A 55539-nucleotide genomic window follows, 5' to 3' on the forward strand; every position below is an offset into this window, starting at 1 on the left:
ACGGCGATTCATCCACAGCAGGGTGAGGGTTGCCAAAATACCGATGGCCAGCGCCTCCAGCGACAGCTGCTGGGTATAGAAAAGCGCGATGATGATGATAACACCCAAGTCATCCATGATGGCCAGCGCCAACAGGAATACCTTGAGGCTCACCGGCACCCGCTTGCCGAGCAGCGCCATCACCCCGAGGGCAAAGGCGATGTCGGTCGCAGCCGGGATCGCCCAGCCAGCGCGCGCCACTTCATCCGAATAGTTGAAAAAGGCGTAGATCAAGGCCGGAGCCAGCATGCCGCCCACCGCCGCGATGGCCGGAAAAGTCGCTTGCACCCGAGAGGAGAGCGCCCCTTCCAGCATTTCACGCTTCACTTCCAGACCAACCAGCAGGAAGAAGATCGCCATAAAGCCATCGTTGATCCAGAGCAGCAGCGGCTTGTTGATGTCGAGGGCCGCAATGCGCACTTGCACCGGCGTGTCGAGAAACGCCTGATACCCGCCAGCCAGCGCGGTATTGGCTAAAATCATTGCCAGCATGGCAGCCAGGATCAGAATAATTCCGGAGGCGGCCTCCAGCTTCAGGAACTTTTTGATTACGTCACTCATGGTTAAATTTTCCACCGTATTGCTTTGGTTTGAGTCTATCCCTTGCAACAACTAATGGAAAATCGTTTCTTGCTGCTCAATACAACGAAAAAACCGAAAGCAAAATATAACATACCTGCTATAAGCAGGTTTTTCCTCGTCTCTGGCTACCGTCTTATTAATCAATAAAATGAATTTTCAATTATTTAACTGCATAAAAAAGGCGCCCTGAGGCGCCTTGTTATCAGATGGCGACGGGCGCCTTGATGCCGGGATGGGGGTCATAACCCTCGATCTCGAAATCCTCGAACTTGTAGTCAAAGATGGAGTCAGGTTTGCGCTTGATCACCAGGGTCGGCAGCGGGCGCGGCTCGCGGGAGAGCTGCAGAGCTGTCTGCTCCATGTGGTTGGAGTAGAGATGCACATCACCGCCAGTCCAGACAAAGTCACCCACTTCCAGATTGCACTGCTGGGCCATCATGTGGGTCAGCAGGGCGTAGCTGGCGATGTTGAACGGCAGGCCGAGGAACACATCACAACTGCGCTGGTAGAGCTGGCAGGAGAGCTTGCCGTCCGCCACATAAAACTGGAAGAAGGCGTGGCAGGGAGCCAGCGCCATCTTGTCCAGTTCACCCACGTTCCAGGCGGATACGATGATGCGGCGCGAATCCGGGTTGTGCTTGATGTCATCCACCGCCTTCTGGATCTGGTCGATGACAGACCCGTCGGCCGCAGGCCAGGAGCGCCACTGAGCACCGTAAACCGGCCCCAGATCGCCATTCTCGTCGGCCCACTCATCCCAGATGCTGACGCCATTTTCCTTCAGATAGGCGGTATTGGTATCGCCATTGAGGAACCAGAGCAGCTCGTGAATGATGGAGCGCAGGTGGCACTTCTTGGTGGTGACCAGCGGGAAACCTTCCGCCAGATTGAAGCGCATCTGATGGCCGAACAGGGAGACAGTACCGGTGCCGGTACGGTCTGACTTGATGGTGCCCTCATCGAGGATTTTCTGCATCAGGTCGAGATAAGCTCGCATTATTTCGCCTCCTTCACGGCATTACCAAACAACTGCGGACGCTTGTAGGCAACCCAAATCATCAGGGCACCGGCGATAATCATCGGGGTGGAGAGGATCTGGCCCATGCTGATCTCCTGGAAGTAGAGACCGAGCTGGCTGTCCGGCTGGCGCACAAACTCCACCAGGAAGCGGAACAGGCCGTAGAACAGCAGGAACATGCCGGAGATGGCACCACGGGGCGGATTCTTGCGCCAGAACAGGTTGAGGATGATGAACAGCACCACCCCTTCCAGTGCGAACTGGTAGAGCTGGGAGGGATGACGCGGCTCGGGGCCCGCCTCCGGGAAGATGATGGCCCAGGGCACATCGGTGACCCGGCCCCACAGCTCGCCGTTGAGGAAGTTGCCGATCCGGCCAACGCCGAGACCAAACGGAATGAGCGGTGCCACAAAGTCGGCCACGGTGAGGAAGTGGCGCTTGGTCTTGTGGGCAAACCAGATCATCGCGGTGATCACCCCGATCAGCCCACCGTGGAACGACATACCACCGGTCCAGATCTTGAACAGATAGGTGGGATCAGCGAGGAAGAGATCGAAGTTGTAGAACAGCACGTAACCGACACGGCCACCGAGGATCACCCCGAGGAAACCGTAGAACAGCAGATCCGACACCTCGTTGCGGGTCCAGCCGCTGTTCGGTGCATCGGCACGACGGCCGGCAAGCCACATGGCAAAAGCGAAACCGAACAGGTACATGAGACCATACCAGCGTACCGATAGTGGTCCCAAACTGAATGCTACGGGATCAATCTGCGAGAAAACCCAATATCCATCGTGCTGCATATGCGGCCCCAGTCAAAATAAAAGCCGCATTTTCCGATCATTCGTCAGCAGGGACAAGGCATGATTATCAATCACTCTGTTTCGATTTATGACCGGCTCGCAGTAAACCGCCCAAACCATGCTCCTCCAAATAGCGGGCAAACAGGCCGCGCAGTACGTGGGGGTTGTCATGTTTTAGGCCATCGGCCAACAGTTCGGTCAGCTCGCTCAGGGTCGATTGGCGCAGCACGTACTTGATCCGGGCGATGTTGTGGGTATTCATACTGAAGCGGCGATAACCCATGGCCAGCAGCAGCAATACACCGACCGGATCACCGGCCAGCTCGCCACACACCGACACCGGCTTCTGGTAGCGGTGGGAAGCATCAACCAGCTGTTGCAGGGCGCGGATCACCGCAGGATGGAAGGCATCGTAGATGTTGGCAACCCGAGAGTTGTTGCGATCCACCGCCAGCAGGTACTGGGTAAGGTCATTGCTGCCCACAGACCAGAAGTCGATGAGCGGCGCCATCTCCGGCAAAATAAAGAGGGCTGAGGGCACCTCGATCATCACCCCGAGGCTGGGGTAGCGGATCACCGCATCGCGGCTCGCCGCCTCTTCCGACACTTCCCGCCATGCCTGATCCAGCAGACGACGGGAGGCTTTGATTTCGCTGACGCTGCTGATCATCGGCAGCATGATGGCCAGATTGTCGAGCCCTTCACTGGCCCGCAGCATCGCCTTGAGCTGCACCAGAAACAGTTCGGGGTGATCCAGGGTGATCCGGATCCCTCGCCAGCCAAGGAAGGGGTTTTCCTCGACGATGGGGAAATAGGGCAACGGCTTGTCGCCGCCCACATCCAGCGTCCGCATGCAGACCGGCCGGTTGCGGTAGGTCTCCAGAATGCCGCGATAACGGGCAGTCTGTTCCCACTCTGAGGGGAAGCTCTCCTGCAGCATAAAGGGGATCTCGGTGCGATAGAGGCCCACCCCGTCCGCCAGCTGGTTGAGGGAGATCTCGGTATCGGCGCTGAGACCGGCGTTGAGCAGCAGGGAGACCTTGGTGCCGTCGGCCGTCTCGGATGGCAGATTGTCGACACTGCGCACCAGGGTATCGAGGGCCCGCTCTTCGCTCAGCAGCTGACGATACTCGGTCAGGATCACCTGATTGGGTTCGATGAAGAGATCGCCGCTGTAACCATCGACGACCAGCATGCGACCACCGATGTCACCAAGGGGCAGATCCACCCCCATGATGGCGGCCACCCCCATGGCGCGGGCCAGAATGGCCGCGTGGGAGTTGGTCCCCCCCTTGAGCGAGACCACCCCGGTCAGATACTCGCGGGGCACTTCCGCCAGAATGGTAGCAGTCACCTCGTCGGCAACCAGCACCACCGGCTCGCCGATGGAGATATGTTCCGGTTCATTCTGCACCAGTCGGCTGATCAGCCGCTGGGCAATATCCTTCACGTCGGTGGAGCGCTCCTGCAGGTAGGGATCCTTCATCCCCTTGAACTGCTCGATCAAGCGATCACTGATGAGCTTGACCGCCGAGACCGCAGTCCAGTGCTCCTTGCTCACCTTGTTGCGAATAGGCTTGATGTAGCCGGGATCATTCAGCAGATGGAGGTAGATATCGAAGATCGCCACCGAATCCTGGCTGTAGCTCTCGCGAAAACGCAGCGCCAGACTCTCCAAGTCGTGACGCACTTCCTCAACCGCCAGCTCCAGCCGCGCCAGCTGGCTGGCATGGTCTTCATCCTTGCGCGGGGTAATGGACGCGAGCGCCTTGCGGGGCCGCCACACCCAGGCCTTGGCCATGGCAATGCCGCTGGCACCGGCAATACCGCGCAGCGGCTTGCTCCAGTCGGTCTTCTGCAACCACCCCTTGGCCTGCGCTTGGGCAATCCGCGCCGCCAGCTGGGCCGCTAAGGTGACCATGAAGGACTCTTCCCCCTCATCGAAGCGGCGGCTCTCCTTCTGCTGCACCACCAGAATGCCGACCACCTGACGCTGATGCATGATGGGAGCGCCGAGGAAGGAGCGGAACGCCTCTTCGGCCACATCGGGCAGGAATTTGAAACTGGGGTGCGCGGGTGCATCGGCCAGGTTGATCAGCTCTTCCCGCTGACCCACCAGACCAACGATGCCCTGCTCGTAGGGCAGGGTCACCTTGCCAACCGCGGACGGGGCCAAGCCGTCGGTAGCCGCCAGGCGATAGCGGCGCACCTCGGGTTCCGAGACATAGACGGAGCAGCAGTCCACTGCCATGGCGTGCCGGGTCTGGCTCACCAATGCTTGCAAGGCCTGCTCGAGGGTATTGGCCTCGGCCATGCTCTCGACGATACGTCTCAGTTCCGTTAACAACTAATCTGTGCTCCTTAACGGGCGCGGTTGCGCCGCCCATCCTTCTTGTTGACCTGCACTGCCGGCACCGGCATCGCCAGCGGGGCAAACTCTTTCATGACCCGGCGGTAAACCTCCCGCTTGAACGAAACGACCTGACGCACGGGGTACCAGAAGCTGACCCAACGCCAGTCGTCAAATTCGGGATGGCCATGACAGCCGAACTGGATCCGCGACTCCTTGCCCGAATTCAGCTGTAACAGGAACCATTTTTGTTTTTGGCCAATACAGACCGGTGAACTGTCCCAGCGGACAAGACGTTTGGGTAAACGGTACTTTAGCCAGTTACGACTGGTGGCCATGATGGTCACATCTTCGGGCTTGAGGCCAATCTCCTCATACAGCTCTCGATACATGGCCTGCTCTGGCGTTTCACCATCATCAACCCCCCCCTGCGGAAACTGCCAGGAGTGCTGCCCATAGCGTTTAGCCCACAACACTTGTCCTTCACGGTTACAGATCACGATACCGACATTGGGACGAAATCCGTCGCCATCAATCACGTGATCACCTTATAAAGGCTGAATCTATAAGGAGATTGTTCCACATTCACCCCGTGGCAGCAAACAAGGAGTGAATCCCCTGTTTCATGAATAACTTTCGATTTCAAACATACTTATAAACAAATCCAAGGATCCGCGCCCTCAAGTTGCCCACCCAGGCTGTGCATAAAGCTGTTAGCAAACGGGTATATACAGTACTTTTAAACTGTGCGCGAAAAGTGCCTCTCCGCATCACCACGCGACACAAAATATAAAAAATCATTATTTTTCATTATGTTGAGATAAAACAACTGGATCTAGATCCATGTTACCCCAAGAGCCTGATCCATGATCCGGATTGTGAACAAGTTCAACTGCTCAAAGATTCACCGCGGCGAAATTATCCACAGGAGTGGCACAATATCTACCCCGTTTACCCTGTAAAAATGGGGTGGCATTCACAATTTTTTGTAACATATCAGCGACTCCACCCACTTTCATCCACTTATCCAAGATTTCTGTGGATAACTGTGTGTAACATCATGCACAAACCCTTGGACAACTATTTAGAGGTCAAACCAGACCTGGCTTACTGCTCGATAAAACAGACAAAATCCTTTAAAATCATAATGATGAACTGATAACCCCCAAATTCTCTGCATTTGATCTTATCCACTCAGGATCGGTTATAAAAACAGCGATCCTTCTCGGGATCCTCCCCTGTTAGAATATGGCGAGCAAGATGGAGCCAACTATGCCAAGCAATCCCCAATCCGAGCAGGAGTTATTGAGCCGCGCCTATGCCATGGCCGGCTTCACCCTGGCGCAGCTGGCCGCCGAGGCTGGCGTTGCGGTGCCCAAAGACCTGCGCCGTGACAAGGGGTGGGTCGGTCAGTTGATCGAGCTGCAACTGGGGGCCAGCGCAGGGAGCAAGCCTGAGCAGGACTTCCCGGAGCTGGGGATCGAACTCAAGACGATCCCCGTGGATCCTCAAGGCAAACCGCTGGAGACCACCTTCGTCTGCGTCGCCCCGCTGATCGGCGTCAGCGGCCAGCGCTGGGAGGAGTCCAACGTGCGCAACAAGCTCTCCCGAGTGCTCTGGATCCCGGTGGAAGGCAGTCGGGAGATCCCGGTTGGCGAGCGGCGGGTCGGCATGCCGCTGATGTGGAGCCCGAATGAAGAGGAAGATCGGCTACTGCGTCAGGACTGGGAGGAGCTGATGGACATGATAGTGCTGGGAGAAGTGGAGCAGATCAGCGCACGCCACGGCCAGGTGATGCAACTGCGGCCCAAAGCGGCCAACAACAAGGCGCTGACTCGTGCCATCGGCCGCGATGGTCAACCCATCATGACCCTGCCCCGCGGCTTCTATCTCAAGATCGACTTTACCCACAGTTTGCTGCAACGCTATTTTGCCTTGCCGACTTGATCTGCCTTATCAACATCTTTGTCATATGGTGGTATAAAAATAGACAGGAGCCATTTTTAACTCACAGACAAGGAGGCGTCATGCCACTGATCAAACAGTTTTTGAAGTCCAAGCCCGAGGTCAAGGTGACCTTTGCCGTAGAGAAAGAGGCGGCTGCAGGAGCGGAACAGGTGATGCTGATCGGCGAGTTCACCCAGTGGCAACCGGTCGAGCTGAAACGCATGAAGAGCGGCGAGTTCAAAGCCACCCTCAATCTGCCGACCGACGGCCCGGGTTACTTCGAATATTGCTACCAGCTCATCACACCGGCAGGGGAAACCCTCTACGAGAATGACTGGGCAGCGGACGACTATGTGCCAGGCCCCTTCGGGCGAGACAACTCGGTAGTTCGGGTCATCCAGTAACGGCTCCCAGATAGCCAATAGACGGATACAAAAAAGGCTCGCCATTGGCGAGCCTTTTCACTACCTGTCGAGCTATTTGCCGACATACCGACACCAATTCGAATCGAATTAGTTGAGCTTCTCTTTGATACGAGCAGCTTTGCCGGACAGGTTGCGCAGGTAGTACAGTTTGGCGCGGCGAACATCACCACGACGCTTCAGTTCTACACTGTGGATCAGCGGAGAGTGAGTCTGGAATACACGCTCAACACCTTCGCCGTTGGAGATCTTGCGAACGGTGAAAGCAGAGTGCAGACCGCGGTTACGCTTGGCAATAACGATGCCTTCGAAAGCCTGCAGACGCTCTTTACCACCTTCTTTAACACGAACTTGAACACGTACAGTGTCGCCCTGGGCAAAAGCCGGGATGTCGGTACGCAGTTGCTCTTGTTCAAGCTGCTGAATAATCTTGCTCATTGTCTTTCCTTACCTAGGATAAACTGAAAACTCTACTTAACGCTGTCACGCACTTCGCGGACATACTCGGCAAGAAGTGATTCTTGCTCGTCAGTCAGAGCTAGGTTGTTAATAAGTTCCGGCCTTCTTTGCCAGGTTCGTCCGAGCGACTGCTTGAGACGCCAGCGTCGAATCACTTCGTGATTGCCGCTTGTCAGCGCCTCGGGCACCGCCAATCCATCCAACACCTCCGGCCGAGTGTAGTGGGGATGATCCAGCAAGCCATCCGTAAAGGAGTCCTGCTCGGCACTGGCCTGATCGCCCAAAACCCCGGGGACCAGACGCGAAACCGCATCGATCAGGGTCATGGCAGGCAACTCGCCACCACTTAACACGTAATCCCCGATAGACCACTCTTCGTCGACTTCGGTTTGTATCACGCGTTCATCGATACCTTCGTATCGACCGGCTACCAGAATCAGTTTCTGATTCGTCGCCAACTCGGTTACGCCCGCTTGAGTCAGCTTGCGTCCCTGAGGAGAGAGATAGATGACTTTCGCCCCGTCTCCTGCCGCTTGCTTGGCTGCATGAATCGCGTCACGCAGCGGCTGAACCATCATTAACATGCCGGGCCCACCACCATAAGGACGATCATCGACCGTACGGTGTTTATCGTGGGTAAACTCCCGGGGGTTCCAGCACTCAATCTGCAGCAGGCCACTCTTGACGGCCCGACCCGTTACCCCGTGCTCGGTAATGGCTCGGAACATTTCAGGGAAGAGGCTAATCACCCCAATCCACATAAGAAACCTCCGGCACCCGTGTTAGCGCGGGAAACTAGAAACCAGGATCCCAATCAACTTCGATTGTTCGAGCAGTCAGATCAATATTCTTGATCACCTGCTCTTCCAGGAACGGAATCAACCGCTCCTTTGCACCAAAGGCATCTTTTACATTGGCCTCAACCACCAACACATCGTTGGAGCCGGTTTCCATCAATTCGGTCACCTTGCCCAGGTCGTATCCCTTGGTGGTCACCACGGAGCAACCAATCAGGTCACGCCAGTAGAACTCACCTTCAGGCAACGCAGGCAACAGATCGGCGGGTACGCCAATCTCGACATTGGTCAATGCCAGGGCATCTTCGCGCACATCGATACCATCGAGTTTGCAGATCAGACCCTTGTTGTGACGTTTCCAGGATGAAACCCGAATTTCACGCCACACCCCGTTCTGATTAATCAGCCAGGGGTTGTAATCGAAAATCGCTTCGGCAACATCGGTGAAGGAGTTCACTTTAAGCCAGCCCTTGATGCCATAAACGGTACCCAGGGTGCCCAGAACTACAGGTTTTTCCACCTTAACTCCTTACCGTTGGGCTGATTAAGCAGCTTTTTTAGCGTCTTTGATCAGCTTGGCAACGCGGTCAGAAACAGCGGCACCAGTAGCAACCCAATGCTCGATACGAGCCAGGTCCAGGTTCAGCTTTTCAGCTTGACCAGCAGCAACCGGGTTGAAGAAACCAACGCGCTCGATGAAGCGACCGTCACGGGCGCAACGGCTGTCAGAAACTACTACCTGGTAGAACGGACGCTTTTTCGCGCCACCACGTTGTAAACGAATGGTTACCATATCGTCCTCATTAACATCTAATGAACAAGGCCCGCAAACACGCGGACCCTAGCTTAAAATAAGCCGCGTAATTCTACTTGGATTCGTAATAATTGCAACCAAGCCAGCCATTTTTTGCGCAGAGCGGCAATGAAAAGGGGCCTGCCGCTGCAGACCCCCATCAACACGCGGGCCGGATCAGAACGGGCCGCGACCGCCACCGAAACCGGGGGGCATCATGTTCTTCATCTGGCTCATCATCTTGCGCATGCCGCCTTTACCGGACATTTTCTTCATCATGCGCTGCATCTCGGTGAACTGCTTGAGCAGCTTGTTCACATCCTGCACCTGCATGCCGGAACCTGCGGCGATACGGCGTTTGCGTGAGCCCTTGATGAGATCTGGGTGAGCACGCTCCTTGGGCGTCATGGAGCTGATGATGGCCTCCATTCGCACGGTGAGCTTGTCATCCATCTGATCTTTCACGTTATCCGGCAGACCGGACATGCCGGGCAGCTTGTCAAGCATCCCCATCATACCGCCCATATTGCGCATCTGGGCCAGCTGCTCGCGGAAATCTTCCAGATCGAAGCCTTTGCCACTCTTGACCTTGCTGGCCAGCTTGGCTGCTTTCTCTTTATCGACGTTGCGCTCCACCTCTTCGATAAGAGAGAGCACATCGCCCATACCGAGGATGCGGGAGGCGAGGCGATCCGGGTGGAACGGTTCCAGCGCATCGGTCTTTTCACCCATACCGATGAACTTGACCGGCTTGCCGGTGATGTGACGCACCGACAGGGCGGCACCACCTCGGGCGTCGCCGTCCGCCTTGGTAAGGATGACACCGGTGAGCGGCAGCGCTTCATTGAACGCCTTGGCGGTGTTGGCGGCATCCTGACCGGTCATGGCATCCACCACGAACAGGGTCTCAACCGGCTTGATGGTGGCATGCAGATCCTGGATCTCGGCCATCATCTCGCTATCAACGTGCAGACGACCGGCAGTATCGACGATCACCACGTCATAGAATTTCTTGCGCGCCTGATCGATGGCGGCGGTGGCGATATCGACCGGCTTCTGGCTGGCATCGCTCGGGAAGAAGTCGACACCGATGTCATTGGCCAGGGTTTCCAGCTGTTTGATCGCCGCCGGACGATAGACGTCGGCACTGACTACCAGCACCTTCTTCTTGCTGCGCTCTTTGAGCAGCTTGGCCAGTTTGCCAACTGTGGTGGTCTTACCGGCCCCCTGCAGACCGGCCATCAGGATGATCGCAGGCGGCTGGGCAGCCAGGTTGAGCTGTTCGTTGGCCTCCCCCATTACGGTGACCAGTTCACCGTGCACAATCTTGATGAATGCCTGGCCCGGGCTCAGGGATTTGGCCACTTCCTGCCCGACTGCGCGCTCTTTGACACGCGCGACGAAATCACGCACGACCGGCAGGGCGACATCCGCCTCGAGCAGCGCCATGCGGACTTCGCGCAGGGTTTCCTTGATATTGTCTTCGGTCAGGCGACCACGGCCACTGACATTGCGCAAGGTGCGCGAGAGTCGTTCAGTCAAATTCTCAAACATGACGGATTCCGGTTCTTGGCGTAATAAATTGGGGGCATTATAACCCAGAGCGGGCGCGAGGACGATTATTCACCGCACCGCAGCAGCAGGGAGCTTCTCCCTATATATGGGCAGATCGGCCGTTGCACAACTGGCGAGCACTTCTCGTGCAAGGTATACTGCCCCTCTTACCCTCAAAAGCTTGTGCAACAACGACCTGGTTATGATCGTAATCTCTGTTCTGGCCCTGGCGTTTTATCTGCTGGCCATCATCGCCTCCCTGCATCTGTTACTGAGCGCCAAGCCGGTGGGACAGCGCTCCCTGTTTGCCTGTATCGGATTGGCCCTGATCGCCCACGCCAGCGCCCTCGGTTCAGAGGTATTGCAGAGTTACGGCCAGAACCTGAGCATGCTCAACGTTGCCTCGCTGGTCAGCCTCATCATCAGTTGCTTCATGACCTGCGTGACCCGCCGCTTCAACGGCTGGATCCTGCTGCCGGTGGTCTACAGCTTCTCGGCCCTGTTGCTGGCTGCCAGCGCCTTGATCCCGGGTCGCTACATAACCCATCTGGAGGCCCATCCCCAGCTGTTGCTGCACATCGGCCTCGCCCTGATGGCCTACTCGGTATTGATGATCGCCTGTCTGTTTGCGCTGCAGCTCGCCTGTCTGGACAAGCAGCTTAAATCTCGAAAAATCAGCAACTTGCCAGCCATGCCGCCACTGATGACAGTGGAGAAACGGCTGTTTCAGTTGATCTCTGCAGGGGTGCTGCTACTGACACTCTCCATCGCTTCCGGCCTCTTCTTCCTCGAAGATATGTTCGCCCAGGGCAAGTCTCACAAGGCAGTGCTCTCCATCCTGGCATGGTGTGTCTACGTGTTGCTGCTGTGGGGTCATCACACCTATGGCTGGCGCGGCCGCAAAGTCATCACGCTCAGTCTGATCGGCAGCTTCATCCTGACTCTTGCCTACTTTGGCAGTCGCTTCGTCAAAGAAGTGCTGTTGAGCTGACACCTATACTCTTTTAGCCATACCATCCAACAGGAGCCCTTTTTGGACAGCATCTCAACGAGTACATTACTGATTGTTCTCGTTATCTTGATCCTTCTTTCCGCCTTTTTCTCCAGTGCCGAAACCGGCCTGATGTCCATCAACCGCTACAAACTTCGGCATCTGGCACAGACCAAACACAAAGCCGCACGTCGCGTCGAGCAACTGCTCGCCCGCCCCGATCGCCTGCTGGGGCTGATCCTGATCGGCAACAATCTGGTCAATATCCTCGCCTCCGCCATCGCCACCATCGTCTGTATCCGGCTGTTTGGTGATCTCGGGGTCGCCATCGCCACCTTCGGGCTGACCCTGGTGGTACTGGTATTCGGTGAAGTGACCCCCAAGACCCTGGCCGCCATGTTTCCGGAGAAGATCGCCTATCCCGCCTCCTGGATCCTCAAAGGGCTGATGGTGCCGCTCTCACCGCTGGTCTGGCTGATCAACGGCATCACCAGCGGCCTGCTCAAGATGCTGAAGATCAATCCCAACAAGGATGACTCCCTCAACACCGAGGAGCTGCGCACCATCGTCAATGAGGCGGGTAACCTGATCCCCCAGCGTCATCAGGAGATGCTGTTAAGCATTCTGGATCTCGACAAGATGCTGGTCGAGGACATCATGGTGCCACGCAGCGATATCTACGCCATCGACATCAACGATGACTGGAAGAGCATCCAGCGCCAGCTGTCCCACTGCGCTCACACCAAGATCCTGCTCTATCGCGACAATATCGACGACGTTGTCGGCTTTTTGCACGCGCGCGATGCCCTGCGACTGGTAGCCAGGGATCAGTTCAACAAATCGAGTCTGTTGCGGGAAGTGGACGAGATCTACTTCATTCCGGAAGGAACGCCGCTCAACGTGCAACTGGCCAAATTCCAGCGCAACAAGGAGCGAATTGGCCTGATCGTCGACGAATACGGCGATATTCAGGGGCTAATCACTCTGGACGACATTCTGGAAGAGATCGTGGGCGACTTCACCACCTCCATGACGCCAGCGCCGAGCGACGAGATCCATCCACAGTCAGATGGTTCTTATCTGGTCGAAGGCTCAGCCAATATTCGTGAGCTGAACAAGGAGATGAACTGGCACCTGCCCATCGACGGCCCGCGTACCCTCAACGGTCTGATCCTCGAATATCTGGAAGAGATCCCCCAGCCCAACATCGGGATCCGGCTGGCCGGTTATCCTATCGAGATCCTCGATGTGGAGAACAATATGGTGAAGATGGCGCGGATCATGCCGGCATCGTACCGGGCGGAGTCGGATTCACAAGATTGAAAAAGGGCTGCCAGTGGCAGCCCTTTTCTATTGCTTATCGTCATTGCTCATCTTCATCATCCGGCTCCAGCACCAGCGTCGGGATCAACTCGCCGAACACCCGTTGCAGCTCGTCACGGTTGGCCAGCAGGTCTTGCAGCGTATAGCTGTCCATCACCACCAGAAACGCATCCATCGCCTCTTTCAGCGCACTCTTGAGCAAACAGACAGAGACGATGTGGCAAGCGGGCGAGCCGCAGTCAATGCCGTCCAGATTGCCTTCCAGCGCCCTGATCACCTGCCCGATATTGATGGTGGCGGGATCGCAAGCCATGCGAATACCGCCATTCTTGCCCCGCTGGGATTGCAGATAGCCCAGCTTCACCAACTGATTGACCACCTTCACCATGTGGTTGCGGGAAACGCCATACAGGGCCGATACCTTGGCAACGCTCGACAACTCCCCTTCCGGCAGGGTGGCAAGATAGAGCAGGGCTCTCAATCCAAAATCTGTATAACTGGTTAGTCTCATAAAACCTGATTAGCGCGATGCGAAAAGTGGAGTATTGATTCAAATCAAATAAACATCTAGGATGCCACTTATTAAATGACATTTTATATGTTCAATTAGAACGAGGCCCCTATGCTAGATCAAACCACCGTTGCCGTCATCAAAAGCACCATTCCGCTGCTCGAATCGGCAGGCCCTGCCCTCACCCAGCACTTCTACCAGCGGATGTTCAGCCATAACCCGGAGCTGAAAGATATCTTCAACCTGGCCCACCAACGCAGTGGCGGCCAGCCGCTGGCCCTGTTCAATGCAGTCGCCGCGTATGCAAAGAATATCGACAATCTGGGAGCGCTCGCCGGTGCGGTCGAGCGGATTGCGCACAAACATACCGGATTCCTGATCCAGCCGGAACAATATCACATTGTAGGTAGTCATCTCTTGGCCACGCTCAAAGAATTGGGCGGAAGTGCGGTCACCGACGAGGTGCTGGAGGCATGGGGCAAGGCGTATGGCGTGCTGGCCGACATCTTCATCGGCCGCGAGCGGGAGATCTATCAGGAGAAGGCCAATCAGGATGGCGGCTGGCAAGGTACCCGCACCTTCATCATCAAGGAGAAGCGAGCCGAGAGCGACCTCATCACCTCCTTCCTGCTGGCACCGGAAGATGGCAAGCCGGTGCTGACCTTCAAACCGGGCCAATACCTCAGCATCAAGCTGGTTCACCCCGAGCTGGAATATCAGGAAATCCGCCAATACTCCCTCTCCGATGCCCCCAACGGGCAGGATTACCGCATCAGCGTCAAGCGTGAGCCGCAGGGCCAGGTCTCCAACCTGCTGCACGATCACCTGCAGGCGGGTGACAAGATCGAAGTGATGCCCCCTACCGGCGATTTCTACCTGAAAGCCGACAGCCAGACCCCGGTGGTACTGCTCTCAGCCGGTGTCGGCGTGACGCCGATGATGAGCATGCTCAACCAGCTGCTGGCGAACGGCCATCAGGCTGATGTCACCTGGCTGCACGCCTGCGAACAGGGCGCTGTACACGCCTTCCGGGAGGATACTCAGCAAAAATCCCGCCAGCATCCCAACTTGCTGAGCCGGATCTGGTATCGGGAGCCGGAGGCCAGTGATGTGCAGGGTCAAGATTACGATCTGGCCGGCACCATGGATCTGACTGCCGTGAAGGAGCGCATCACGCCTGAGGCCCACTACTACTTCTGTGGCCCTGTCGGCTTCATGCAAGAGATCAAGCGGCAGCTGCTGGCGGCTGGGGTGCCAGCGGGGCAGCTCCATTACGAAGTTTTTGGCCCCCATCAAGATCTCTAAGGCGCAGGCAGCCATATAACAGAGGGAGGTTCCGGCCTGTCATGGCACGGCGGCTGGAACCGGACCCACAGGTGCAGATCTGTGGGTCATTTTTTTGGATCAGTGCATCGCCTTGGCGCGGGCCACCACGTTGGCCGGCATCCTGTTGCCAAGACGGTTGAGCAGACTCGCCGCCTTCTGGTGCAGCGCCTTGTCACCAATGACGGAGCCATGGAGCCAGCGATAGGCGTCCTCATAATCGAGCGGACTGCCCATCCCCTGCAACAGCATCTCGACCCACTCGATGCGAGCCCGCAGAAAACCAAGGCTGGCCGCCTCGCGCATCAGAGTTTCGGCTCGCACCAAATCCTTCTGCACCAAAGTTCCTTTCCAGTAGTAGCGACCCAGCTGCTCCAGCGCCGGCGCCAACCCCTGATTGGCCGCCTCCCACATATATTGCACCCCGAGCTCGGCGTTGGACTTGGTACAGACCCCCCACGCCAGCATATCCCCCCAGAGGAATTGATAGGCCGGGATCTTCATCACCGAGGCGCGCGCTTCGATATCCTGAGTCAGCTGACAGCGATCCTGTTTAACCTGAGTGAGGTGGCGCCCCTGCTCAATCCAGTTGAGCAGCTCGTCCTGACGATAGAGCGGCACCGCCTGCAACTCGCCAGCGGCCAGAGGAGCGGGAGGCGCCACCACAGCAGCAGGCTCCGCCGGTTTTGGCAGCGGCGCGGCCCCCTCGCCACTGCTGGCAACGGGTGTGACCGGCTCGGCCGGAAGCAAGACGGGGACTGCCTCAGAGGGAGCTGGCGTAGCAGCAGAGACAGGGGCCGTTGCCACCGCAGCACTGCTTGCTGTCGGTGCCGATGCACTTGCTGCAGGCGCATCGCTCGATACGGCAGCCGATACCGCCTCGGCACCATAGAGGGGCGCGGTGAATGCACCGACAAGAACGAGAAGGGTAAGGGGTTTCATCATAAGGATCTCCTGCTGCACTCTGTTATCGGCACCAAGCCCCATCCCCTTAGCCTGCCGGGCGGATCTCATCAATACAAAAGGGAGCCGAAGCTCCCTTGTTGGCACGGTTGACCCGCTTACTTGACGAAATCGACACCCAGCTGGATATCGGCTTTCAGGGTAGCCAGCATGCCTTCCATCGCTTCCTGCTCGAAGGCGCTCAGCTTGCCGTAATCCAGTACGGTTTCGACGCCGTTCTTGCCCAGCAGTACCGGCTGCGCGAAGAAGGTGGCGTGCTCGCCGTTGCCTTCCACGTAGGCGCACTCGACAACGTTGGCTTCGCCCTGCAGACCCTTGATAAGGGAGAGACCAAAACGGCAAGCCGCCTGACCCATGGAGAGGGTTGCGGAACCGCCACCAGCCTTGGCTTCAACCACTTCGGTGCCAGCATTCTGGATACGCTTGGTCATTGCAGCCACTTCTTCAGCAGTGAAGGAGGCGCCTTCAATCTGGGAGAGCAGCGGCAGGATGGTGACGCCACTGTGACCACCGATCACATTGACGCGTACCTTGTCGATGTTCAACCCTTTGGCAGCGGCCACGAAGGTCTCGGCGCGGATCACGTCCAGGGTGGTGACACCGAACAGGCGACGCTTGTCATAGACACCGGCTTTCTTCAGCACTTCGGCGGCGATAGCCACAGTGGTGTTGACCGGGTTGGTGATGATGCCGATCAGTGCTTTCGGGCAAGTGGCCGCGCACTTCTCGACCAGATTCTTGACGATACCGGCGTTGATATTGAACAGGTCGGAGCGATCCATCCCCGGCTTGCGTGCCACACCGGCGGAGATCAGCACCACATCGGCCCCAACCAGCGCAGGAGTCGGATCTTCACCGCAGAAGCCCTTGATGGCGACGTCGGTAGGAATATGACTGAGGTCAACGGCCACACCCGGAGTAACCGGGGCGATGTCATACAGGCTCAGCTCGGAGCCGGCAGGCAGACGGTTTTTCAACAGCAGAGCGAGGGCTTGACCGATGCCACCAGCGGCACCCAGAACGGCAACTTTCATGATCAACTCCATGTTTAAGCGTAGGTTTAAGGTTGTTTGTTGTTGTGCGCCCAACCTTAATGGATCCCCCCATAAAAAACAATCTGATAACAGTTGCAGTCACGGGTTCTGTGAGCCACGAAACATGCGGGAGCAAAAATTGGAGGGAAATACAAAAAGTTGGAGGAGAAGCACAGTTTTTCTGCACTTCCCCTTACCATAAAGAGGTAGATTCAAGGGTCTCAGGATTGGAATGCCAGCGCCCGTTTTTCACACCAGCGAAAACCAATTGTTAACAATCCGTTCATCGCCAGATAAAGCCCGCCAGCCACCCCGAACACCGCCAGGGTATCGTAGGTCTGGGCGTTCAACCCCTGCGCCAGCCCCATGATGTCCATGATGGTGATGGTACTGGCGAGGGAGCTCCCCTTGAGCACCAGGATCACCTCGTTGGAGTAGGCAGGCACCAGATGACGGGCAGCATGACGCACCTTCATCCACAAGGTCTGGCGGCCGTTAAAGCCAAGCGCACGACACGCCTCTACTTCACCGGCCGGGATGGCATCAAGCGCCCCCTTGAACAACCGGGTGGAATAAGCCGCTGTGTTGAGACCCAGCGCCAGCACGGCGCAGAACCAGGGCTGCTTGAGCAGCGGCCAGAGCGGGCTAGCTTTCAGCCACTCAAACTGGCCCGGCCCGTAGTAAATCAGGAAGATCTGAATGAGCAGCGGCGTACCGGTAAAGAGCAGCACCCACAGCTGCACCAGCTGGGTCGCCACCGGCAGGCGCAACTCCAGCACCCAGGTCATCAGGGCCGCCAGCACAATCCCCAGCAGCAGGCTGAACAGGGTCAGTTCCAGCGTGGTGACCAGACCGCCCAGCAACGTAACGAGATACTCTTGCATCAGTTAGCCTCCGTAGCGGCGGGTGTAGCGGGCAGCCAGCCCGAGGCCATATTCACTCACCAGACTGATGGCCAGATAGATGAGGGCGGCAGCGGCATACCAGGTGAAAGGCTCATAGGTACTGGCCGAGGCCATCTGGGCCTGACGCATCATCTCGTTGACCCCGATAAGCGACACCAGCGCGGTATCTTTCAGCAATACCAGCCACTGGTTGCCGAGGCCCGGCAAGGCATGGCGCCACGCCTGCGGCAACACGATGCGAAAAAAGATGTGCCTCTTGCTCAAACCCAACGCCAGCGCCGCCAGCCGTTGACCTGAAGGCACCGCATTGAGCGCCGCCCGCAGGGTCTGGGTCGCATAGCTGGCGAACAGCAGGGAGAGCGCCAGCACGCCACAGGCGAACGGACTGAACTCCACATACTCGCCAGTGATGAGGAACAGCACCTGGGTCGAGCCGAAGTAGATGAACAGCACCACCAGCAACTCGGGCAGGCCACGGATCAGCGTGGTCAGGGTGGCCACCGGCCACACCAGCGCACGCTGCTTGCTGAGCTCGGCGGCACTGAACGCCAGTGCCAATACCATGCCCCCGACCAGTGATGCCAAGGCCAGCCCGAGGGTCATCCAGGCTGCATCCAACAACAGGCTCAACATGGCTTACTGCGCGAAGTATTTGTCGAAGATTTTCTGATAGGTGCCATTGGCCTTGATCTCGGCCAGCCCCTTGTTCAGCTGGGTCAGCAGCTCCTGATTGCCCTTGGCGACCGCGATGCCAAAGCCGGTACCGAAGTACTTGGCATCCGTCACCGGTGCACCCACCACCGCATACTCCTTGTGCTGCTTCAGCCAGTCGGCTGCGACAGCGGTATCAGCAAACACACCGTCGGTACGGCCATTCATCATGTCGAGGAAGGCACTCTGGTAGCTGGCGTACGGCACGGTCAGCAGACCCTTGCTCACCCAGTTATCCACCAGATAGGACTGGTGAGAGGTACCGTTCTGCACACCGACAGTCTTGTCGACCATCTCTTCCGGCCCCTTGAAGGCCCCTTTCTTGGCGACGAATACGGCCGAGTTCTCGTAGTAGATGTCGGAGAAGTCGACCTGAGCGGAGCGCTCCGGGGTCACGTCCATGGCGGCGATGGCTGCATCGTAGCGACGGAATTTGAGGCTGGGGATCAGGCTGTCAAAGGCCTGGTTATGGAAGCTGCACTCCAGCTTGGCCTGCTCGCAGATGGCGCGCGCCAGATCGATGTCAAAACCCTGAAACTCGTTCTTGTCATCCAGGTATTCGAACGGCGCGTAGGTGGCCTCGGTGGCGAACTTGATCTCTTTGGCCATGACGGAGGTACTCAACAGGCCCATGGCAGCAACCAACAACAGACTCTTTTTCATGACAGCTTCCTTATCGATTCAATATCAATGCATCAAGAATTCGGCAAACCGGCTGGTTTGCGGGGATTGGAAAATGGCAGCGGTGCCGGATTCGATGATCCGCCCCTTCTCCAGATAAATCACCTGGCTGGCCACCTTGCGGGCAAAGTCGACCTCGTGGGTCACCACCACCTGGGTAATGCCGGTCTGGCTCAGGTTGCGGATGATCTCGGCCACCTCCTTGGTGATCTCGGGATCGAGGGCAGCTGTCGGCTCGTCAAACAGCAGCACTTCCGGGTCCATCATCAGGGTACGGGCAATGGCCACCCGCTGCTGCTGACCGCCGGAGAGACGGGCAGGCCAGGCATCACGCTTGTCGGCCAGTTGCAGCTGGGCCAGCAGATAGGCCCCCTTCTCGATGGCAGCCTCCTTGCTCATGCCGAGCACCTTGACCGGCGCTTCAATCAGATTCTCCATCACAGTGAGATGTGGCCAGAGATTGTACTGCTGGAACACCATCCCCACCTTGCGACGCAGCAGTTGGGACTGGCGGTTGAATTCGGCAGCAGAGAGGGAGTTCGGGAAAGAAAATTCACTTTCACCAATCCGCAGAACACCCGCATCCGGGGTATCCAGCAGGTTCATCATCCGTAGCAGGGAACTCTTGCCAGCACCGCTCGGGCCCAGCAACACCAAGGTTTCACCGGGGGATGTCCGAAAGCTGACCTGTTGCAGAACCGGCACCTTGTGCCAGGACTTCTCGATACCTATTAATTCAATACCCATACAGCCCAATTGAATAAGTTTTCAAAATTTCATCCCGATTCTATCCCTAATAAAGGTTGATGCAAGCCATTTTTGAATCAATATGCAGAACAAGCGCCGCTTCCTTGCAAAAAACGGCATATGAATGCAAAATGGCCCCGCTGTTCGTATCTGCCGCCTGTATTGCACAGGCCGCCACACCTCCTCATTCGTGAGACCAAGATGAAACACAACGACAAGCAAGAAAAACTGGCCAAGGCCTTTAAAGCCTTGCTGAAAGAAGAGCGCTTTGGCTCCCAGGCAGAAATCGTCACCGCCCTGCAAGAGCTGGGCTTCGAGAACATCAACCAGTCCAAGGTATCGCGCATGCTGAGCCGCTTCGGCGCCGTTCGCACTCGCAACGCCAAGATGGAGATGGTCTACTGCCTGCCGGTGGAACTGGGCGTGCCCACCACCTCCAGCCCGCTCAAGAATCTGGTACTGGACGTCGATCACAACGGCGCACTGGTGGTGATCCACACCAGCCCGGGCGCAGCCCAGCTGATCGCCCGCCTGCTCGACTCCCTCGGCAAGGCAGAGGGGATCCTCGGTACCATCGCCGGTGATGACACCATCTTCATCACCCCGACCAGCGACACCGATATCGAAGAGCTCTACCTCTCCGCCCTCGAGCTGTTCGAACAGACGCCGTAATGGCCGCTACCGCGTCATAGCGGTCACGCCAGAACGAAAAATCCCGGCCAAGGCCGGGATTTTTGTTTTCTGAGTCTTAGTCAGGCGGGCTTATTTGCCCTGCGCCATCAGAAAACCTTCAGATGGAGCGAAGAAAGCCGCGCCGGTCACGGCCTTGGTGAAGCGCAGCAGGTGGTCAAAGTGGCTGCCCTCCCCCTTGTACATGCTGGCCAGCATGGCGTTGAAGTGCTGCGGAGTGCGGCAGCAGGAGATGAAGTAGAGTCCCTGCTCGGTCATGGTGCCCCAGGGCATGCTCTGGCGCAGGATCTCCATGGACTCCCCTTTCGGCGTCTTGAGGTTGACCCGCTTGATGTGGGCGGTCAGCGGCTTGGCAGCAGATTCATACTCGATATTGTCGGGCTTGGTACGACCGATAATGTCTTCCTGCTCTTTTTGCGCCAGCTTCTCCCAGTCGCTCATGGCGTGGACCCAGCGCTGGACGTGAATGTAGGAGCCACCGGCAAACTCGCCATCAGCCAGCAGCGCCACTTCGGCACGGTGTTCATCCTGCGGGTTCTCGGTGCCATCGACGAAACCGGTCAGGTCACGGCAATCCAGATTGCGGAAACCGCGCACCTCTTCGGCCAGTTCGACCAGTCCGGCCAGCAGTGCCATCACTCGGTGACCGGCGTGGTGCAGCACATCCACCCGATCGGCGCGCAGCTGAATAAAGAGATCAAACGGGGTGTTGGGGGCCTCCTGACCGTTGGCGGATTGCGCCATAAAGCTGCGGAACTGGGGCGGACGGGCGGCAGGGTAGAGACCATCCCAGGCATCGGCGCCAACGGCAACCAGACCGCTGAAACCGGCATCGGGGAAATCGGCGGCGACCGCCTGCCACAAGGCGGGCAGTTTGGCCAGACGGCCGACCAGTTCGGCGGCATCGCCGGTACGATTGAACATCAGATAGAGGGCGTGCAGATTCGGCTCTGCGCAGATCCCGGCTTGGGCTTTCATATATCTCTCCCCTGAGTAGGCGTTAGCGTTACGGGCTATTTGCGTTGCGCGATTATAAACCAGAGTGGATCCAGTTCTTTGATTTCACGACGATATCACGCGTTCAGGGCAAAGGGTCAAACAACACCAATCCATGGGGAGCGACCTTGATCCGTGCCCGCATCCCATCAAGGGGCTCGCCAATGCTCGCCTCCAGCTGCAGATCGCCACACTCGAACAGCACCCGGCAGTGGTGGCCGAGGAACTGCTGCTCCACCACCTTGAGCTCCCCATCTGCGGCGCTCTCCAGCAGCAGTTGCTGGGGTCTGAGCATCAGCTGCAACTGCTCACCCACCGCACGGCCATGAGGCTCACTGCCACAAATGACCCCGAGCGCCGTCTGCACGCAGTGGCTGTCCACCACCTCGGCAGCCAGATAGTTGACCCCACCGAGAAACTCCGCCACGAAGCGGTTTTGCGGACGGCGATAGAGCTGCTCCGGCTGGCCCACCTGTTCGATGTGACCAGCGCGAAACAGCGCCAGCCGATCGGCGAAGGCGAACGCCTCTTCCTTGCTATGGCTGACGAAGATGGCGCCAATCCCCTGCTGCTTGAGCAGGGTTCGGATCTCGAGGATCAGCTTCATCCGCACCTGGGTATCGATGTTGGAGAAGGGCTCATCCAGCAGCATCAGCCGCGGCTTGCACACCAGCGCCCGGGCGATAGCCACCCGCTGCTGCTGACCACCGGAGAGCTGGTGCGGATAGCGATCCCCCAGCCCCTGCAGATTGACCAGCGCCAGCGCCTCGTCCACCTGCTGCTGGCGGGCGCGGCGATCGAGTTTGGTCAGGCCAAAGCCGACATTGTCGGCCACCGTCAGGTGGGGAAAGAGGGCGTAATCCTGAAAGATCATGCCGATGTTGCGCGCCTCGGGCGGCACGCTGGCACCCGGCCCGTCGAGCAGGGTATCGCCGAGGCGAATAGAGCCCTCTGCCAACGGCAGCAGCCCGGCGATGGCCTTGAGCAACGTGGTTTTGCCGCAGCCACTGGCTCCCAGCAGGCAGACGATCTCGTTGTCTGCCACCGTCAGGGAGAGCTGCTCCAGCACATTGCGGCCGTTGTAACGACAGCTGACATTTTCAACCTGCAAACAGGACAAGGCTGACTTCCTCTCGTTTCTGGCGGCGCGCTGCCTTTCGGTTCAGCACACCGCATGCAATTTCATTGACCGACGCGGCGACTCAGTGGCCCGGACTGTCCAGACTGCGGTTGACCCAGATCAGCGGCAACAGCCCCACCAGCACAATGACGATAGCCCCCAGCGCGCCACGCTCCAGCATCTCGTCCGAGACAAACTGATAGACGTGGGTCGCCAGAGTATCGAAGTTGAACGGCCGCAGCAGCAGGGCGGCGGGCAGCTCCTTCATGGATTCGATAAACACCAGCATGGCACCGGCAAACAGACCGCGGCGCACCAGCGGCAGATGGACCCGGCGCAGCATGCCGCCATCCCCCTGCCCCAGGGAGCGGGCAGCCATGTCGAGACTGGGGGAGATCTTGCCCATGCTGCTCTCCACCGAGCCGATGGCGATGGCCACGAAGCGCACCAGATAACCGAACACGATGGCGGTGATGGTGCCGGTCAGCAGCAAGCCCGGGCCTTGACGCCCGAGCCACTCGGCCAGATCGTTGATGGCAAAGTCGAGGGCGGTGAGCGGTACCAGCACACCGATGGCGAGCACGGTACCCGGCATGGCGTAACCCATGGCGGCGATGCGCAGGGGCAACAAACTCTTTATCCCGCCATCGAGGCGACGGAAGAAACCGAGCAGCAGGGCAATCCCCATGGCCAGCAGGGCGGTCAGCGCCGAGATGAGCAGACTGTTGCCGGCGAAGCGAACAAACTCCGGCGTCCACGACAACTCGAAGTAGCGCACACCGTAGTCAAGCAGGATGACGAACGGCAGGCCGAAACCGGCCAGCACCAACCCCCAGCACCAGAGACCGGCGAGAGCGCGGCGAATCCCCTTGAGCGGATAGCGCAGCGGCTGCTCATGGCCCATGGACTTCTGGAACACCTGCTGCCGACTGCGCGAGCGGCGCTCCAGCGCGATCAACAGCACCACAGCCAGCAACATCAGGCAGGAGAGTTTCGCCGCGGTGGCCAGACTGCCATAGCCGAGCCAGGTGTCATAGACCGCCGTGGTCAGGGTGTTGATGGCAAAGAAGTGGACGGTGGCGAAATCGGCCAGCGTCTCCATGGCCACCAGCGATACCGCCACCATGATGGCGGGGCGCGCCAGCGGCAGACTGAGACGATGAAAGCCCTGCCACGGCGTACAACCGAGCAGGCGGCTGGAGTGGATCAGGCTGACTGACAGCTCGAGAAAAGAGGCGCGGGTCAGCAGATAGACATAGGGGAACAGCACCAGCGCCAGCACCCAGGCGGCGCCGCCAAGGGAGCGAATGGCCGGAAACCAGTAATCGGCTGGACTGTTCCAGCCAAAGAGTGCTCGCAACCCGGCCTGTAGGGGGCCCGAATAGTCGAGCAGGTCGGTATAGACGTAGGCGACGATATAGGAGGGCATGGCCATTGGCAGCATCAAGGCCCACTGCAGGGCGCGCCGCCCCGGCACCTGACACATGGCCACCAGCCAGGCGGTGGGTACGCCAAACAGCAGGCTGAGCAGCACCACGCCGACCACCAGCCCCAGGGTATTGCCCAAATAATCGAGCAGCACGGTATCGGCGAGGTGGCGAAAGAGATCTCCCTCAGCCGAGAAGGCAGAGAAAAGCAGGGCTATAACCGGTAAACCCAGCAGCAGGGCGATGGCCCAGCTGCCGGTCATCCATCCAAAATTTTTCATGAGACCACAGATGTTGATGGGGCCGTTGGCCCCATCTGATTACAAATCGAACTTCACTTCATCCAGCAACTGCAAGGCGTCCTTGCGGTGCTTGGCGTAATCGCTGACCGGTAGTGCGTCAGACTTGAAACTGCCCCAGGACTTGACCATGGCGGAAGGCTCGACTCCGGCCTTGACCGGATATTCGGCGTTCACGTCCGCATACATGTGCTGGGCGGTGTCGCCAGCCAGAAACTCCATCAGCTTCTGGGCCTCGGCCTTGTTCTTGGCATATTTGGTCATGGCCACGCCGCTCACGTTGACATGGGCACCGCGGTCAGCCTGGTTCGGGAAGTTGATATAGACCGCATCCGCCCAGGACTTCTGCGCCGGATCTTTCAACATGGCGCCCAGATAGTAGCTGTTGCCGAGCGACAGGTCACAGATGCCATCCTTGATCGCCTTGACCTGATCCCGGTCGTTGCCCTGCGGCTTACGCGCCAGGTTGGCCTTGACCCCTTCCAGCCAGGTTTTGGTCTCGGCCATGCCGTGATGGGCAATCATGGAGGAGACCAGCGCCACATTGTACTCATGCTTGCCGCTGCGGGTGCAGATTTTTCCTTTGAATTCAGGCTTGGCCAAGTCTTCGTAGCTGATGGTGTCGAGCTTGCCTAGGCGATCCTTGCTGGAGTAGATGGCGCGAACCCGGGTGGTCAGGGCGAACCAGCGATTCTCCGGATCACGATAGATGGCGGGGATGTTCTCCTGCAGGATCTTGCTATCCACCGGCTGTACCAACCCCTTGTCCACCAGATCGGTCAGACGGCTGATATCGACGGTCAGCATCAGGTCGGCCGGAGAGAGCTTGCCTTCCCGCTCCAGACGCTCGTTCAATCCCTCTTTGGCGAACACCACGTTCACCTTGATGCCAGATTCCTTCTCGAACTGCTGGATGATGGGCTTGATCAGCTCATCCTGCCGGTTGGAGTAGACATTCACTTCCCCGGCCGCCAATGCCGACTGAGCTGCCAACGCAGAGAAAGCCAGTGCCAACATCTTCATTTTCATCATCCATTCCTTGATTAGCTATACAGAGTGATAACGATTTCCGTTTGCATTCTGCATACATCTTATAAGCGGATCAAGAAAGCTCGCCGTCGCCACATCACATATTTCATCGCCCATAAATGAAAAGGGCCGGATGGAATCCCATTCGGCCTCTTCTGAGCAAAACGTTATGTTGATCAGGCTTCAATAAGCGCTCACTCCATCGGGATTCCCCGAGATCGGGAGGTCAACAGATCTGTACGTCACGGATGCGGTTCATCACAGTGCCTCGTCGTCACTTTCGCCGGTGCGGATACGCACCGCTTGCAGCAAGTCGTAGACAAAAATCTTGCCGTCGCCGATCTTGCCGGTATAGGCCGCCTTGCAGATCGCCTCGATCACCCCTTCCACGTTATCATCGGCGGTGGCAATCTCCAGCTTCACCTTGGGCAGGAAGTCGACCTGATACTCGGCTCCCCGGTATAATTCGGTGTGTCCCTTCTGGCGGCCAAATCCCTTGACCTCGGACACGGTCAGCCCTTCCACCCCCAGGTTGGCAATAGCCTCGCGGACATCGTCCAACTTGAACGGTTTGATAATCGCACTAATCAGCTTCATCTGGTTGCTCCCAATCCATGGTGTGTCATGAATCGGGTTTCAATTCTTATGCCAAGTATTTTTATTGTTTTATTTCATATAGATAGAGTTTAATGTCGGCGCCATTCGCCAGGTACATCCCCATAACTGGCCAGCACGCCCCATAATGAGGCACCATGCTGCAGCGGTCAGCGGGTATGCACCAAACAAGAGCAAAACAGCATGTTAGTTATCTCCAACAGCGTCACAATTCCCTGGCATGAGCTGCAATTTCAGACCATGCGGGCACAGGGCAACGGTGGACAGCACGTCAACAAGACCGACTCCGCCGTCTGGTTGCGCTTCGATTACCGCAACTCTCCCAGCCTGACGCCCCTCTACAAGGAGGGTCTCGACAAGCTGAGCGACAGCCGGGTACACGATGGCTTTGTACTGATCCGGGTCGAGAGCCATCGCAGCCAGGACATGAACCGCAAGGAGGCGATGAGCCGTCTGGTGGAGTTGCTGAAAAAAGCAGCCTGGCGCCCCAAGGCTCGTCATGCCACCAAGCCGACCCGCAGCTCCCAGCGCAAACGGGTCGATGCCAAAAAGCGCAAGGGGGATATCAAGTCCGCCCGCGGCAAACCAGTTCTGGACTGAGCCCCCCCCGACCCCCAAAGGATGTCAGCCGATGAGATACAGTTTTTGCGACAGCGCCCGCGGCCCCCTGCTGGTCGCCATCGATCAGGATGGCCTGCGCCACGTGGAGTTCATGCACGGGGAGCGCCCCGTCATGCCGCAAACTGACTGGCAACGGGATGACAAGGCGCTGGCCCCCTATCTTGCCCAGTTCACCGCCTATTTTGCCGGAAAATTGCAGCAGTTCGATCTGCCCATGGCAGCGAAGGGCACCCCGTTCCAGCAAACGGTGTGGAACGCTTTGTGTGATATCCCCTATGGCGAGACCGTGAGCTATCTCGAGATTGCCCAGGCTATCGGCAATCCCAAGGCAGTGCGAGCGGTAGGTGCTGCCAATGGCCGCAATCCGCTGAGCATCATAGTACCCTGCCATCGGGTGATCGGACGCAGCGGCAATCTGACCGGCTATGCTGGCGGCATTCCCATCAAGCGCTGGTTGCTGGCACTGGAACAGGAAGGCACAACATTCGAGCTGGCCCCATGAGACGGTGAGCGCCTTGGAGAGGGCGGGACAATATCGCGACCAGAATGAAAAGGCTTTCAGTCAGTGACCACGCTTTGCTGACAAGATGAACAGAAAATGAAGAATCGCCTCAGAACTACTTCAGATTGAGCTTGGCATGATGGCTCCATACTTGAATGGCACGGCTCATTCGCTGATTCAAGTAGCACCCATGTGACGCTTCCAATCTGTCTTTTTCCCCGCGCCTCCTCTGAGGCGCTTTTTTTGTGCCGACACAACAGGCCACCACCCAAGCTGAATGGCCTGAACGCCACAAAATCTGCACCAGCCCAAAAACCAAGAGGCGAAGGATCATCCTTCGCCTCTGACGTAACAGCTGGCTACTCGCTCTGGGGCAGGAATTGCAGCTCCGGCGCCGAGGAGGTCAGCACATCGGCACAATAATCCCAGGTCGAGATGCGATAGTGCTGCAGATCTTCATCCAGATGCAGGCCGTCCGACTCCTGATGGAACCAGCTGGCAAAACGGGATGGAGTGATGAGCTGGATCTGCTCTTCGATGGCGTGGCTATCCTTCCCCTCGGCCAGATCGCAATCCTCGATGACCCGCAGGGCATAGATATGGCGAAAATAGACCCGGCAGAGGATTTGCGGGGGCAGATCGATGCTGCGTGCCCGCCCCAGCATGATGGTCAGAGAGTCGCTCCAGAGATCCTGATGCAGCTCGGCCACAACCAGACCGGGCGGTAGCTGGCGGGACGGAGCCCAAGGGACGGCAACCTGCCGAATGGCATTTTTCTGTTCCATATTCACCTCACGACGACTCGCTCCCTGTCTTGAGTCTATCTGAACCACATAGTCCCGGCGAAGGCAATCGATGGACAATAAAAACGGCAATAAAAAAGCCGACGTATCAAACGTCGGCGAATAAAAAGTGCTTACAACAGAGGATTCACATATTCAGACCCGCGGGTCGAAAGATTGGTTCCCTCTTTTTGTAATTAATTTTCGGCGCGTTTAAACATCAGGGTATTGGCGTCCGACTCTTCCGGCACGAAGTAGTAACCCTCGGCGTTGAAACCGGTCAGCTGCTCCACCTCGGTCAGACGGTGCTTGATGATGTGGCGAGCCATCATGCCGCGCGCCTTCTTGGCGTAGAAGCTGATGATCTTGAACTGGCCGTTTTTCTCATCCTTGAACACCGGTGTGACAATCCGCCCTTTCAGGCTCTTGGGTCGTACCGACTTGAAATACTCGTCGGAGGCCAGATTGATCAGCACTTCATCCCCCTGCGCTGCCAGCGCGTCGTTGAGGTGGTGAGTGATCACCTCGCCCCAGAACTGGTAGAGATCCTTGCCTCGGCTATTGTCGAGCCTGGTCCCCATCTCCAGTCGATAGGGCATCATCAGGTCGAGGGGACGCAACACGCCATAGAGGCCGGAGAGCATCCGCAGGTGTGCCTGAGCAAAGTCAAAATCGGCCTCGCTAAAATCCTCTACCGCCAAACCGGTGTAGACATCCCCCTTGAAAGCCAGCAGTGCCTGACGGGCATTGGCGGGGGTGAAATCTGGCTGCCACTCGGCAAAACGGGCGGCATTGAGACCGGCCAGCTTGTCGCTGATCTTCATCAGAGTGGCGATCTGGTCCGGGCTCAGTTGGCGGGCCCGGCTAATCAGTTCGGCGGAGTGATCCAGCAGCTCGGGTTGGGTGAAACGGGGTGTCACCAGCGGTGACTCGTAATCCAGCGTCTTGGCCGGGGAAACCACAATCAGCATAACGTTCCTTTATGGCGAGGGGCCGAACGGCAGAGCGGCCCCATGATTCATTCATCCAGCGTCACATTGTCCAGCGTGCCGGTGCCGAGCCGCTCGCGACCGGAGAGCTTGATCAGCAGTCGCAGGTCGTTGGCCGAGTCAGCGTGGGCGAGTGCCTCACTGTAGCCAATCTGGCCGGCGCAGAACAGGCTGAAGAGCGCCTGATCGAAGGTCTGCATACCCAGCTCGGTCGATTTGGTCATCACCTCCTTGAGGCGATGCATCTCTCCCTTGCGGATAATGTCGGTGATGAGCGGGGTATTGAGCAGGATCTCGAACGCGGCGCAGCGCCGCTTGCCATCCATACTCGGCACCAGCTGCTGGGCGACAATGGCCTTGAGGTTGAAAGAGAGATCGAACAGGAATTGGCGGTGTTTGTCTTGCGGCACCAGATGGAGGATGCGATCCAGCGCCTGGTTGGCATTGTTGGCATGCAAAGTGGCGAGACAAAGGTGTCCCGTCTCGGCGAACTGCAGGGCAAACTCCATGGTCTCCTGACTTCGGATCTCGCCGATCAGGATCACGTCCGGCGCCTGACGCAGCGAGCTTTTCAGCGCCACATCGAACGACTCGGTGTCGATCCCCACCTCTCGCTGGGTCACCAGACTGCGACCATGCTGATGGACGAACTCCACCGGATCTTCCACTGTCAGAATGTGACCATCGGCATGCTGGTTGCGATAGCCGATCATCGCCGCCTGGGTGGTCGATTTGCCCGCCCCGGTGGCGCCGACAAACAGCACCAGCCCCCGCTTGGCCATCGCCACCTCTTGCAGGATCTTGGGTAGCTGCAGATCTTCAAAGGTGGGAATGCGGGTCTCGATGCGCCGCACCACCATGCCGGGCAGCTCCTGCTGCCAGAAGGCGCTGACCCGAAAACGGCCAAGTGCCTCGCGATAAATGGCGTAGTTGGCCTCCTTGGTGCGGATATAGCGTTCGAAGTGATCGCTGCTAAGGGTTTCCCTGACCAGCGTCAGCGCCCCCTTCTTGTCGAGCGCTTCGCCCCCCAGCGACACCAGATGGCCATTCACCTTGAGGGTGGGCGGCGAGCCCACCGTCACAAACAGATCCGATCCCTTTCGCTCGACCAGCTCGCTCAGCAGATCATCCAGATTCATCATCTATCCCTCCCTGGGTGCGAGTCTCTTAAATGCTGTTGGGATCAACAGCCTTGGCCTTGGCATCGAGGGATGCCACCACGCCACGACTCACCAGCTGCTTGAGGCTCTGATCCATGGTCTGCATGCCGTGGGTCATCCCGGTCTGGATCACCGAGTAGAGCTGGGCAATCTTGTCCTCCCGGATCAGGTTACGGACCGCAGGAATGCCCATCATGATCTCGTGGGCCGCCACCCGGCCACCGCCAATACGCTTGAGCAGGGTCTGGGAGATGACCGCCCGCAGGGATTCGGAGAGCATGGAGCGCACCATGTCCTTCTCCGCGCCGGGGAAGACGTCGATGATACGGTCGATGGTCTTGGCCGCCGACGAGGTGTGCAGGGTGCCAAACACCAGATGGCCAGTTTCAGCTGCGGTCATGGCCAGACGAATGGTCTCAAGGTCGCGCATCTCGCCCACCAGAATGATGTCCGGGTCTTCCCGCAGGGCCGAGCGCAAGGCGTTGCTGAAGCTCTTGGTATCGCGGTGCACTTCCCGCTGGTTCACCAGACAGCGCTTGTTCTCGTGGACGAATTCAATGGGGTCTTCGATGGTGAGGATATGGTGATGGAAGTTCTCGTTGATGTAGTTGACCATGGCCGCCAGGGTGGTCGACTTACCGGAACCGGTCGGGCCGGTCACCAACACCAGACCCCGCGGGAACTCGGCAATCTTGCGGAAGATCTCCGGCGCATCGAGATCCTCGAGGCTCAGCACCGTGCTGGGGATGGTACGAAATACCGCGCCCGAACCGCGCGCCTGCTGGAAGGCGTTGACCCGGAAACGGGCCAGATTGGGCACCTCGAACGAGAAGTCGACCTCGAAGTTCTCCTCCAGCTCCTTGCGCTGATGGTCGTTCATGATGTCGTAAATGAGGGCATGCACTTCCCGGTGTTCCAGGGCGGGCAAATTGATCTTGCGAACCTCACCATCAACCCTGATCATCGGGGGAACCCCGGCCGAGAGGTGTAGATCCGAGGCTTTATGCTTTACACTGAAAGCCAATAACTCTGTGATATCCATAGACTTGTCATTCTCCCATCACAAGATCACTAACGAAATATGAACCAGATTGCCCAGCACCTGTTTCAGGTAAAGGAACGTATTGCCCAGGCCACCGAACGGGCGAGCCGCAACCTGCAGCAGATCCGCCTGCTGGCCGTGAGCAAGACCAAACCGGCCGAGGCCATCATGGCTGCCCATGCCGCAGGTCAGCGCTGCTTTGGCGAATCCTACGCCCAGGAAGCAGCGGCCAAGATCGATACCTTGCGCCAGCAGCCGGAATATAGCGACATAGAGTGGCACTTTATCGGCCCTTTGCAATCGAACAAATCCAAACTGGTCGCCGAACGGTTTGACTGGGTGCAGAGCGTGGATCGGGACAAGCTGATCGACCGCCTCAACAACCAGCGTCCCGCCAGCATGGCACCGCTAAATGTTTGTCTGCAAATCAATATTAGCGGAGAGAGCAGCAAATCCGGAACGTCGGAACAAGAGATTTTCCGCCTTGCCGAGCAGGTCTCCCACAGTGAGCGACTGGTACTGCGGGGACTGATGGCCATTCCCGAGCACACCAGTGACGAGAGCGTACTGGCCGCCCAAATGACCCGTATGCAGACTCTGTTCACCGAGCTTGCGCGACAATACCCCACGGTGGATACCCTCTCGATGGGGATGACCGAGGATCTTGAACTGGCGATAGCCCACGGCAGCACCATGGTGCGGGTCGGCACCGCCATCTTCGGCGCCCGTGACTACTCATAGGCAAGGCCAGCGGATAACCCATACGTCCGCCTCTTGCCGCGACTTCATCAACAGGAGCGTTTGATGGAACACCGAATTCTGGCGTCAGGTGGTGCAGGTAGCGCCAACCCCGCCGCGACCCCATGTGCAACAGGAGCATCTGATGCAGCATAGAACGCTGGCCTTTATCGGCGCGGGCAACATGAGCCGCAGCATCATCGCCGGTCTGGTCAAGGCGGGTTATCCCGCTGGGCAGATCACTGCTGCCAACCCCAGTCTGCCCAAGCTGGAGGCGCTGGCGAGCGAACATGGCATTCGCATCACCCAGAGTAATGCCGAGGCGGCCCGCGATGCCGAAGTGATCGTGCTGGCGGTCAAGCCGCAGCTGATGGCCGGCATGCTGTCAGCACTGGTTGCCGAGTTGGACTCCCTTGAGGGCAAGCTGCTCATCTCCATCGCGGCTGGCATCAAGGTGGCGCGCCTTGGCGAGATGGCCGGTGGCCATGACCGCATCATCCGCACCATGCCCAATACCCCGGCCCTGCTGGGTCTGGGCATGACCGGTCTCTACGCGCCCGTGCATATTGGAGCCAGTGATCGCAACTTTGCCGAGCAGATGATGCAGGCGGTCGGCAAGACCCTCTGGGTGGAGCAGGAGTCCGGCATCAACGGCGTCATCGCCGCGGCGGGCAGTGCTCCGGCCTACTTCTTCCTCTTTATGCAGGCCATTGCCGAAGAGGCCGAAGCGATGGGCTTCTCGCCCGATCAGGCACGCCTGCTGGTGCAGCAGACTGCGCTGGGCGCAGCCGCCATGGTGGAGCAAAATCCCGAGCTGGCGCTGCAGACCCTGCGTGAGCAGGTCACCAGCAAGGGCGGCACCACAGCCGAAGCCATCAAGACATTCCAGCAGCAGGGGCTGATGCCGCTGACTGCGCAAGCCATGCAGGCGGCCGTTGCTCGCGCCACCGAAATGGAAACCCTCTTCTAACAGGAGCCCAGATGAACACTGCTTACTTTCTGATTAACACCGTTTTCGATCTCTACCTGATGGTGATCCTGCTGCGCGTCTGGCTGCAGTGGGCCCGTGCCGACTTCTACAACCCGATGAGCCAGATGGTGGTCAAGCTGACCAATCCGCTGGTGATCCCGCTGCGCCGTGTGATCCCGGGCTTTGGCGGCATCGATCTCGCATCCGTGGTGCTGGCGCTGGCTGTCGCCTTCCTCAAGCTGGCCCTGCTCAAGAGCATGAACGTACTGCTGGCGGACTGGCTCAGCATCAGCCTGTTTGCCGCGCTGACCGTGCTGAAGAAAGCGGGCTCGATGATCTTCTGGGTACTGCTGATCCGCGCCATCCTGAGCTGGGTCAGCCAGGGCCGCAACCCCATCGAATACGTGATGCATCAGCTAACCGAGCCGTTCCTCGCCCCTATCCGCCGCGTACTGCCGGCACTGGGCGGACTGGATCTCTCGGTGCTGGTCGCCTTTATCGGCCTGCAAGCCATCAACTACCTGCTGGGTGACCTGTTCGGCCAGCTGTGGTGGATGATTTGATGCCAGCCGTCCTGCAACAAGGGGATGAACTGGTACTGCATCTGGTGATCCAGCCCAAGGCGAGTCGGGATCAGATCATCGGATTGCATGGCGAAGAGCTGAAAGTGGCCATCACGGCGCCGCCGGTTGATGGCCAGGCCAACAGCCATCTGATCAAGTTTCTGGCCAAGCAGTTCAAGGTGGCCAAGGGACAGATCACCATAGTGCGGGGCGAGCTGGGGCGACACAAAACCGTCGCCATCGACAGCCCCAAACAGTTGCCGCAAGAAGTGAGTGCGCTGCTGAATGACACGCAAGGCTGAATGAATCGGCCTGCGCCAACCGTAGATATGAGAGGGATGACAGATGAAAACAGCCTGGATGAGTGGCCTGCTGGCACTGCTGATGACCCTGCCGCTCAAGGCAGAACAGATGAAGGAGCTGGGGCCCTGGTTGGTGCACTACAACGCCTTCAACTCCAGCTTCCTCACACCGGAGGTCGCCAAGGCGTATGGACTGGAGCGCAGCCGCTACAACGCCATCATCAATATCGCGGTACAGGACAAGCAGAAAGTGGCGCAAGCCGTGGGGATCACCGGTGAGGCCAAGAACCTGACCGGCACCATCCGCACCCTGAACTTTCAGGAGGTAAAAGAGGGGGATGCCATCTACTATCTGGCGACCCTCCCCTACCGCAACGAAGATACCTATCAGTTCACCCTGAAGATCATGGGCGGTGGGCAGCAACAGAACCTCAGCTTCCAGCAAACCTTCTACGTCGACTGAGCAGCAACAAGAAGCCCCGACCAAGGCCGGGGCTTCATTTTATCCATATGACAAGGGCGCCATGAGGGCGCCCTTGTTACATCTATTCCGTACCGCGACTGTTACATGGCGAGGAACAGGCCGGCCAGACAGGCGCTCATCAGGTTCGCCAGCACGCCGGAGAGAATGGCGCGCATGCCGTAACGGGCGATGAAGGATTTGCGCTCCGGCACCATGGAGCCCAGACCACCGATCAGGATCGCCATGGAGGAGATGTTGGCAAAGCCGCACAGGGCGAAGGTCACGATGGCCTTGCTCGACTCGCTCAGGGTCTGATCCTGCACCAGACCGATAAAGGCGACGAACTCGTTGACCACGATCTTGGTACCGATCAGGGCGCCAGCGGCTTGCGCCTGATCCCAGGGCACACCGATCAGCCAGGAGACGGGGGCAAACAGCCAACCCAGAATGATCTGGAAGCTCAGATCCAGCCCTACCAGACCACCAGCCCAGCCGAGAAGTCCATTGAGCATGGCGATCACGCCAACGAAGGCCAGCAGGGTGGCACCAACCGCCACCGCAATATTGAGGCCTGACATGGCGCCATCGGCCGCCGCTTCAATCACGTTGGTAGCGCGGGGGATCTCTACATCCTGATGGTGATCGACCTCTTCAGCTCCCGGCGGCACCAGGATTTTGGCCATCGCCAGACCGGCAGGGGCCGACATGAAGGCGGCAGCGATCAGGTATTTCAGCTCAACCCCGAGGCTGGCATAGCCCACCAGGGTGCCACCGGCGACGGAAGCGAGACCACAGCTCATCACCGCGAAGAACTGGGAATCGGACATCTTGGAGAGGTAGGGTTTGACCACCAGCGGCGCTTCCACCATGCCAACGAAGATGTTGGCGGTCGCGGAGAGGCTCTCGGCGCGTCCGGTGCCCAGCAGCTTCTGCAAGCCGCCGCCCAGCAGGGCGATCACCCGCGGCATGATGCCGATATGGTAGAGGATGGCGATCACCGCGGAGAAGAAGATGATGACCGGCAACACGTTGAAGGCAAAGATGAAGCCCAGCTTGAACTTGGCCAGATCACCGAACAGGAAGGCGATCCCCTCCTGACCGTAACCAATCACGCTGCTTACGCTCTCGCTGACCCCGTTCAGCACCTGCTGACCGGCAGGCAGCCAGAGCACCAGACCGGCAAACATGATTTGCAGGCAGAGGGCAAGGCCAACTGTTCGCAACGGGATACGACGACGATTATCAGAGCAGATGACGGCAAGCGCCAGGATACTCAGGATGCCGAGCAGGGCAATCATAGGGACTCCATCAGGTGGGGCAAAAGATGGGCGCGGATTCTGCGCCTCTCCCCCCGTCACTGCAAGTCCGCTTGGTTACAACCCTGTTAGAAAAAACGTTTGCACGATATCGGTTGCGCCAACTGGCTGATTTGGTTCGATTTTAGTATCAGGAGAAATCGAGAGTTTTTATATGGAAACAATCATTCCTCACTGCCGGACAATTTACCCCCGAGCCAGGGGGCCAGTCGCTGCTCCCAATAGGGTTCGGGGCCAAAGCGGGCCTTGAGGAAATCGATGAAGAGACGGATCTTGGGATCCAGATGTTCGCGTCGGGCATAAACGGCGTGTACCGCCATCTGCTGGTTCGGTCGCCACCCTGGCAACACCGGGATTAGCTTGCCGCTCTGTAACTCCTTGTCCAGCAAGTAGTTGGCAATATAGGCGATACCGAGCCCGGCCAGTGCCGCATCCCGCACCGCCTCCGCCATATCCACCCGATAGTTGCCCGCCACCTGCACCGTCTGGCGCTCCTTGCCCTGGCGAAACGACCACTGGTGATAGCGCCGCTCCCGACTCTGGTAAGTGATGCAGTTGTGCTGGGCCAGATCCTTGGGATGAAGCGGCGTGCCGTGGCTCAGCAGGTAATCCGGCGAAGCTGCCACCACGAAGCCAATGTCGGCCAGCCGCTGTCCCACCAGCCCTTCCGGCTTGTCCTCATAGGTGGTGAGCCAGAGATCCAGCCCCTCATCCACCAGATTGGTTCTATGGTCGAACAGCGAGACTTCCAGCTCCAGCTCGGGATAGCGATCCTGAAACGCCTTGAGATGGGGAATGACGTGCAGACGGCCGAAGGATTGGCCCACCCCGAGATGGAGCACACCGCTCACCTTGCCGCGCCGCTCGGCGATCATGGAGTCCGCCTCCTGCGCCACCGCCACCAGCGCATGGCAGTGGCGGGCATACTCCTGACCCAGCTCGGTCAGGACGAAGCGGCGGGTGGTGCGCTGTACCAGCTGGGCGCCAAGAGTGGTCTCCAGCAGCGCCAACTGCTTGCTGATATGGGATTTGGAGACCCCGAGACAACGGGCGGCAGCAGAGATCCCCTGCTCGCGCACCAGCGCATCGAAGATCACCATTTGAGGAAGACGTTGCAGCACAAGATAACCGGATTGAGTGGCGGGAGCCCATTATTCCAGAGCCGCCCGCCAAGGAATAGGGTCAGAGCCCCAGCGCCCGGGTGATCTGCAGTTTGAGGGGGTCGTCAGCCGGATTCTGGTTGGCGCCGTAGCTGGCGATCAGCTTGCCATCGCGCCCCACCAGATACTTGTGGAAGTTCCAGTTCGGCTCATCCCCATCAGCGGCCGCCGCCAGCCCCTTGAACAGTGGCACAGCATCGGAGCCCCGCACCGCTACCCGATTGAACATCGGGAAGGTGACGCCATAGTCGCGGCGACACACCTCGGCGGTCTTGGTCTCGTTGCCCGCCTCCTGCCAGAAATCGTTGGAGGGGAAACCCAGAATAATCAGCCCTTTATCCTTGTAGCTCTGGTAGAGCTTCTCCAGATCGCGAAACTGACCGCTGTAGCCGCAGTAGGAGGCGGTATTGACCACCAGTACCACCTTGCCCTCGGTCAGCTGACAGAGGTTGTGGCGCTGAGAGTTGTTTAGCTCCCGCATCTCCACATTGAAATAATCGGGGCACGCCGCAGAGGCCGCGCCAGCCCCCAATAACAGCAACAGAGTGAACCATTTCATCGCCAAGACTCCTTTTGTTTTGTCCATCATACGCGGTTACCAGAGCCGCAGTTCACTCTCAATGCAATGGAATGCCGGTCAGCCAGCCGTGGCCCCAGAACACCAGCAGCGCGGTGGCAGCCAGGCCCGCCCCGACGCTGATGCCAGTGCCTGTCCAGTTAGCCGCCGGGCGGGGATATCGCTGCCAGTCCCGCACCGAAATCCAGACCATGCTCACCAGCGCCCACAGCCCGATGCCGCCAAACAGCACCAGAGATCGCGCCTCGCTGTTGACCAGCAGATGGGCCACCGCCCAGAGCAGGGTACCGAGCAGTTGGGGATGCACCAGCCAGCGGCGCAGATGGTTGGGCCCCTGGCCGGAGAAGAAGAGGATCAGCGCAAAGGGCATCATCACCGTCATGGTCATCGGCCCCCACTTGGGCAGGAAGTAGAGCGGCAGCGAGCTGGCCGAGCGCCAACCGGCGATGATGCAGGCGATGGCGACAAACACCAGCAGGGAGAAGAGCCCCTTGTAGCGATTCTCACCCAGCCGCTCGCGCAGCCGCGCCCGATGGGCCACCGCAAAACAGGGGTAGAGATGGATCAGGGTAAACAGCGCAACCCCCAGGGTCAGCAGGAACATGAGTCTCTCCTTGTACTTGGTACGACCACTATGCCGTAAAGGGAGAGATGCGCCTATCAAAACCGCGCTGACCCATAGAGTCAAAAGTGTGGCAAGACAAAGGAGCAGAAAGAAAAGAGCCGATCACGATGGATCGGCAAATAAGTGCCAGGGCAGTCAGACATCTCTCGGGATGGGAGATGCCCCAAACGGGGATATTGAGTGGCCGATGGGGCGCATCGGCCGAACCGGATCAGCCCTTGAGCTGATAGAGCGCTGCTACGTTGCGCGCGGTGAGTTGAATATTGGTGCTGGCGCTCTCCAGCGCCTCCGGCAGAGACATGGCGCGGTTGACCACGGCGAATACCGCGTCCAGCCCGTGATCATGTACCACACCGCAATCGTCGGTCAGGCAACCGGAGATACCGATCACCGGCTTGCCGAACTGCTTGGCGCAACGTGCGACACCGATTGGCGTCTTGCCATGGATGGTCTGGCTGTCGATACGACCTTCGCCGGTGATGACCAGATCCGCATCGGCCACTTCCTCGGCCAGTTTCAGCGCTTCGATGACGATCTGAATGCCTGGCTTGAGTTCGGCACCTAGCAGACCGACCAGCGCGGCCCCCATGCCACCGGCAGCACCCGCCCCCGGAATATCCTTCACCTGCTTGCCAAGGGCCTGCTCAATGCAGTCGGCATAACGGGAGAGGTTGGCATCGAGCTGCGCCACCATCTCGGGGGTCGCCCCCTTTTGCGGGCCAAACACCGCAGAGGCGCCTTTCGGGCCGCAGAGCGGGTTGTTCACATCGCACGCTACCTCGATAACCAGATCGCTCAGACGCGGATCCAGACTGCTCAGATCGATGGTCGCGAGCTCACTGAGACCTGCGCCACCCAGAGCAATAGGCGCACCATCCGCTTTGAGCAGCTTGCCGCCGAGCGCCTGGATCATGCCGGCACCGCCGTCATTGGTGGCGCTGCCGCCGATACCGAGGATCAGATGTTTCACCCCCATCTCCAGCGCAGCCAGGATCAGCTCACCGGTACCGAAGCTGGAGGTGAGCAGCGGATTGCGCTGCTCGGGCGCCACCAGATGGATGCCGGAGGCGGCGGCCATCTCGATGACGGCGCGCTCGCCATCACCCAGCAGGCCGACGAAGCCCTGCACCTTGTTGCCAAGGGGGGCGGTCACTTCGACCGGCAGGATGCGGCCACCGGTGGCATCGACCAGCGATTGCACCGTGCCCTCACCGCCATCGGCCATAGGCAATTTGACGTAGGTGGCGTTTGGCAACACCTGTTTGAAACCAGCCTCGATGGCATCAGCCACCGCCATGGCGCTCAGACTCTCCTTGAATGAATCGGGGGCAATAACAATTTTCATATCAATTCCTTAGGCGAGGCCAAACACGCCAAACATCAGGGTGGAGACAGTGGCAATGGTCAGACCGACTGCAGTTTCGTAAGGGATAAGTTTCAGGCGCTCCCCCACCCCCATGTGGACGCTGCCACCGGTGGCATGGAAGAAAGAGCCGTGGGGCATGTGGTCAAACACGGTGGCACCGGCATGGATCATCGCCGCTCCGGCCAGACTGCTGATCCCCAGTTCAAGCAGGGTGGAGCTGAATACGTTGGAAGCCACTACGGTACCGGCGGTAGTCGAAGCGGTTGCCAGCGACATCAGAGCACCGGAGATGGGGGCCAGCAGGTAGGAGGGCAGACCGGAGGCGGTCAGGCCGCTGATCAGCACATCTTTCAGGCCGGAGTTGGCGATGATGCCCGCCAGAGTACCGGTACCCAGCAGCATGATGGCCACCGGTGCCATGCGAGCGAGGCCGGAGACCGCAAACTGGTTCACCTTGCTGAATTTACCCATCATCAGGGCACCAACCAGACCACCGAGCGGCAGTGCAATCAGCGGATCCACCACGATACCGGCGACCGGACGCAGAGCCAGCAGCAGGATGGCCACCAGCGGCGCGCTGATGGCGGCGGCAAAGCTCGGCAACTTGGCACCGGCAAAGCTCACCACCTCGTCGGCGGCCACCTTGCTGCCCTTGTTGTTCAGCCGCTTGGCCAGCCAGTAGACCATCACCAGACCGAACAGACCCGGAATTATGCCCGCCGCCATCACAGAGGTGAGGGGCAGATGGAAGGCATCAGCCGCAGCAATGGCGTTGGGGTTGGGGGACATGACGTTACCCGCCTTGCCGCCGCCGATCATCGCCAGCAGGATGGCCGCCTTGGAGAGATCGGCACGGCGGGCGATAGCCAGCGCGATGGGGGCAACCGTGATAACGGCCACATCCACGAAGACACCAACCGCAGTCAGGATCAAGGTTGCCAGCGCCAGCGCCAGCAGGGCGCGGGTTTCACCGAGCTTTTTGACGATGGTCTCGGCGATAGTGGTGGCTGCACCCGATTCGATCAGCACGCCCGCCAGTACACCGGCCGCCAGGATCCGCATCACAGCTGTGGTGATCCCCTGGGCGCCGCCGATCATCAGGGCGACGGTCTGGGTCAGATCGGCACCGCCAATCAGGCCACCGGCCAGGGCACCCACGATCATGCCGTAAGCGGGCGGCACCTTCTTCAAAATGAGGATGATGGCGATGGAGAGCGCCGCGATGGCGCCAAGGGCTGTAACCGGGATCATGACGGACACCTTCAATGGGAGTGAATGGCCGCCATTATGGAGATCTGCAATCAGAATGCTTTGGCTGAATAGCCAAAAATTGCGTCATTTAAAAGTGGTTTTTTGTCTAACTTTACAATCACAAGTCGAGATTAAGGCCGAGATAGAGCAAAAATTTGTCGTCTAACTTGTTGAAATTCAACCCGGTTATCTGCTCTATCCGCCCCAGCCGATAGCGCAGGGTATTGGGGTGAATGAACAGGGCTTCGGCACAGCGATGCAGATCACAATCCTGCAAGAAATAGTGGCGCAAGGTCTTCTGCAGCGCCCCTTTGCCATCTTCCCGGGCCAGTTTCTGCAGCGGTGTGCGCAGCTGATCCGCCTGCCATGAGTCCGCCAGACTGCCGAGCAGCACCGGCAAACGGTAATCCTCAAAGAAGTAGACCTGTTTGCGCGGCGCTTGGCGCATGCCACGGCGCAGGGTATCGCGCGCCGTCTGATAAGAGCGAGCCAGCCCGTCGATCCCGGCGAAGTAATCGCCCACCGCGATATGCACCTTGAAGTGGGGAATCCGCGCCAGCAGTTGCTTGATCCGGCTGCGCTCCTGCGCCGATTGCCAGACGCCCTCACTCAATTGCGCCGGTTTGAGAACCACTATCTCGTCGAGCCCGTTGATGGCGACCAGATTGTCCCGCTCCGGATTTTCCAGCTGATGAACCAGCTCTCGCAGACGCGCCGGATCCGCCTCCTCCAGCGCCAGCACGGCCACCACCCGAGGCTGGGCCAACTCCAGCCCGAGAAAGCGGGCCGCCTGCTGCAATTGATCGACTCGCCCCTCGCCCCGAATTAGCTGCAACACCAGCTCCTCCTTGTGGCGCTTGTCCCACTGCAACTGCTCGGTGAGCGCCGCCTGCTCCAGGATCAGCTCTGCCGTCATTCGCACCAGCTCGGCGTAAGCACGCACTTCCTCCGGATCGCCGGAAATGCCGATCACCCCGATCAGCTCCCCCTGATAGGAGATGGGCAAATTGATGCCGGGTCGCACCCCTTTGAGCTGCAGGGCTGTCGCTTCGCTGATCTCCACCACCCGGTTTTCGGTCAATGCCAGCACGGCCCCTTCGTGGCGCTGATGGATCCGCTCCGGATTGCCGGACGCAATGATGAGGCCGTGTTCGTCCATCACGTTGACCGAGAACGACAGGATCTTCATCGCCCGTGCGACGATCTGGCGGGCAAGATTATCGTTTAGCTGCATAACATCTCCGGACAAGGGGCTGATCTGGCAGCGCCACCACGGGCCGATTCAGGGCACATGGGCGCAAAGATGCCACATCATCAAGACAAGCGAGAGGGGGATCGCTAGAATAGGCCACTTTACCCGATGTGTGCCCCGCCATGGAGCAGGAATTGCGTGCTTGCACCCGCCTGCCCGTGATGGCCCATCCCTCCGATCTGGACTGTGCTATGGATTATGAATTTCGCCGCGACCCGTTTGGTGGCTATCGCGCCCGGTTCTCCATGGGCCATGAAGCCATCGGTCAGTGGCTGATCGACGAGGTTGGCAAGGATGAGGAGAAGCTCGACGAGCTCTTCTCCATCATTGATCAGCTCTCCAACCGTACTCGAGTCGAATATCGGCTCAACGGCGGTGACTACTCCCTGCTGCTGACCCATGAAGAGGCGGAGGTGAAAGCCAACGCCCTCAATATCGAGCTGGGTGAGGATCTTGACGATCTCGCCTACTACGATGATGAACAGCTGGCCATGTGCGGGCTGGAAGATTTTGCCCAGGTGCTCACCTCCTGGCGCGCCTTTATCCGTAACGAGGATATGGGCTGATTGACCCAATGTCGGATTACTATGTCGGGCAAACGTGCCCTTTTGCCTAACTCAACAGGATTGACTATGTCTATTTACGATTTTGATGACGAACTGCCGGAAGAAGAAGAACAGGAATCCACCAAGAAAGCGGCTGCACCTGCCAAGAAGAAAGGCAAGCAGGTGATGAACACTCAGGTCAACCTGAGCCCGCGCGATGCCAGCCGCCTGAACGGCATGCACGTTGAAGCGATCGCCACACTGGACGACGTCAGCCTGCCGAAGAATGTCATCTTCAAGGCTGGCCTGATCGCCCTGGGCGAACTGGAAGCCGGCAAGCGCGCCGATATCATCGCCCGCGTGATTGCCGAATCAGGCCGCTAATCGCCCCTGAAGGTATAAAGAAAGCCGGAGCCACTGCTCCGGCTTTTTGTTTTCCGGCCGTGCACTCTCAACGGCAATCGATCCCCTTTCCGGCTCGGGAGACCAGTTGGTCATAGCGACCATCGGCACGGGCGGCAGCCAGGGCATGATTGAAGCGCTCAAGCAGGCTGGCGGCCTCCGGGTACTGCCGTGAAATGATCAGATAAAAAGTGTCGCTCTGGCGAAAGTGGGGCAATGCCTGCAGATGGCAGGGATCGCCAAACAGCTGACGGCTGGCATCCCGGGTCACCGTCTCGTTCATCGGCAGCAGATCGATCCGTTTGCGATCCAGCAGTTGTAGACATTGTACCAGGGTCTTGGGGCGCTGCAGATCCAGCCCGAAACGCTTGATCACCCCGTCGGCATGGCTGGTGCTCCACCCCAGCGGAATGCAGACTCGCAGCCCTTGCCAGCGGCCAGCCTGAATGGCCTCACTCCCCCGATAGGTGAACCAGGAGAGGCGATCAATATGAATGGGAGCGCTGTAGTGGAAGAGCTTGGCCCGCTCGGCAGTCCAGGCGTAGGGGAAGGTGGCCGCGACCAACCCATTGCGGGTCAACTGATAGCCGCGGGGCCAGGGCAGGTAGTCGACCTGGATCTCCCGATACCCGGCCTCTTGCAGCAGGGTCGTCACCAGCCGGGTGCTCTCGCCGCCGTCAGGCAGGGCTTTGCCGGTATAAGGGGTGAACTCACCGGTCACCAGCAGCAAGGGTGCGGCCTGCAGCCAGACACACCAACAACACAACAACCACAGACAGTGCTTCATCAGCTGCTCTCCCTTTACCCTGTTGATGAGTATAGAGAAGGGATCCGACCACCTCCTGTGCGGTTGTCCTGCTGACGCCCTCTTGTTAAGGTTGCCGCCTGCCTCGATCAAGGAGATCCAATGTTACCCCTCCCCGACTCATTTATCTGGGGCGCGCTGGCGCTGGCCGTGCTGCTTGCCCTCTTCCGCCAACGTCTTCCCTCCTTTGCTCTGCTGGGACTCTCCCTGCTGCTGGCACTGTGGCTTGACCGAATGACGCTACCCGCCCTGCTGGTCTCGGTCGCAGGATTACTGCTTGCGTGGCGTACGCCAACCCTCCCCGCCCGCTGGGCGATGGCGGCCAGAGTGGTGCTGATCCTCTGGGCGATTGCGCTGACCCTGCACCTGATCCCCGGCTTCAACAATCTCAAGGTGCTGGATCAGGCGCTGGCAGGCCCCGCCAGCGTGCCGTTCAACATGTATCTGAACCTCGACAAACCGCTGCTGCTCTTTGGCTTGCTGCTGGCCTGCCCGATGCTGCTGGGCAAGGGGGGCGCAATCCGCTGGCGACCGCTGGCCCTGTTACTGCTGCCGCTGGGAGCTCTGTTGGTCATCGCCTGGCAGTTGGGGGCACTGAAACCGGAAGTGGGTCTGCCCCACTGGTGGTGGCTGTTTGCACTCAACAATCTGCTGTTCACCTGCGTGGCGGAAGAGGCGCTGTTTCGCGGCGCAATCCAGCAGGAGCTGACCGAGCGTTACCGCCCCTGGATTGGCATCGTCGTGGCCGCGCTACTGTTCGGAGCCATCCACCTGCCCGGTGGCCCGCTGCTGGCACTGTTTGCTACCCTGGCAGGCTGCTGCTACGGCTTGGCATTCCAGCTCAGCGGGCGACTCTCCGTGGCCATCCTGATCCACTTCGCCTTCAACTTCGCCCATCTGACGCTCTTCACCTACCCGCTGGCCCAGCACTAGCTCCTGAAGGCGCCTGACACGGGCGCCTTCCCTCGCTCTTCCCTCTCTCTTTAAGCGTGCTGCCTCAATCGCTTTACACCTCCACAAAGCTCCAAACAAAACCAATTCATTTACTTGTAACCAAAATGTAAACAAACTGACCTCTGCATTCGCCATAACAGTCACTTTCCATTGCCCTGCAACCAAAAGGATCCTGTGATGCAGAAAACCCTCAGTTATGCCGCCCTGCTGCTGGTCAGCCAGTTCCCGCAACTGGCACTGGCCGATACCGATGTCTATCTCACCAACAACAGTCCTGAACCGCTTCAGATCGACATCCGCCAAAGCGGCAGCGGCCAGCTGCAACCCGGCAGTCAGTGGCTGCAGCACCGCACCGAGCTGGGCCCATGGGAGAGCGCCATGGTACTCAGCTTCAATCGCTATGAGGGGATCAAGGCGGGCAAGAGCTATCTGTTCGAAACCCGTGTGACCACAGCGGGTGGCGACGTCTATCGGCTCAACCAGCTGATGGAGGGAACCTGGTGGAACACCACCTTGCAGCACGGTGGCGAAACGCCAACCGGCGCATCTGGCTGGCAAAACGATCGGGCGATCCACCGTGTTACGGGGCCACAAGAGCTAGCCTTTGCCGCCAAGTTCACCGGCCGCTACGACGATCTGCACTATATGATCACGCCCCCCCAAAAACGGGAGCAACCGGAACCGGCAGAAAACAGGCTCAAGGTGGCCAGCTACAACGTCTGGGCACTGCCGGTGATCGCCTCCAGCATCGGCGATCGGTTGACCTTGCTGCCTGATTATCTCAAGGGCTATGACGCCCTGCTGCTGCAAGAGGTGTTCGATGGCCGCCGCGAAGGCTTTTTGCAGGCGCTGGCGAAAGAGTACCCCTATCAGACCAAGGTTCTCGACAAGCCTGGGGTCAACATTCATGACGGCGGCGTGGTGATCGTCAGCCGCTATCCCATAGTGCGAGAGGCCCAGCTGGTCTATCCCCAATGCACCGGCACCGACTGCTTCGCCGACAAGGGAGTGATGTACGCCGAGGTGATCAAGGGGGGCAAGGCGTGGCACCTGTTCGCCACCCACACCGCCAGCTTTGACACCGACGAGGCCCGCAAGCTGCGGCAGATCCAGTTCGGTCAGATCCGCTCTCTGGCTGCCAGCCTCAAGATCCCCGCCAGCGACACCGTCATCTACGGCGGTGACTTCAACGTCAACAAACGCAAGTTTGCCGATGACTACGCCAACATGCTGGCCAATCTGAACGCCCATGAACCCGCCTATGGCGGCTATACCGAAGCCACCTTCGATCCCAGGATCAACCCCTATGCCGGTGGCCCGCTCTCCGGTGGCGCCAACGTCGAGTATCTGGACTATCTGGTAGTGAGTCGGGAGTACGGCAGCGCCAGCCACAACCTCAACACGGTCTGGATCCCGCGCAGCAGCGATGGCAGCCTCTGGCCCGCCAGCAACCTCTCAGACCACTTCCCGGTCAAGGGAGAGATCAGCCGATGACTCGCCGTTACGGGATACTGGCGCTGGCTATCCTGACCCTTTTGCTGGTGAATCTGGGCTGGCAGGAAGAGCAGTCCCCGATATCGCCAGGACGGTCGGCGACGCCCTCTCTGGCCAATCCACAGTTGCCAGCAGTACCGGGGAGCCCGCCTCCCCGCATGCCAAACGCTGAGGGGATGGATGGCAAAAGCAAAGAAGTGCCCAGCAGCTGGCAGGCGATGCCGGATGAACTGATCAACCAGCTTGCCAGCGAGATCAGCGACAGCGAGTTGCCGCTGGTGCAGCGTGTGAGCAATCTGGAGGCAGCAGAGGCCGGGTGGCTGAGCGAGGGGGAGAGCCTGATCCGGCTACAGGGGCGCTATGCCCTGGCGCTGGATCAGTTGGCGCAAGAGAGCGAGCAGTTACCGCTGGCCGAGCGGCTGGACGCCCTCAGCCGCTTGCAGGACAGGTGGGCGGCGGATCATCCGGATCTGGCAGGCGAGCTGTTCAACCCGGATGCCCGCCTGCAGCAAGCCCGTCAGCTGTGGGGAGATGAGGAGCTGGCCACCCTGGCCCATCACTTCCTGCCCGCAGAGAAAGTCGAAGCCACGCTGGCGTTTGCCGAGGCGCGCCAGCAGCAGCTCGATCAACGCAGCCGCTACCAGCGAGAGCTAGCCGAGCTCGAGCAGCAACTGGCGGCCAGCCAACAACAGATGGATCCTGCGCTGTGGCAACAACACAAGGAGGAGGTGTTGAGCCAGTGGCGTCGTGACTTCTTCGCGCGGGAGCAAGGCAAACCCTGAGGTCAGCGCTTGCCCTTGAACTGCTTGACGCTGCGTTTGGCCTGAGTACGGCGATTGGCCTGCTTGTCACGAGGGGGGCGCTTGCCCTCCCCGCTGGCAGGCTGGTCGGTAACCGGGAATCCAGCCAGATCGCCCAACGGCAGCTCGCGGCCGGTCAGGGTGCGAATGGCTTGCAGCATGTCACTCTCGCCATGGCAGACCAGCGAAATGGCCAACCCCTCGCGGCCAGCCCGGGCGGTACGACCGATGCGGTGTACGTAAACAGGGGCGCTGGCGGGCAAGTCCAGATTGATCACCACCGGCAGCGCCTCCACATGGATGCCGCGCGCCATCAGGTCGGTGGCCACCAGCACCCGAATTTTGCCCTCTTTGAAATCGCCGAGCGCCTGCTCGCGCACCGCCTGCTCCTTCTCGCCATGAAGGGCGGCCACCGCAATGCCCGCCTTGGCCAGCTTTCTGGCAACCCCGTCGGCATCATCCCGCGCACTGATAAAGACCAGCACCTGCGGCCATGCCTGCTCCTTGAGCAGGCTGATGAGCGCCGGGACCTTGCTGCTCTTGTTGACCAGATAGAGCCGCTCTTCGATCTCGTTCACCACGCTGTTGAGGGGGTTTGCCTCGATACGGGTAGGCTCGCGCAGCAAGCCGTTGGCCAGCGTCTCCAGCTCGGCAGGCAAGGTGGCGGAGAAGAGCAGGGTCTGGCGATCCGCCGGAATAAAGCCGAGCAGCGCCTTGATGTCGGGAGCAAAGCCCATCTCCAGCAGGCGATCCGCTTCATCCAGCACCAAGAGTTGCAAACCATCCAGCCCCAGCACCTGTTGGGTCAGCAGATCCCGCAACCGCCCCGGCGTGGCGACCAGCAGCTGTGGCCCCTGCGCCAGTTCGGCCTGTTGCCGCTCCTGCGCAACGCCCCCACACAGCGTCACGATACGCAGCCCCAGCGCCTCGGCGCCCTCTTCAAGCGCGGCAGTGACCTGAGTCGCCAGCTCGCGGGTTGGCACAAGCACCAGACCCTGCACCTGACTGGAGGAAGGATCCAGCCGTTGCAGCAGCGGCAAGCCAAACGCCAGCGTCTTGCCGCTGCCGGTCTGGGCCAGCGCCAGCAGATCCTGCCCCGCCAGCGTCGCCGGAATGGCCAGCTGCTGGATGCGGGTCGGCGTCTGCAAGGTGGCGGGCAAAGAGGCAAGCAGAGAGGGATGGAGGGCAAGTTCGCTAAAGGTCATGGCGCTACGTCAACAAAGAAGTGGGAGGCGAAGTCTAGTGAGCGGGGGCCGAGAAGTAAAACCCTATCCATGATGGCCTGGCCGAGGGGGCTGGCGACGGGCTGACTACACTTTAGCTGACCCATCACCAAGAGAGACACGCCATGACCAGACATATCCCCCTTCTGCTGCTCGTGGTCACCCTGCTCGGCAGCGCGACTCTCGGCCTGTCGCAGACTCCGGAGAACAACGCTGCCCCCGAGCCGTCTAAACCTGTGCGCATCCTCAATGCCCACCTTGGCGAGCTGCCGGGGCTGATCAATGCCGACAAGACAGGCCCCTTTGTCGATCTGGTACACGCCATCGATGATCTCTACCCCTATGTAACCATCAAGATCACCATCTACCCCATCGCCCGTGCCATGGCTGGGGTGATCTCCGGCAAGGCTGACCTGGGGCTGCCCGCCATCCGCAACCTCAAGGATATCGATATGCTGGCTTATCGCTTCAGTACCCGCAGCTTTGGCAAGGTTGCCCATGTGATTTACAGCAATACCGCCTATCCGGTCACCACGGATATGGCCTACGGCATAGTGCCCACCAAACGGGATCTGCTGATCGAGGCCGTTCCCGACTATATGCCCTTCCCGGTGCAGCGCTCGATGAGTATCGAGCAGTCACTGCGCAAGCTCTCACGAGGCCGTATCGACGCCTTTGTCTGGGCGCAAGAGGAGGCCGACCTGATGCTCAAGCAGCTGGGGCTGACCAATATCAGGCGAGAATTTTTCGGGGATTTCGAGGATGTCTTCATCATCCAGAAAGGGGCTGCAGGTGATGAGATGGACGAATTTCTCCTGCAAGCCATCGATCAGCTGGCCGCCAGCGGCAAACTGGCCGAGATCTACGAGAAGATCCACCGCCCCTATGTGGAGTGGCAACCCTCCCCACCCGCCAAGGCTGAAGCGGCAACCACCCCGCCCGCCCCCCCCTGAACAGACAATTCCCGCATAAAAAAATCCCGCCGAAGCGGGATTTTTTTATGGCTTGCAGCCTTACAGCACGGCCAGCGCAGCAGCGTAGTTCGGCTCGTCGGCCACTTCGGCGACCAGCTCGCTGTGCAGCACCTTGTTGTCACCATCCAGCACCACGATGGCGCGAGCGGTCAGACCGACCAGCGGACCGGAAGAGAAGGCAACGCCGTAATCTTCCATAAAGGCCGCACCGCGCAGGGTGGAGAGGGTCACTACCTTGTCCAGACCTTCGGCGCCGCAGAAGCGGGACTGGGCGAACGGCAGATCGGCGGAGATGCACAGTACAACTGTGTTATCCAGCGCGCTGGCTTGCTCGTTGAACTTGCGCACAGAGGTCGCGCAGGTCGGGGTATCGACGCTCGGGAAGATGTTCAGGATTTTGCGCTGACCGGCAAAGCTTGCCAGGGTCACGTCGGAGAGATCCTTGGCCACCAGAGAGAAGGGCTTGGCTTGCTCACCAGCGACCGGGAAGTGACCAGCGACGGAAACCGGGTTGCCTTGCAGAGTGACTGAGTTGCTCATGTGTTATGTCCTTTATTGGTGTAGTAAAAATCCGGGTGATCAGTATAGGGGCGGCGGGACCAGACAAACACCCGCGAAGACAAGGGATATAAAGGGGTTGACCTTGGACTTAACACCAAGGTTTAGACTCCTTCTCAGTAATCAGGGATCTCGCAGGGGCGGGATCCATCAAGAGGGACTCATCATGAGCAAATCCTGCTGCAATCATCAGCACGCCGCCCCCATCAAGGCCGTCAGCAAGGCGGCCCCCGGCCAGAGTGAACATCACCACGATAGCCACTGCTGCGACAACACCACGCCCGTCAGTTGCTGTTCAACCCAGACGCCTCATGAGCACGCATCCCGTGACGGCAATGAATCCCCCGGGGATGAAGAGCCTCCCCGAGGAAGCTGTCACGATCAAGCGTGCTGCAGCGCCCCCTTATCGCCAGCTCACGATCATAAACATGAGCATGAGCACGATATGCCCCCTGCCGACCAGCTGGTTGCACCGGTACAAGGCAACAGCCGCCACAGCTGGCAGGTGTTGGGGATGGATTGCCCCAGCTGCGCCCGCAAGATCGAGACCGCCGTCAGCCGGGTGAGCGGCGTGCAACAGGCGCGCGTGCTGTTTGCCACCGAGAAGCTGGTAGTGGATCTGGCCCCCGGTCTCTCCCCCGATCCCGTCACCGCCGCCGTGCTGGCCGCCGGTTTCCAGCTCAAGGGGGAAAGCGCTGACAAACAGGCAGCTGGCCGTAAGCAAGCTTCACAACAGCCCCTGCAAGGCAATCTATTCGGTAACTTTTTGGGCAAATATTGGCAGCCCCTGTCACTGGCCGGCCTGATGCTGGTCGCCGCCCTGTTGCCGAGCGAGTTCGGTCAGCCGCTATTTACTCTGGCGACCCTCTGGGGGCTGTGGCCCATCTCCCGCAAGGCGTGGGCACTGACCAAAAGCGGCTCCCCTTTCGCCATCGAAACCCTGATGACGGTCGCCGCCCTGGGCGCTCTCTTCCTCGGCGAGACCGCCGAAGCGGCCATGGTGCTGCTGCTCTTTATGCTGGGTGAGCATCTGGAGGCCTACGCCGCCGGGCGCGCCCGGGCCGGAGTGACCGCGCTGATGGCGCTGGTGCCTGACAAGGCGCTGCGGATCCGTACCACTGCCGAGGGCGAGGTGCGGGAAGAGGTAGCTGCCGATGAGCTGCGTCCCAGCGACATTATCGAAATCGCTCCGGGTGCGCGTCTCCCGGCCGATGCCCGTCTGCTCGACGCCCTCGGCGCCTTTGACGAGAGCGCCCTGACCGGTGAATCCATTCCAGTGGAACGCCGCCAGGGTGACAAGGTGCCGGCCGGTAGTCTGGCTGCCGATCGGGTGCTGCGCCTTGAGGTGGTGTCCGAACCCGGCAACAACGCCATCGACCGCATCCTGCACCTCATCGAGGAAGCTGAGAGCCAGCGCGCCCCCATCGAGCGCTTTATCGACCGCTTCAGCCGCTGGTATACCCCGGCCATGATGCTGATCGCCCTGCTGGTCGTCATCATCCCGCCGCTCGCCTTCGGCCAGAGCTGGGACGAGTGGATCTATCGCGGACTAGCGCTGCTGCTCATCGGCTGCCCCTGCGCACTGGTTATCTCCACCCCGGCAGCAGTCACCTCGGCGCTGGCCGCGGCAACCCGTCAGGGGGCGCTAATCAAGGGCGGGGCCGCGCTGGAGCGATTGGCCCATATCGATACCGTGGCGTTTGACAAGACCGGCACCCTGACGCTGGGCAAGCCGCAACTGACCGAACTGGTCAGCCTCAATGACCAACCGGAGGCCGAGCTGCTGGCGCTGGCGGCTGCCATCGAGCAGGGCTCTCACCACCCGCTGGCCCGCGCCGTGGTCGCCAGCGCGAGCGAGCAGGGGCTGACTCTGGCCGACGCCCGCGACCTTCGCACACTGCCGGGCATGGGGGTTGAAGGACGCATCAACGGTGAACTGTGGCAACTTCTGGCACCGAGCCGGGTGGCGGCCCTGAATGTGGAACAGCAGACCCGGATTGGTACGCTGGAGCGGCAGGGCAAGACCGTTGTGGTGCTCTGCCAGAGCAGCGATGCTCAGGCGTTGCCGGTTGCCCTGCTGGCGCTGCGGGATCAGATCCGGCCCGAGGCGGCGGCTGCGCTGCAAGAACTCCATCAGCTTGGGCTCAACAGCATCATGCTGACCGGGGATAACCCCCGTGCCGCCGAGGCGATCGCCACCGAGCTGGGCATGGGCTGGCGTGCCGGTCTGCTGCCGGAAAACAAGGTAGAAGAGATCGCCAAGCTGGCCAGCACCCAGAAGGTTGCCATGATCGGCGATGGTATCAACGATGCCCCCGCCATGAAGCGGGCCAGTATCGGCATCGCTATGGGGGGCGGCACCGATGTGGCGCTGGAGACGGCCGATGCGGCGCTGACCCACAACCAGCTCGGCGGTATTGCCGCGATGATCCGGCTGTCGCGGGCGGCACTGGCCAATATTCACCAGAATATTGCGCTGGCGCTGGGGCTTAAAGCCATCTTCCTGGTCACCAGCCTGCTCGGCATCACCGGCCTGTGGATTGCGGTGCTGGCCGATACCGGCGCCACCGCGCTGGTGACCGCCAACGCCCTGCGTCTGCTGCGCAAGCGCTAATCCCGCACCATCAGAAACCGTGGAATAACAACCGCCGCCCCAACCGGGGCGGCTTTTCTTTTTCCTCTCATTTCTCTCACGGCACCCCGTAAAAGAAAAAGCGCGCCTGCCGGTCGGCAGTCGCGCTTTGCTTACTCTCTCGGAGTTATCCCACCCTTGGCAAGGTGGAATTCAACCCGGGGGCGCCGAGCCATCCCCCGGACTCAATGGCTTGCTTACTTGACGCTGCACTCCTGAATGACGGCAGTACCTGCCTTGACGCCAGCCGGGTCAACCTTCACCAGCACTCTCCACAGCCCCTGCGGCAAGGTGATGCTGTTATTGGCACTGCCCCCCTTGGAGAAGGCGAACGAATAGCCGGTTTCAGCGTTCAACGCGCCGCCACCGTTGAGCAGGTACTCCTTGCTCCAGTCCTCGTTGGCGACCTTGAACTCGGTGCTGCCGGCATAGTTGAACGCCGCCTGATAGATGGCTAGATCACCGTCCATCCCCTTGTAGCTCAGCTGGTACTGGGGTTGGGCATTCCAGCCTGAAAGCTCACCCTTGACGAACAGGTTGTAGCCGAGCGGATTGCCCGCCACCGTATCCAGCACCTTGCAGCTCTGCACCGGCTCGGTGAAGCTGACGCTCAGGGTCGGTTTGTCCTTGTTCATGGCGGTAAAGACAAACTTGTAGCTGCCTGCCTTGGCCAGATCGACACCGATATTGCCGGTTTCTCCCCCCTTGCAAAGGGTCAGCGGAGTGCCGACCACCAGCTTGTCACCGGCGTTACAGCTGCCGTAGTTGACCGGCCCCCAGCTGGCGTCCGCGATCTTGACGTTAGTGGTACCCAGCTTGTCGGTGCTCACCTCGGTAGTGAACTCGTACATGAAGTTACCGCTGAAGGTCATCTGGTTGGTATTACCCCACTCATTGAGGAACCCCTTCAGATAAACACCGGTGTTGCCAAACGGTGGCAGGGTGCTCAGGTCGGTCTTCTTGCTGACCGGCAGGCCCGCGCCCTGTGCACCAGACTGCGGCTTGACGAACACGGCGGCAGACCAGGCCCCCAGCGTCAGGGTACCGCCACTGACAGCGGCATCGCGGGCGATGCTGTTGTTGGCGTGGTGAGCAGAGCTCAGTTGCAGACCGCTCAGGTCGATGGGCTGATCGTTGCCGTCACGGAAGTCGCCGATGCTCTGGCTCTGGTTGCTGGCGTTGATCATCACCACCAGGCCGTCGATGGCCGGATCCAGATCCGCCCCGGCACTGACGCCATCATCCACCGTCATGACGATAAGGCCGGGCACCTGATCCGGGCCGGTATTGCGGAAGTCGACCCGCTTGATCACCTCGGCGCCGCTGCCCAGACGCAGCAGGCGGGAGGAGTTGCGCAGCTCCGCCAGTTCCTGATAGAAGCTCACCATCTGCGCCATCTCGGCCGAGCCCGGCTTGGCATGCTTGCCGAGCACCTGCTCGATCAGCGGATAGTTGTCGCCATCCTTGTCCTTGCGCGGCAACCCCTTGTCGAAGTTGTTGTCGCCCAGGGTGTAGTCGACCTTGTTGTACCAGTCGCCCGAGTCATAGCTGTCCCGCTCCATGGATTTGGAACGCAGTAGCTCGACACCGGCGTGGGTGAAGGGAATGCCCTGACCCAGCATGGCTGTCGCCAGCGAGACCCCCTGCATCCTCACCAGATCGGCTCCGGCAGGCGCCTTGTAGATCAGGTTGTCGAACAGGGTCTGGTTGTCGTGCTTGTCGACATAGTTCTGCACTTCCACCGGATCCTGGGCATAACCGGCGCTCTGACCGTTGTAGTCGATCTCGGCGCCTTTCTTCGGCATGCCATCTTTGTCGGTCAGCACGAACTCCTTGAGGTTGCCCGCCATGCCGAGCCGCACCAGATCGGACTGGTGCAAGGCCGTAGCCAGATCCACCTTGCTCATTTCGTTAGGATCGACGAAAGCACCGTTGCCAAAGCCCTGGGTCTTGCGAATGGTATCGCCGCCGTCGAACGGACTGCCGCCGCGCACCGCATCGCGCAAGCGGTCCGAGAAGGAGCCGATACCGGTACCGCCCAGATGCTTCTGGGTCGCCTGCACGAAGCGCTTGTCATCCTGCACCTCGCCGAAGTTCCACCCCTCGCCGTAGAAGTACATATCCGGGTTGACCTTCTTCACTGCGGCCAGCGCCTGCACCATCTGATCTTTCGGGTGGTGGCCCATCAGGTCGAAGCGGAAGGCATCGATCTTGTAGTCACGCGCCCAGGTGACCAGCGAGTCATCCATCAGCTTGGCGAACATGGCGTGTTCCGGCGCCGTGTTGGAGCAGCAGGTGGAGTTCTCCACCGAGCCGGTCTCCGGATTGAGGCGCTGATAGTACCAGGGCACTATCTTGTCGAGCACCGACTTGGGGCCGAGCCCGGATTCGTTGGTATGGTTGTAGACCACGTCCATCACCACGTTCATGCCGATGTTCTGCTTGATGGCCTTGACCATCTCGCGGAACTCCAGAATACGTTTGGTGCCCTCGGCATTGGTGGCGTAGGAGCCTTCCGGCGTGGTGTAGTGGTAAGGGTCATAACCCCAGTTAAAGGAGTCGACGCCGCGCAGATAGCCGGAGAGCTCCTGCACCTGCGGATTATCCTTGCTGTCGCCCCCTTGCAGGTCGGCCAGCACATCTCCCACGGTCTGACCGCCACCGCAATAGCCGCCAAATCTGGATGTTTTCACATCCGGATTGACCTGACAGAGCTTGCTGAAGTCATCGCCGAGATTGGCCACCTTGGCCGGATCCTCGTTGACGGTAGCGATATCGAACACCGGCAGCAGATGCAGGTGGCTGACGCCGCTTTTTGCCAGCGCTTTCAGATGGTTGACCGGTACAGAGTCAGGCTGGGTCAGGCCGACAAACTTGCCTCGCTTCTCTTCATCGGTGGAGGCATCGTTGCCGGTCAGGTCGCGAACATGGGCCTCATAGATGGTGATATCGGCGGGGTTCTGCTGGCTGTGTGGCGCCTTGAGGCTGTCCCATCCTTCCGGTTTCAGGGCCGGATCGTCGAGATCCACTACCTGACTGAACTCGGAGTTCATCGCCAGACTCAGGGAGTAGGGATCGGTCACCTCGTAGCGCTCGACCTTGCGGCTCAGCGGGTGGTAGACCTCCATGTCGTAGCGGTAGAACTGGCCGATCAGCTCGCTGCCCCCCTCGTAGCTCCAGCTGCCGCTGGCGCTGTCGAAGGTCATGGCCACTTCACCACTCTTCTGGTGGCTGGCGTTGTAGAGGGCCAACTTGACCGACTTGGCGGTCGGCGCCCAGAGGCGGAAGGTCACCCGGTTACCCTCTACCACGGCGCCATAGCTCAGCTTGGTCGCCTCTGTCGC

At 59.4% G+C, this 55539-nt stretch carries 57 protein-coding genes (2 of these 57 running past the window's edge); 20 read left to right on the forward strand and 37 right to left on the reverse strand.

Going from position 1 to position 55539, the window contains the following annotated elements; translation table 11 throughout:
• From nhaA to rppH, 5 genes are all read right to left on the reverse strand, one after another.
• A protein-coding gene (nhaA, locus tag AB5Y71_RS20365) for a Na+/H+ antiporter NhaA (protein ID WP_129504763.1) crosses the window boundary here: on the reverse strand, nucleotides 1–600 show its 5' portion. The gene continues 591 nt to the left of window position 1, outside the view; the window shows 600 of its 1191 coding nt (coding positions 1–600); it begins with the start codon at nucleotides 598–600; its stop codon lies off the left edge, out of view.
• A 223-nt stretch (nucleotides 601–823) separates the two neighbouring features.
• Nucleotides 824–1618: a thymidylate synthase gene (gene thyA, locus AB5Y71_RS20370; protein ID WP_368172318.1), complete on the reverse strand. Its 795-nt coding sequence runs from the start codon at nucleotides 1616–1618 to the stop codon at nucleotides 824–826.
• Nucleotides 1618–2442 (reverse strand): prolipoprotein diacylglyceryl transferase, encoded by an 825-nt coding sequence (gene lgt, locus AB5Y71_RS20375; RefSeq protein WP_368172319.1) that lies wholly within the window; start codon nucleotides 2440–2442, stop codon nucleotides 1618–1620. Before lgt ends, thyA begins: the two co-directional genes overlap by 1 nt.
• 67 nt (nucleotides 2443–2509) lie before the next feature.
• Nucleotides 2510–4789 (reverse strand): phosphoenolpyruvate--protein phosphotransferase, encoded by a 2280-nt coding sequence (ptsP, locus tag AB5Y71_RS20380; protein WP_368172320.1) that lies wholly within the window; start codon nucleotides 4787–4789, stop codon nucleotides 2510–2512.
• 14 nt (nucleotides 4790–4803) lie between these two features.
• Nucleotides 4804–5331 carry an RNA pyrophosphohydrolase gene (gene rppH, locus AB5Y71_RS20385; protein WP_005340421.1) on the reverse strand — a complete coding sequence of 176 codons (528 nt, stop codon included), beginning with the start codon at nucleotides 5329–5331 and terminating at the stop codon, nucleotides 4804–4806.
• A gap of 733 nt (nucleotides 5332–6064) precedes the next feature.
• On the opposite strand from rppH, the gene mutH reads away from it, so the two are divergent.
• On the forward strand, nucleotides 6065–6739 hold the full coding sequence (mutH, locus tag AB5Y71_RS20390; RefSeq protein ID WP_042084339.1) for a DNA mismatch repair endonuclease MutH: 675 nt from the start codon (nucleotides 6065–6067) through the stop codon (nucleotides 6737–6739).
• Between the two features lie 80 nt (nucleotides 6740–6819).
• Nucleotides 6820–7143 (forward strand): isoamylase early set domain-containing protein, encoded by a 324-nt coding sequence (locus AB5Y71_RS20395; RefSeq protein ID WP_005348910.1) that lies wholly within the window; start codon nucleotides 6820–6822, stop codon nucleotides 7141–7143.
• Nucleotides 7144–7251: 108 nt separating this feature from the next.
• On the opposite strand, the gene rplS is transcribed toward AB5Y71_RS20395, so the two are convergent.
• The 5 genes from rplS to ffh all read right to left on the reverse strand — a co-directional run bounded on the left by rplS (nucleotide 7252) and on the right by ffh (nucleotide 10764).
• Nucleotides 7252–7599, reverse strand: a complete 348-nt coding sequence (rplS, locus tag AB5Y71_RS20400) for a 50S ribosomal protein L19 (protein ID WP_005313505.1) — start codon at nucleotides 7597–7599, stop codon at nucleotides 7252–7254.
• 32 nt (nucleotides 7600–7631) lie between these two features.
• Nucleotides 7632–8381: a tRNA (guanosine(37)-N1)-methyltransferase TrmD gene (gene trmD / locus AB5Y71_RS20405; RefSeq protein ID WP_005340400.1), complete on the reverse strand. Its 750-nt coding sequence runs from the start codon at nucleotides 8379–8381 to the stop codon at nucleotides 7632–7634.
• A 34-nt stretch (nucleotides 8382–8415) separates the two neighbouring features.
• Complete coding sequence (gene rimM, locus AB5Y71_RS20410) at nucleotides 8416–8937, reverse strand: ribosome maturation factor RimM (protein WP_019445585.1); 522 nt, start codon at nucleotides 8935–8937, stop codon at nucleotides 8416–8418.
• Nucleotides 8938–8961: 24 nt separating this feature from the next.
• Nucleotides 8962–9210 (reverse strand): 30S ribosomal protein S16, encoded by a 249-nt coding sequence (gene rpsP / locus AB5Y71_RS20415; protein ID WP_005340392.1) that lies wholly within the window; start codon nucleotides 9208–9210, stop codon nucleotides 8962–8964.
• Between the two features lie 177 nt (nucleotides 9211–9387).
• A complete protein-coding gene (gene ffh, locus AB5Y71_RS20420; protein WP_005357987.1) occupies nucleotides 9388–10764 on the reverse strand; it encodes a signal recognition particle protein in 1377 nt (458 codons plus the stop codon).
• Nucleotides 10765–10966: 202 nt separating this feature from the next.
• On the opposite strand from ffh, the gene ccsA reads away from it, so the two are divergent.
• Together ccsA and AB5Y71_RS20430 are read left to right on the forward strand one after the other, a co-directional pair.
• Nucleotides 10967–11755 carry an inner membrane protein YpjD gene (gene ccsA, locus AB5Y71_RS20425; RefSeq protein WP_005340390.1) on the forward strand — a complete coding sequence of 263 codons (789 nt, stop codon included), beginning with the start codon at nucleotides 10967–10969 and terminating at the stop codon, nucleotides 11753–11755.
• Nucleotides 11756–11797: 42 nt separating this feature from the next.
• Nucleotides 11798–13078 (forward strand): HlyC/CorC family transporter, encoded by a 1281-nt coding sequence (locus AB5Y71_RS20430; RefSeq protein ID WP_368172321.1) that lies wholly within the window; start codon nucleotides 11798–11800, stop codon nucleotides 13076–13078.
• Nucleotides 13079–13118: 40 nt separating this feature from the next.
• Here AB5Y71_RS20430 and AB5Y71_RS20435 read toward each other — a convergent pair whose 3' ends face one another.
• Nucleotides 13119–13589 (reverse strand): Rrf2 family transcriptional regulator, encoded by a 471-nt coding sequence (locus AB5Y71_RS20435; RefSeq protein ID WP_139741553.1) that lies wholly within the window; start codon nucleotides 13587–13589, stop codon nucleotides 13119–13121.
• 111 nt (nucleotides 13590–13700) lie between these two features.
• On the opposite strand from AB5Y71_RS20435, the gene hmpA reads away from it, so the two are divergent.
• The gene (hmpA, locus tag AB5Y71_RS20440) at nucleotides 13701–14894 is read left to right on the forward strand and encodes an NO-inducible flavohemoprotein (protein ID WP_368172322.1); all 1194 of its coding nucleotides are present in this window, start codon (nucleotides 13701–13703) and stop codon (nucleotides 14892–14894) included.
• 99 nt (nucleotides 14895–14993) lie between these two features.
• On the opposite strand, the gene AB5Y71_RS20445 is transcribed toward hmpA, so the two are convergent.
• From AB5Y71_RS20445 to AB5Y71_RS20470, 6 genes are all read right to left on the reverse strand, one after another.
• Complete coding sequence (locus AB5Y71_RS20445) at nucleotides 14994–15578, reverse strand: tetratricopeptide repeat protein (RefSeq protein WP_026034955.1); 585 nt, start codon at nucleotides 15576–15578, stop codon at nucleotides 14994–14996.
• A gap of 395 nt (nucleotides 15579–15973) precedes the next feature.
• Nucleotides 15974–16909 (reverse strand): malate dehydrogenase, encoded by a 936-nt coding sequence (gene mdh / locus AB5Y71_RS20450; RefSeq protein WP_005340384.1) that lies wholly within the window; start codon nucleotides 16907–16909, stop codon nucleotides 15974–15976.
• 221 nt (nucleotides 16910–17130) lie between these two features.
• Nucleotides 17131–17793: an arginine ABC transporter permease ArtM gene (gene artM / locus AB5Y71_RS20455; protein WP_005348902.1), complete on the reverse strand. Its 663-nt coding sequence runs from the start codon at nucleotides 17791–17793 to the stop codon at nucleotides 17131–17133.
• A 3-nt stretch (nucleotides 17794–17796) separates the two neighbouring features.
• Nucleotides 17797–18447: an arginine ABC transporter permease ArtQ gene (artQ, locus tag AB5Y71_RS20460; RefSeq protein WP_064338813.1), complete on the reverse strand. Its 651-nt coding sequence runs from the start codon at nucleotides 18445–18447 to the stop codon at nucleotides 17797–17799.
• Between the two features lie 3 nt (nucleotides 18448–18450).
• The gene (locus AB5Y71_RS20465; RefSeq protein WP_019445594.1) at nucleotides 18451–19188 is read right to left on the reverse strand and encodes a transporter substrate-binding domain-containing protein; all 738 of its coding nucleotides are present in this window, start codon (nucleotides 19186–19188) and stop codon (nucleotides 18451–18453) included.
• A 24-nt stretch (nucleotides 19189–19212) separates the two neighbouring features.
• On the reverse strand, nucleotides 19213–19953 hold the full coding sequence (locus tag AB5Y71_RS20470) for an ATP-binding cassette domain-containing protein (RefSeq protein ID WP_005357971.1): 741 nt from the start codon (nucleotides 19951–19953) through the stop codon (nucleotides 19213–19215).
• 201 nt (nucleotides 19954–20154) lie between these two features.
• On the opposite strand from AB5Y71_RS20470, the gene argR reads away from it, so the two are divergent.
• On the forward strand, nucleotides 20155–20625 hold the full coding sequence (gene argR, locus AB5Y71_RS20475; protein ID WP_005340378.1) for a transcriptional regulator ArgR: 471 nt from the start codon (nucleotides 20155–20157) through the stop codon (nucleotides 20623–20625).
• A 90-nt stretch (nucleotides 20626–20715) separates the two neighbouring features.
• Here the strand turns inward: argR and AB5Y71_RS20480 are convergent, their stop codons facing one another.
• The 5 genes from AB5Y71_RS20480 to glnK all read right to left on the reverse strand — a co-directional run bounded on the left by AB5Y71_RS20480 (nucleotide 20716) and on the right by glnK (nucleotide 26111).
• Nucleotides 20716–21621, reverse strand: a complete 906-nt coding sequence (locus AB5Y71_RS20480; protein ID WP_040067425.1) for a Dyp-type peroxidase — start codon at nucleotides 21619–21621, stop codon at nucleotides 20716–20718.
• Nucleotides 21622–21724: 103 nt separating this feature from the next.
• Nucleotides 21725–22759 carry an ABC transporter ATP-binding protein gene (locus AB5Y71_RS20485; RefSeq protein ID WP_128815594.1) on the reverse strand — a complete coding sequence of 345 codons (1035 nt, stop codon included), beginning with the start codon at nucleotides 22757–22759 and terminating at the stop codon, nucleotides 21725–21727.
• 82 nt (nucleotides 22760–22841) lie between these two features.
• A complete protein-coding gene (locus AB5Y71_RS20490; protein WP_368172323.1) occupies nucleotides 22842–24467 on the reverse strand; it encodes an ABC transporter permease in 1626 nt (541 codons plus the stop codon).
• Between the two features lie 39 nt (nucleotides 24468–24506).
• Nucleotides 24507–25514, reverse strand: coding sequence for a Fe(3+) ABC transporter substrate-binding protein (locus AB5Y71_RS20495; protein ID WP_368172362.1), 1008 nt, complete (start codon nucleotides 25512–25514; stop codon nucleotides 24507–24509).
• A gap of 258 nt (nucleotides 25515–25772) precedes the next feature.
• The gene (gene glnK, locus AB5Y71_RS20500; protein ID WP_005341406.1) at nucleotides 25773–26111 is read right to left on the reverse strand and encodes a P-II family nitrogen regulator; all 339 of its coding nucleotides are present in this window, start codon (nucleotides 26109–26111) and stop codon (nucleotides 25773–25775) included.
• Nucleotides 26112–26312: 201 nt separating this feature from the next.
• On the opposite strand from glnK, the gene arfB reads away from it, so the two are divergent.
• Together arfB and AB5Y71_RS20510 are read left to right on the forward strand one after the other, a co-directional pair.
• On the forward strand, nucleotides 26313–26729 hold the full coding sequence (gene arfB, locus AB5Y71_RS20505; RefSeq protein ID WP_019445599.1) for an alternative ribosome rescue aminoacyl-tRNA hydrolase ArfB: 417 nt from the start codon (nucleotides 26313–26315) through the stop codon (nucleotides 26727–26729).
• A 31-nt stretch (nucleotides 26730–26760) separates the two neighbouring features.
• Nucleotides 26761–27252 carry a methylated-DNA--[protein]-cysteine S-methyltransferase gene (locus AB5Y71_RS20510; protein ID WP_368172324.1) on the forward strand — a complete coding sequence of 164 codons (492 nt, stop codon included), beginning with the start codon at nucleotides 26761–26763 and terminating at the stop codon, nucleotides 27250–27252.
• A gap of 359 nt (nucleotides 27253–27611) precedes the next feature.
• On the opposite strand, the gene AB5Y71_RS20515 is transcribed toward AB5Y71_RS20510, so the two are convergent.
• The 4 genes from AB5Y71_RS20515 to tapT all read right to left on the reverse strand — a co-directional run bounded on the left by AB5Y71_RS20515 (nucleotide 27612) and on the right by tapT (nucleotide 31225).
• Nucleotides 27612–28037 carry a hypothetical protein gene (locus AB5Y71_RS20515; RefSeq protein ID WP_005340360.1) on the reverse strand — a complete coding sequence of 142 codons (426 nt, stop codon included), beginning with the start codon at nucleotides 28035–28037 and terminating at the stop codon, nucleotides 27612–27614.
• A gap of 194 nt (nucleotides 28038–28231) precedes the next feature.
• Entirely contained in the window at nucleotides 28232–29005 is a 774-nt protein-coding gene (yaaA, locus tag AB5Y71_RS20520; protein ID WP_064338818.1) for a peroxide stress protein YaaA, read from the reverse strand.
• Nucleotides 29006–29052: 47 nt separating this feature from the next.
• On the reverse strand, nucleotides 29053–30162 hold the full coding sequence (gene tapU, locus AB5Y71_RS20525; protein ID WP_368172363.1) for a type IVa pilus ATPase TapU: 1110 nt from the start codon (nucleotides 30160–30162) through the stop codon (nucleotides 29053–29055).
• A 28-nt stretch (nucleotides 30163–30190) separates the two neighbouring features.
• Complete coding sequence (gene tapT, locus AB5Y71_RS20530) at nucleotides 30191–31225, reverse strand: type IVa pilus ATPase TapT (RefSeq protein ID WP_005340354.1); 1035 nt, start codon at nucleotides 31223–31225, stop codon at nucleotides 30191–30193.
• 39 nt (nucleotides 31226–31264) lie between these two features.
• On the opposite strand from tapT, the gene AB5Y71_RS20535 reads away from it, so the two are divergent.
• From AB5Y71_RS20535 to AB5Y71_RS20555, 5 genes are all read left to right on the forward strand, one after another.
• Nucleotides 31265–31966, forward strand: a complete 702-nt coding sequence (locus AB5Y71_RS20535; RefSeq protein WP_368172325.1) for a YggS family pyridoxal phosphate-dependent enzyme — start codon at nucleotides 31265–31267, stop codon at nucleotides 31964–31966.
• 142 nt (nucleotides 31967–32108) lie between these two features.
• The gene (proC, locus tag AB5Y71_RS20540) at nucleotides 32109–32933 is read left to right on the forward strand and encodes a pyrroline-5-carboxylate reductase (protein WP_368172326.1); all 825 of its coding nucleotides are present in this window, start codon (nucleotides 32109–32111) and stop codon (nucleotides 32931–32933) included.
• An 11-nt stretch (nucleotides 32934–32944) separates the two neighbouring features.
• Nucleotides 32945–33496 carry a YggT family protein gene (locus tag AB5Y71_RS20545; RefSeq protein WP_005340343.1) on the forward strand — a complete coding sequence of 184 codons (552 nt, stop codon included), beginning with the start codon at nucleotides 32945–32947 and terminating at the stop codon, nucleotides 33494–33496.
• Nucleotides 33496–33798, forward strand: coding sequence for a DUF167 family protein YggU (gene yggU / locus AB5Y71_RS20550; protein ID WP_005340341.1), 303 nt, complete (start codon nucleotides 33496–33498; stop codon nucleotides 33796–33798). The genes AB5Y71_RS20545 and yggU overlap by 1 nt, the downstream gene beginning before the upstream one ends.
• A 43-nt stretch (nucleotides 33799–33841) precedes the next feature.
• Nucleotides 33842–34261, forward strand: coding sequence for a DUF4426 domain-containing protein (locus AB5Y71_RS20555; RefSeq protein WP_005340339.1), 420 nt, complete (start codon nucleotides 33842–33844; stop codon nucleotides 34259–34261).
• Between the two features lie 101 nt (nucleotides 34262–34362).
• Here AB5Y71_RS20555 and AB5Y71_RS20560 read toward each other — a convergent pair whose 3' ends face one another.
• The 7 genes from AB5Y71_RS20560 to AB5Y71_RS20590 all read right to left on the reverse strand — a co-directional run bounded on the left by AB5Y71_RS20560 (nucleotide 34363) and on the right by AB5Y71_RS20590 (nucleotide 41790).
• The gene (locus AB5Y71_RS20560) at nucleotides 34363–35559 is read right to left on the reverse strand and encodes a NupC/NupG family nucleoside CNT transporter (RefSeq protein WP_279461050.1); all 1197 of its coding nucleotides are present in this window, start codon (nucleotides 35557–35559) and stop codon (nucleotides 34363–34365) included.
• A 182-nt stretch (nucleotides 35560–35741) separates the two neighbouring features.
• Nucleotides 35742–36677, reverse strand: a complete 936-nt coding sequence (locus tag AB5Y71_RS20565; protein ID WP_368172364.1) for a LysR family transcriptional regulator — start codon at nucleotides 36675–36677, stop codon at nucleotides 35742–35744.
• A gap of 82 nt (nucleotides 36678–36759) precedes the next feature.
• Complete coding sequence (locus AB5Y71_RS20570; RefSeq protein WP_005340333.1) at nucleotides 36760–37296, reverse strand: glutathione peroxidase; 537 nt, start codon at nucleotides 37294–37296, stop codon at nucleotides 36760–36762.
• 58 nt (nucleotides 37297–37354) lie between these two features.
• Nucleotides 37355–37918: an NnrU family protein gene (locus tag AB5Y71_RS20575; protein ID WP_064338822.1), complete on the reverse strand. Its 564-nt coding sequence runs from the start codon at nucleotides 37916–37918 to the stop codon at nucleotides 37355–37357.
• Between the two features lie 232 nt (nucleotides 37919–38150).
• Complete coding sequence (locus AB5Y71_RS20580; RefSeq protein ID WP_201974991.1) at nucleotides 38151–39284, reverse strand: glycerate kinase; 1134 nt, start codon at nucleotides 39282–39284, stop codon at nucleotides 38151–38153.
• A 9-nt stretch (nucleotides 39285–39293) separates the two neighbouring features.
• On the reverse strand, nucleotides 39294–40556 hold the full coding sequence (locus tag AB5Y71_RS20585; protein WP_368172327.1) for a GntP family permease: 1263 nt from the start codon (nucleotides 40554–40556) through the stop codon (nucleotides 39294–39296).
• 118 nt (nucleotides 40557–40674) lie between these two features.
• Nucleotides 40675–41790, reverse strand: coding sequence for a sugar diacid recognition domain-containing protein (locus tag AB5Y71_RS20590; RefSeq protein ID WP_139442973.1), 1116 nt, complete (start codon nucleotides 41788–41790; stop codon nucleotides 40675–40677).
• 209 nt (nucleotides 41791–41999) lie between these two features.
• Here AB5Y71_RS20590 and AB5Y71_RS20595 point away from each other — a divergent pair, with 209 nt between their 5' ends.
• Both AB5Y71_RS20595 and AB5Y71_RS20600 read left to right on the forward strand, forming a co-directional pair.
• The gene (locus AB5Y71_RS20595) at nucleotides 42000–42374 is read left to right on the forward strand and encodes a YacL family protein (protein ID WP_026034971.1); all 375 of its coding nucleotides are present in this window, start codon (nucleotides 42000–42002) and stop codon (nucleotides 42372–42374) included.
• 66 nt (nucleotides 42375–42440) lie between these two features.
• Nucleotides 42441–42737, forward strand: coding sequence for a hypothetical protein (locus AB5Y71_RS20600; RefSeq protein WP_368172328.1), 297 nt, complete (start codon nucleotides 42441–42443; stop codon nucleotides 42735–42737).
• 67 nt (nucleotides 42738–42804) lie between these two features.
• On the opposite strand, the gene AB5Y71_RS20605 is transcribed toward AB5Y71_RS20600, so the two are convergent.
• Entirely contained in the window at nucleotides 42805–43542 is a 738-nt protein-coding gene (locus AB5Y71_RS20605; protein WP_368172329.1) for a substrate-binding periplasmic protein, read from the reverse strand.
• Between the two features lie 120 nt (nucleotides 43543–43662).
• Between AB5Y71_RS20605 and AB5Y71_RS20610 the strand changes: the two genes are divergently transcribed.
• From AB5Y71_RS20610 to AB5Y71_RS20620, 3 genes are all read left to right on the forward strand, one after another.
• Nucleotides 43663–44493, forward strand: coding sequence for a lysostaphin resistance A-like protein (locus AB5Y71_RS20610; RefSeq protein WP_368172330.1), 831 nt, complete (start codon nucleotides 43663–43665; stop codon nucleotides 44491–44493).
• A 198-nt stretch (nucleotides 44494–44691) separates the two neighbouring features.
• The gene (locus tag AB5Y71_RS20615; RefSeq protein ID WP_181269251.1) at nucleotides 44692–46008 is read left to right on the forward strand and encodes a sphingomyelin phosphodiesterase; all 1317 of its coding nucleotides are present in this window, start codon (nucleotides 44692–44694) and stop codon (nucleotides 46006–46008) included.
• Nucleotides 46005–46790 (forward strand): hypothetical protein, encoded by a 786-nt coding sequence (locus AB5Y71_RS20620; protein ID WP_368172331.1) that lies wholly within the window; start codon nucleotides 46005–46007, stop codon nucleotides 46788–46790. The genes AB5Y71_RS20615 and AB5Y71_RS20620 overlap by 4 nt, the downstream gene beginning before the upstream one ends.
• 2 nt (nucleotides 46791–46792) lie before the next feature.
• On the opposite strand, the gene AB5Y71_RS20625 is transcribed toward AB5Y71_RS20620, so the two are convergent.
• Nucleotides 46793–48013, reverse strand: coding sequence for a DEAD/DEAH box helicase (locus tag AB5Y71_RS20625; protein WP_368172332.1), 1221 nt, complete (start codon nucleotides 48011–48013; stop codon nucleotides 46793–46795).
• Between the two features lie 143 nt (nucleotides 48014–48156).
• On the opposite strand from AB5Y71_RS20625, the gene AB5Y71_RS20630 reads away from it, so the two are divergent.
• Nucleotides 48157–48984: a transporter substrate-binding domain-containing protein gene (locus AB5Y71_RS20630; RefSeq protein WP_368172333.1), complete on the forward strand. Its 828-nt coding sequence runs from the start codon at nucleotides 48157–48159 to the stop codon at nucleotides 48982–48984.
• Nucleotides 48985–49044: 60 nt separating this feature from the next.
• On the opposite strand, the gene tpx is transcribed toward AB5Y71_RS20630, so the two are convergent.
• A complete protein-coding gene (gene tpx, locus AB5Y71_RS20635) occupies nucleotides 49045–49545 on the reverse strand; it encodes a thiol peroxidase (RefSeq protein WP_021230929.1) in 501 nt (166 codons plus the stop codon).
• Between the two features lie 184 nt (nucleotides 49546–49729).
• On the opposite strand from tpx, the gene AB5Y71_RS20640 reads away from it, so the two are divergent.
• Nucleotides 49730–52177 carry a zinc/cadmium/mercury/lead-transporting ATPase gene (locus AB5Y71_RS20640; RefSeq protein WP_368172334.1) on the forward strand — a complete coding sequence of 816 codons (2448 nt, stop codon included), beginning with the start codon at nucleotides 49730–49732 and terminating at the stop codon, nucleotides 52175–52177.
• A gap of 215 nt (nucleotides 52178–52392) precedes the next feature.
• Here AB5Y71_RS20640 and pulA read toward each other — a convergent pair whose 3' ends face one another.
• Nucleotides 52393–55539, reverse strand: partial view of a pullulanase-type alpha-1,6-glucosidase gene (gene pulA / locus AB5Y71_RS20645; RefSeq protein ID WP_368172335.1) — the 3' portion only. It continues 918 nt past the right edge of the window; 3147 of the gene's 4065 nt are visible here — the last part of the coding sequence; its start codon lies beyond the right edge, outside the window; the stop codon is at nucleotides 52393–52395.

The sequence above is a fragment of the Aeromonas sp. R9-2 genome (assembly GCF_040908025.1).
Classification (GTDB): domain Bacteria; phylum Pseudomonadota; class Gammaproteobacteria; order Enterobacterales; family Aeromonadaceae; genus Aeromonas; species Aeromonas veronii.

Excerpts from the sequence above, each read along its gene's own strand:
- yaaA (WP_064338818.1), bottom strand. The coding sequence starts at position 29,005 with ATGCTGATTGTGGTTTCCCCGGCCAAGACGCTGGATTACGAGTCACCG.
- trmD (WP_005340400.1), bottom strand. The coding sequence starts at position 8,381 with ATGTGGATTGGGGTGATTAGCCTCTTCCCTGAAATGTTCCGAGCCATT.
- AB5Y71_RS20510 (WP_368172324.1), top strand. The coding sequence starts at position 26,761 with ATGAGATACAGTTTTTGCGACAGCGCCCGCGGCCCCCTGCTGGTCGCC.
- AB5Y71_RS20625 (WP_368172332.1), bottom strand. The coding sequence starts at position 48,013 with ATGACCTTTAGCGAACTTGCCCTCCATCCCTCTCTGCTTGCCTCTTTG.
- AB5Y71_RS20565 (WP_368172364.1), bottom strand. The coding sequence starts at position 36,677 with ATGGTGATCTTCGATGCGCTGGTGCGCGAGCAGGGGATCTCTGCTGCC.
- rpsP (WP_005340392.1), bottom strand. The coding sequence starts at position 9,210 with ATGGTAACCATTCGTTTACAACGTGGTGGCGCGAAAAAGCGTCCGTTC.
- tapT (WP_005340354.1), bottom strand. The coding sequence starts at position 31,225 with ATGGATATCACAGAGTTATTGGCTTTCAGTGTAAAGCATAAAGCCTCG.
- AB5Y71_RS20605 (WP_368172329.1), bottom strand. The coding sequence starts at position 43,542 with ATGAAGCACTGTCTGTGGTTGTTGTGTTGTTGGTGTGTCTGGCTGCAG.
- AB5Y71_RS20515 (WP_005340360.1), bottom strand. The coding sequence starts at position 28,037 with ATGGAACAGAAAAATGCCATTCGGCAGGTTGCCGTCCCTTGGGCTCCG.
- AB5Y71_RS20595 (WP_026034971.1), top strand. The coding sequence starts at position 42,000 with ATGGATTATGAATTTCGCCGCGACCCGTTTGGTGGCTATCGCGCCCGG.
- ccsA (WP_005340390.1), top strand. The coding sequence starts at position 10,967 with ATGATCGTAATCTCTGTTCTGGCCCTGGCGTTTTATCTGCTGGCCATC.
- AB5Y71_RS20495 (WP_368172362.1), bottom strand. The coding sequence starts at position 25,514 with ATGAAAATGAAGATGTTGGCACTGGCTTTCTCTGCGTTGGCAGCTCAG.
- AB5Y71_RS20545 (WP_005340343.1), top strand. The coding sequence starts at position 32,945 with ATGAACACTGCTTACTTTCTGATTAACACCGTTTTCGATCTCTACCTG.
- AB5Y71_RS20435 (WP_139741553.1), bottom strand. The coding sequence starts at position 13,589 with ATGAGACTAACCAGTTATACAGATTTTGGATTGAGAGCCCTGCTCTAT.
- AB5Y71_RS20555 (WP_005340339.1), top strand. The coding sequence starts at position 33,842 with ATGAAAACAGCCTGGATGAGTGGCCTGCTGGCACTGCTGATGACCCTG.
- AB5Y71_RS20560 (WP_279461050.1), bottom strand. The coding sequence starts at position 35,559 with ATGATTGCCCTGCTCGGCATCCTGAGTATCCTGGCGCTTGCCGTCATC.
- lgt (WP_368172319.1), bottom strand. The coding sequence starts at position 2,442 with ATGCAGCACGATGGATATTGGGTTTTCTCGCAGATTGATCCCGTAGCA.
- tapU (WP_368172363.1), bottom strand. The coding sequence starts at position 30,162 with ATGAATCTGGATGATCTGCTGAGCGAGCTGGTCGAGCGAAAGGGATCG.
- AB5Y71_RS20630 (WP_368172333.1), top strand. The coding sequence starts at position 48,157 with ATGACCAGACATATCCCCCTTCTGCTGCTCGTGGTCACCCTGCTCGGC.
- arfB (WP_019445599.1), top strand. The coding sequence starts at position 26,313 with ATGTTAGTTATCTCCAACAGCGTCACAATTCCCTGGCATGAGCTGCAA.
- thyA (WP_368172318.1), bottom strand. The coding sequence starts at position 1,618 with ATGCGAGCTTATCTCGACCTGATGCAGAAAATCCTCGATGAGGGCACC.
- mutH (WP_042084339.1), top strand. The coding sequence starts at position 6,065 with ATGCCAAGCAATCCCCAATCCGAGCAGGAGTTATTGAGCCGCGCCTAT.
- AB5Y71_RS20580 (WP_201974991.1), bottom strand. The coding sequence starts at position 39,284 with ATGAAAATTGTTATTGCCCCCGATTCATTCAAGGAGAGTCTGAGCGCC.
- AB5Y71_RS20465 (WP_019445594.1), bottom strand. The coding sequence starts at position 19,188 with ATGAAAAAGAGTCTGTTGTTGGTTGCTGCCATGGGCCTGTTGAGTACC.
- proC (WP_368172326.1), top strand. The coding sequence starts at position 32,109 with ATGCAGCATAGAACGCTGGCCTTTATCGGCGCGGGCAACATGAGCCGC.
- tpx (WP_021230929.1), bottom strand. The coding sequence starts at position 49,545 with ATGAGCAACTCAGTCACTCTGCAAGGCAACCCGGTTTCCGTCGCTGGT.
- AB5Y71_RS20615 (WP_181269251.1), top strand. The coding sequence starts at position 44,692 with ATGCAGAAAACCCTCAGTTATGCCGCCCTGCTGCTGGTCAGCCAGTTC.
- AB5Y71_RS20585 (WP_368172327.1), bottom strand. The coding sequence starts at position 40,556 with ATGATCCCGGTTACAGCCCTTGGCGCCATCGCGGCGCTCTCCATCGCC.
- AB5Y71_RS20620 (WP_368172331.1), top strand. The coding sequence starts at position 46,005 with ATGACTCGCCGTTACGGGATACTGGCGCTGGCTATCCTGACCCTTTTG.
- AB5Y71_RS20610 (WP_368172330.1), top strand. The coding sequence starts at position 43,663 with ATGTTACCCCTCCCCGACTCATTTATCTGGGGCGCGCTGGCGCTGGCC.
- glnK (WP_005341406.1), bottom strand. The coding sequence starts at position 26,111 with ATGAAGCTGATTAGTGCGATTATCAAACCGTTCAAGTTGGACGATGTC.
- AB5Y71_RS20600 (WP_368172328.1), top strand. The coding sequence starts at position 42,441 with ATGTCTATTTACGATTTTGATGACGAACTGCCGGAAGAAGAAGAACAG.
- argR (WP_005340378.1), top strand. The coding sequence starts at position 20,155 with ATGAAACACAACGACAAGCAAGAAAAACTGGCCAAGGCCTTTAAAGCC.
- AB5Y71_RS20590 (WP_139442973.1), bottom strand. The coding sequence starts at position 41,790 with ATGCAGCTAAACGATAATCTTGCCCGCCAGATCGTCGCACGGGCGATG.
- mdh (WP_005340384.1), bottom strand. The coding sequence starts at position 16,909 with ATGAAAGTTGCCGTTCTGGGTGCCGCTGGTGGCATCGGTCAAGCCCTC.
- AB5Y71_RS20640 (WP_368172334.1), top strand. The coding sequence starts at position 49,730 with ATGAGCAAATCCTGCTGCAATCATCAGCACGCCGCCCCCATCAAGGCC.
- rplS (WP_005313505.1), bottom strand. The coding sequence starts at position 7,599 with ATGAGCAAGATTATTCAGCAGCTTGAACAAGAGCAACTGCGTACCGAC.
- AB5Y71_RS20575 (WP_064338822.1), bottom strand. The coding sequence starts at position 37,918 with ATGTTCCTGCTGACCCTGGGGGTTGCGCTGTTTACCCTGATCCATCTC.
- hmpA (WP_368172322.1), top strand. The coding sequence starts at position 13,701 with ATGCTAGATCAAACCACCGTTGCCGTCATCAAAAGCACCATTCCGCTG.
- artM (WP_005348902.1), bottom strand. The coding sequence starts at position 17,793 with ATGCAAGAGTATCTCGTTACGTTGCTGGGCGGTCTGGTCACCACGCTG.
- artQ (WP_064338813.1), bottom strand. The coding sequence starts at position 18,447 with ATGTTGAGCCTGTTGTTGGATGCAGCCTGGATGACCCTCGGGCTGGCC.
- AB5Y71_RS20470 (WP_005357971.1), bottom strand. The coding sequence starts at position 19,953 with ATGGGTATTGAATTAATAGGTATCGAGAAGTCCTGGCACAAGGTGCCG.
- AB5Y71_RS20490 (WP_368172323.1), bottom strand. The coding sequence starts at position 24,467 with ATGAAAAATTTTGGATGGATGACCGGCAGCTGGGCCATCGCCCTGCTG.
- AB5Y71_RS20395 (WP_005348910.1), top strand. The coding sequence starts at position 6,820 with ATGCCACTGATCAAACAGTTTTTGAAGTCCAAGCCCGAGGTCAAGGTG.
- AB5Y71_RS20570 (WP_005340333.1), bottom strand. The coding sequence starts at position 37,296 with ATGAAATGGTTCACTCTGTTGCTGTTATTGGGGGCTGGCGCGGCCTCT.
- yggU (WP_005340341.1), top strand. The coding sequence starts at position 33,496 with ATGCCAGCCGTCCTGCAACAAGGGGATGAACTGGTACTGCATCTGGTG.
- AB5Y71_RS20535 (WP_368172325.1), top strand. The coding sequence starts at position 31,265 with ATGAACCAGATTGCCCAGCACCTGTTTCAGGTAAAGGAACGTATTGCC.
- AB5Y71_RS20480 (WP_040067425.1), bottom strand. The coding sequence starts at position 21,621 with ATGAAAGCCCAAGCCGGGATCTGCGCAGAGCCGAATCTGCACGCCCTC.
- ffh (WP_005357987.1), bottom strand. The coding sequence starts at position 10,764 with ATGTTTGAGAATTTGACTGAACGACTCTCGCGCACCTTGCGCAATGTC.